The sequence below is a fragment of the Microseira wollei NIES-4236 genome (assembly GCF_020521235.1).
Taxonomy (GTDB): Bacteria; Cyanobacteriota; Cyanobacteriia; order Cyanobacteriales; family Aerosakkonemataceae; genus Microseira; species Microseira wollei.
Window position 1 is genome coordinate 1 of record NZ_BLAY01000087.1, and the last position, 42,039, is coordinate 42,039.

35 protein-coding genes and 1 pseudogene are annotated in these 42,039 nt (G+C 45.3%); 18 read left to right on the forward strand and 18 right to left on the reverse strand.

Annotated features, from left to right (window positions below; translation table 11 throughout):
* The coding region (locus MiSe_RS26110) for a PEP-CTERM sorting domain-containing protein (RefSeq protein ID WP_226586133.1) at positions 1–718 on the forward strand (718 nt) is incomplete at its 5' end.
* Positions 719–810: 92 nt separating this feature from the next.
* On the opposite strand, the gene MiSe_RS26115 is transcribed toward MiSe_RS26110, so the two are convergent.
* The 3 genes and pseudogenes from MiSe_RS26115 to MiSe_RS26125 form a co-directional block, all read right to left on the reverse strand.
* Entirely contained in the window at positions 811–3,429 is a 2,619-nt protein-coding gene (locus MiSe_RS26115) for a colicin uptake protein (protein WP_226586134.1), read from the reverse strand.
* A gap of 35 nt (positions 3,430–3,464) precedes the next feature.
* Complete coding sequence (locus MiSe_RS26120; RefSeq protein ID WP_226586135.1) at positions 3,465–3,773, reverse strand: hypothetical protein; 309 nt, start codon at positions 3,771–3,773, stop codon at positions 3,465–3,467.
* A pseudogene (locus MiSe_RS26125) lies at positions 3,772–3,996 on the reverse strand (FAD-dependent oxidoreductase); the annotation flags it as partial. The pseudogene MiSe_RS26125 and the gene MiSe_RS26120, both read right to left, overlap by 2 nt.
* A gap of 380 nt (positions 3,997–4,376) precedes the next feature.
* Here MiSe_RS26125 and MiSe_RS26130 point away from each other — a divergent pair.
* Together MiSe_RS26130 and MiSe_RS26135 are read left to right on the forward strand one after the other, a co-directional pair.
* Positions 4,377–4,532: a hypothetical protein gene (locus MiSe_RS26130; protein ID WP_226586136.1), complete on the forward strand. Its 156-nt coding sequence runs from the start codon at positions 4,377–4,379 to the stop codon at positions 4,530–4,532.
* A 612-nt stretch (positions 4,533–5,144) separates the two neighbouring features.
* Entirely contained in the window at positions 5,145–6,410 is a 1,266-nt protein-coding gene (locus tag MiSe_RS26135) for a PEP-CTERM sorting domain-containing protein (protein ID WP_226586137.1), read from the forward strand.
* 358 nt (positions 6,411–6,768) lie between these two features.
* On the opposite strand, the gene MiSe_RS51185 is transcribed toward MiSe_RS26135, so the two are convergent.
* Positions 6,769–6,897: a hypothetical protein gene (locus tag MiSe_RS51185; protein ID WP_264196699.1), complete on the reverse strand. Its 129-nt coding sequence runs from the start codon at positions 6,895–6,897 to the stop codon at positions 6,769–6,771.
* Between the two features lie 91 nt (positions 6,898–6,988).
* Between MiSe_RS51185 and bchH the strand changes: the two genes are divergently transcribed.
* Positions 6,989–10,747 carry a magnesium chelatase subunit H gene (bchH, locus tag MiSe_RS26140; protein ID WP_226586138.1) on the forward strand — a complete coding sequence of 1,253 codons (3,759 nt, stop codon included), beginning with the start codon at positions 6,989–6,991 and terminating at the stop codon, positions 10,745–10,747.
* Between the two features lie 168 nt (positions 10,748–10,915).
* On the opposite strand, the gene MiSe_RS26145 is transcribed toward bchH, so the two are convergent.
* From MiSe_RS26145 to MiSe_RS26155, 3 genes are all read right to left on the reverse strand, one after another.
* Complete coding sequence (locus tag MiSe_RS26145) at positions 10,916–11,146, reverse strand: hypothetical protein (RefSeq protein ID WP_226586139.1); 231 nt, start codon at positions 11,144–11,146, stop codon at positions 10,916–10,918.
* Between the two features lie 404 nt (positions 11,147–11,550).
* A complete protein-coding gene (locus MiSe_RS26150) occupies positions 11,551–12,069 on the reverse strand; it encodes a VapC50 family PIN domain-containing toxin (protein ID WP_444980552.1) in 519 nt (172 codons plus the stop codon).
* Between the two features lie 60 nt (positions 12,070–12,129).
* A complete protein-coding gene (locus MiSe_RS26155) occupies positions 12,130–12,594 on the reverse strand; it encodes a helix-turn-helix domain-containing protein (protein ID WP_226586141.1) in 465 nt (154 codons plus the stop codon).
* A 22-nt stretch (positions 12,595–12,616) separates the two neighbouring features.
* On the opposite strand from MiSe_RS26155, the gene MiSe_RS26160 reads away from it, so the two are divergent.
* Positions 12,617–12,763, forward strand: a complete 147-nt coding sequence (locus MiSe_RS26160) for a hypothetical protein (RefSeq protein ID WP_226586142.1) — start codon at positions 12,617–12,619, stop codon at positions 12,761–12,763.
* Here MiSe_RS26160 and MiSe_RS26165 read toward each other — a convergent pair.
* On the reverse strand, positions 12,760–13,011 hold the full coding sequence (locus MiSe_RS26165; protein ID WP_226586143.1) for a hypothetical protein: 252 nt from the start codon (positions 13,009–13,011) through the stop codon (positions 12,760–12,762). The genes MiSe_RS26160 and MiSe_RS26165 overlap by 4 nt on opposite strands.
* Positions 13,012–13,218: 207 nt before the next feature.
* Here MiSe_RS26165 and MiSe_RS26170 point away from each other — a divergent pair, with 207 nt between their 5' ends.
* Positions 13,219–13,404, forward strand: a complete 186-nt coding sequence (locus tag MiSe_RS26170) for a ribbon-helix-helix domain-containing protein (protein WP_226586144.1) — start codon at positions 13,219–13,221, stop codon at positions 13,402–13,404.
* A 311-nt stretch (positions 13,405–13,715) separates the two neighbouring features.
* Positions 13,716–14,300, forward strand: coding sequence for a Uma2 family endonuclease (locus MiSe_RS26175; RefSeq protein WP_226586145.1), 585 nt, complete (start codon positions 13,716–13,718; stop codon positions 14,298–14,300).
* A 121-nt stretch (positions 14,301–14,421) separates the two neighbouring features.
* On the opposite strand, the gene MiSe_RS26180 is transcribed toward MiSe_RS26175, so the two are convergent.
* A complete protein-coding gene (locus tag MiSe_RS26180; protein ID WP_226586146.1) occupies positions 14,422–14,673 on the reverse strand; it encodes a hypothetical protein in 252 nt (83 codons plus the stop codon).
* A gap of 199 nt (positions 14,674–14,872) precedes the next feature.
* On the opposite strand from MiSe_RS26180, the gene MiSe_RS26185 reads away from it, so the two are divergent.
* The 3 genes from MiSe_RS26185 (at position 14,873) to MiSe_RS26195 (ending at position 17,625) form a co-directional block, all read left to right on the forward strand.
* On the forward strand, positions 14,873–15,043 hold the full coding sequence (locus MiSe_RS26185) for a hypothetical protein (RefSeq protein ID WP_226586147.1): 171 nt from the start codon (positions 14,873–14,875) through the stop codon (positions 15,041–15,043).
* 424 nt (positions 15,044–15,467) lie between these two features.
* Positions 15,468–17,072: a peptidoglycan-binding domain-containing protein gene (locus MiSe_RS26190; RefSeq protein WP_226586148.1), complete on the forward strand. Its 1,605-nt coding sequence runs from the start codon at positions 15,468–15,470 to the stop codon at positions 17,070–17,072.
* A 340-nt stretch (positions 17,073–17,412) separates the two neighbouring features.
* Complete coding sequence (locus MiSe_RS26195; RefSeq protein ID WP_226586149.1) at positions 17,413–17,625, forward strand: hypothetical protein; 213 nt, start codon at positions 17,413–17,415, stop codon at positions 17,623–17,625.
* A 53-nt stretch (positions 17,626–17,678) separates the two neighbouring features.
* On the opposite strand, the gene MiSe_RS26200 is transcribed toward MiSe_RS26195, so the two are convergent.
* From MiSe_RS26200 to MiSe_RS26240, 9 genes are all read right to left on the reverse strand, one after another.
* Positions 17,679–18,764 (reverse strand): nucleotidyltransferase domain-containing protein, encoded by a 1,086-nt coding sequence (locus MiSe_RS26200; RefSeq protein WP_226586150.1) that lies wholly within the window; start codon positions 18,762–18,764, stop codon positions 17,679–17,681.
* A gap of 75 nt (positions 18,765–18,839) precedes the next feature.
* The gene (locus MiSe_RS26205) at positions 18,840–19,835 is read right to left on the reverse strand and encodes an RNA ligase (RefSeq protein WP_226586151.1); all 996 of its coding nucleotides are present in this window, start codon (positions 19,833–19,835) and stop codon (positions 18,840–18,842) included.
* Between the two features lie 296 nt (positions 19,836–20,131).
* Positions 20,132–20,764: a DUF1287 domain-containing protein gene (locus tag MiSe_RS26210; RefSeq protein ID WP_444980553.1), complete on the reverse strand. Its 633-nt coding sequence runs from the start codon at positions 20,762–20,764 to the stop codon at positions 20,132–20,134.
* A gap of 939 nt (positions 20,765–21,703) precedes the next feature.
* The gene (locus tag MiSe_RS26215; protein ID WP_226586153.1) at positions 21,704–22,306 is read right to left on the reverse strand and encodes a CDP-alcohol phosphatidyltransferase family protein; all 603 of its coding nucleotides are present in this window, start codon (positions 22,304–22,306) and stop codon (positions 21,704–21,706) included.
* Positions 22,307–22,388: 82 nt separating this feature from the next.
* Positions 22,389–23,159: a TspO-related membrane protein gene (locus MiSe_RS26220; RefSeq protein ID WP_226586154.1), complete on the reverse strand. Its 771-nt coding sequence runs from the start codon at positions 23,157–23,159 to the stop codon at positions 22,389–22,391.
* A gap of 251 nt (positions 23,160–23,410) precedes the next feature.
* Positions 23,411–23,872 (reverse strand): ABA4-like family protein, encoded by a 462-nt coding sequence (locus MiSe_RS26225; RefSeq protein ID WP_226586155.1) that lies wholly within the window; start codon positions 23,870–23,872, stop codon positions 23,411–23,413.
* A gap of 102 nt (positions 23,873–23,974) precedes the next feature.
* Entirely contained in the window at positions 23,975–24,865 is an 891-nt protein-coding gene (locus MiSe_RS26230) for a S1C family serine protease (protein ID WP_226586156.1), read from the reverse strand.
* Positions 24,866–25,118: 253 nt separating this feature from the next.
* Positions 25,119–25,820, reverse strand: a complete 702-nt coding sequence (locus MiSe_RS26235; protein ID WP_226586157.1) for a COP23 domain-containing protein — start codon at positions 25,818–25,820, stop codon at positions 25,119–25,121.
* Between the two features lie 328 nt (positions 25,821–26,148).
* Entirely contained in the window at positions 26,149–28,113 is a 1,965-nt protein-coding gene (locus MiSe_RS26240) for a heavy metal translocating P-type ATPase (protein WP_226586158.1), read from the reverse strand.
* A gap of 157 nt (positions 28,114–28,270) precedes the next feature.
* Here MiSe_RS26240 and MiSe_RS26245 point away from each other — a divergent pair, with 157 nt between their 5' ends.
* From MiSe_RS26245 to glpK, 8 genes are all read left to right on the forward strand, one after another.
* Positions 28,271–28,465: a heavy-metal-associated domain-containing protein gene (locus MiSe_RS26245; protein WP_226586159.1), complete on the forward strand. Its 195-nt coding sequence runs from the start codon at positions 28,271–28,273 to the stop codon at positions 28,463–28,465.
* Positions 28,466–28,649: 184 nt separating this feature from the next.
* Positions 28,650–29,750, forward strand: a complete 1,101-nt coding sequence (locus tag MiSe_RS26250; RefSeq protein ID WP_226586160.1) for a precorrin-8X methylmutase — start codon at positions 28,650–28,652, stop codon at positions 29,748–29,750.
* Between the two features lie 404 nt (positions 29,751–30,154).
* The gene (locus tag MiSe_RS26255) at positions 30,155–32,965 is read left to right on the forward strand and encodes an ATP-binding protein (RefSeq protein ID WP_226586161.1); all 2,811 of its coding nucleotides are present in this window, start codon (positions 30,155–30,157) and stop codon (positions 32,963–32,965) included.
* Between the two features lie 197 nt (positions 32,966–33,162).
* Positions 33,163–36,102, forward strand: a complete 2,940-nt coding sequence (locus MiSe_RS26260; protein ID WP_226586162.1) for a hybrid sensor histidine kinase/response regulator — start codon at positions 33,163–33,165, stop codon at positions 36,100–36,102.
* A gap of 14 nt (positions 36,103–36,116) precedes the next feature.
* Entirely contained in the window at positions 36,117–37,556 is a 1,440-nt protein-coding gene (locus MiSe_RS26265; RefSeq protein WP_226586163.1) for a response regulator, read from the forward strand.
* 56 nt (positions 37,557–37,612) lie between these two features.
* Entirely contained in the window at positions 37,613–38,008 is a 396-nt protein-coding gene (locus MiSe_RS26270) for a response regulator (RefSeq protein WP_226586164.1), read from the forward strand.
* Positions 38,005–39,909, forward strand: a complete 1,905-nt coding sequence (locus MiSe_RS26275; protein ID WP_226586165.1) for an adenylate/guanylate cyclase domain-containing protein — start codon at positions 38,005–38,007, stop codon at positions 39,907–39,909. The genes MiSe_RS26270 and MiSe_RS26275 overlap by 4 nt, the downstream gene beginning before the upstream one ends.
* A 322-nt stretch (positions 39,910–40,231) precedes the next feature.
* Positions 40,232–41,725: a glycerol kinase GlpK gene (glpK, locus tag MiSe_RS26280; protein WP_226586166.1), complete on the forward strand. Its 1,494-nt coding sequence runs from the start codon at positions 40,232–40,234 to the stop codon at positions 41,723–41,725.
* Positions 41,726–42,039 lie beyond the last annotated feature (314 nt).

The following is a 42,039-nucleotide window of genomic DNA, read 5'->3' on the forward strand; positions in this document are numbered from 1 at the left end:
TGGTCAGGTGATTGGTTCCTCAGTCATTGCTGATGGGCAAACTCGCGCTTTCTTGTGGGAAAAGAGCAGCGGCATGAGTGACCTGGGTACTCTGGGGGGTAACAGTAGTTATGCCACAGCCATCAACGACTATGGTCAGGTGATTGGTTCCTCAGTCATTGCTGATGGGCAAACTCGCGCTTTCTTGTGGGAAAAGAGCAGCGGCATGAGTGACCTGGGTACTCTGGGGGGTAACAGTAGTTATGCCACAGCCATCAACAACTATGGTCAGGTGATTGGTATTTCATCCATCGCAGATGGGCAAAGACTCGCCTTCTTGTGGGACAAGAACAGCGGCATGATTAACCTGGGTGCGCTGGAGGGTTTCGATAGCAATGGCGATATCATTAAATTTAGCGTTGCCACAGGGATTAACAACTATGGTCAGGTGATTGGTAGCTCACTCATTGCTGGTGGGCGAATACGCCCCTTCTTCTGGGACAAGAGCAGTGGTATCAGTCTCCTCAACGACTTGGTTTCCGCTCCTGGCTGGATACTAGACAGTGCATTAGACATCAACAATGCGGGGCAGATTGTTGGCTATGGCTCTTACAATGGTCAAACCCGTGGCTTCCTCTTAACACCCAAATCTGTTCCTGAACCATCTTCTGCACTGGGATTCTTGGCATTGGGTGCTGTTGGTGCTGGTGCTTTGGCGAAGCGCAAGTATAATTTTTGATGTTGTAGGGGCGGGTTTTACCAATCAATTTGCGGCACCAAGAGATATCTCGTTAAACCCGCCCCGCCTTTATACCATAGCGATCGCACCAGCTAAGATTGCTGCGACTCTGAAGGCAACTGAGATTGAATCGGATTAATCAACCCCTGAGCGGTACTAAATAGATTGATCGGATTTCTCCCATCAGTAATCAGAACGCTTTGTAAGCCCAAAGCTTGCAAAAGTTTTGCTTGCATTTCTGGGCCAGCTTGCGCGATCGCTTTTAGGGTTTCTGGGCCAATTGCTGCCACTTTTTGGCTAAATTCAACGCTACCAATTTCTGCCATTCGTTGGGTTTTTTCAATCTCCAGATTAATCAGCGCTTGTTGGTGAGTTAATTCAGCTTCCTGACGCGCTCTTAATTGAGCCAATTCTGCTTCGGCGCGAATTCTTGCCGCTTCGACTTCTTGACGCGATAAATTAACCGCCAATTCCCCTTGAATCCGCGATGCTTCTGCCTTGGCTCTAGCTTCTGCCGTCGCTTGTCCTGTGGCTTCAATTGCCATATTTTCTGCCTGTAATTCCAGCAGTTTTTTGCGTTCGGCTTCTGCCGCACCTCGGTCGATAATCACCTGACGTTCCAGTCTAGCTTTTGCACTTTGTTCAATGCGTTCTGCATCTTGACGTGCGGCGGCTTCTTGGGCATCGGTGGTAATTTGAATCGCGATTTGTACCGATTTTTGCAAACTTTCTAAGGTTCTTTCATCGACAGGTTCTACTGATTGGATATCAATGTTGGTAATCACCAGATTATTAGTTCTAATTCGGAATTCGTCTCGAATATGACCTTCCTCATCGGTTCCAAACACAGCCGTGCGAATAATTCGAGCTGAATTGCGATGAAATTCGTCAAATTTTTCTCCCGCTACAGCACCTCGCACGCGGGATGCGATCGCTTTACAAGCATCTCCCACAAAATCCGGCACTTGAAATAACTTTGCGGCGGCTTGTTCGTCGTGTCTGTCAACATCAAAATACCAGTTATAAGATAATTGAAGTTGAAGTCTAGCGTGATCGGATGTTTCCACAGTAAACACATCCGTCATAAAATCCGGCCCTAATAATAACGCCAGAGATTTGATTAAATTGGGTCGCTTAGGTTTGCCCCCAGATAAACTCAGCACCGTAAAAGATTCATCCGGCCCCAACATGACTAAATCCGGCCCAAAAACAGTGCGAGCGCTTCTTTCTTTATAATCGTGAATTTGTACCGCTGCATTTTGCGGAACGTGAAACACAACCGCTCTCGTTTTATCCCGCTGAGAACTTTGAACTCCTTCTCGATAATGCTGGCCTCGTTCGGAAACTGGATCGCTTTTTTGCATCAACAATTCCTCAATCGCAGGCGGTAAAACTTTTTCCCAAAGTTCTTCGTAAGGGCTTAACATATACGCTTGGGGGCCGCTGACCAGCCTTAATTCTCCGGTTTGAATATCTCGCACGTAAATCCCTTCATTCTTATCCAAGGGAATCGTTTTCCGTTTTTCCACGACTTCCAATTCCACGCGGGGAATGTAATCCCTCGGCCCGGAAATCATCCACAAATCCCCCGGTTGATGCTGAATTAAGTTATCAGCTTCTCCCTCACTAAAGGCTTCTTTAGCCCTGAGTAAAAGCGCTTCTTGTTCTCCCAAAACGTAAACTTTTTGAATCCCATTTTCTAGCGACTCACCGGGATGCAAGAAAAAAGATGTTCTTCCTTGACGAACTTCTCGCATTCCCAGCTGCGGTTTGCCTAAATCATCAATTGGGTTAACAACAATGCACCATTCTCTGTCACCCAGCGTGGTAATTTCCACTTCTCTGACGACTTCTTCATACACATCGGGAATGTGAATTTCTGCATCTTCAAACGTTACCAACCATTCATCTCCCGCTTTGCGCTGGCGATTAAAAATATCGGTAAACGTGCGTTTTGCGATCAAATGTAATGCTTTCCGTTCTGTCAAAACGTAAGCCTTAATCGTACCAACAACAGATTCATCAACCCCAGGTAAATAAGCGCCTTCTTCCCTCACCAACCATTCTTCACCGGCGCGGCGGCGATTTCCTTGTCTATCGGTGCAACTTTGGCGCGCTATCAGTCGCAAAGCTTGATTGGGTTTAATCACCTGCGCTGTGACAGTTTCTACCACTTCAACTTCGACGCGGGGGAGATAAGTTCTTGGCCCTTCAAATAACCATTCATCTCCTGCGAAACGATTAATTGTTTGAGTTTCAATTTCTCCATCAACGGTTACATTTATAGTTTCGGTAAAATCGCGAATTGCTCTTAAACGCAAAGCTTGATTAGTTTCTACAACTTCCAGCCGCATTACTTCTCCCAATAATTCCTCACCGGGATAGAGGGGAAAAGGGTCTTGAGCAAAGCGAATTTCTTCATCCCCATAGCGCAATCTCACCTGACCGTGAGCATCAGAAATGGGCTGATTATCTTCATCCCTTAGTACTGGATTTGCCACCAAACAATAATGGCGAGGCGGCACAATAATCATCGGTTCGGGTTTTAAAATCAGGCGTTCGTGGTCGCGCAAGGTAATCGTTTGCGGGCCAACTTCTAGGCGAGTGACGCCCGTATTGTTATCTAAAACGTGAATAAATTGCTGCGGTTTGAGGCGAATAACGCCACTCGTTGTACCCGGTAATTCAGATTTACGTTCGGTTGTAGTCATTTCCATGTTCTAATAAAAGGTGATAAAAGTTTGGCCTAGTAGATGCTTTTGTTCTTGAATGGGATTCCTACAGGGGTTTTGGTTGGCGATCGCTTGGCTACCCCAGGCGTAGGAGTTGAGTTGGCGGAAAATCTCCTAATCTGTTTTAGCCGACGATTCTCTGAATTAAGAGAAAGATGAAGAAATGTTTCGAGTTGATTGCCCGGTTGCGCCAAGTTGGATGTGCGTGTGTGAGAGCGATATGCCGACCGCACGCACTCGCGTTCGCGCCTGAGTTGGTGAAAAAGCGATCGCCTTCTCTCAAAATTAGAATTCAAGCTGCCAAGATCGCTCGATTCAGCCATCGAGAACCTGTCGCACCGGATATGGGCTATGCGGGTCGCTGAGGCCGCAGTAGAACGAGGGGTCAGAATCAAAGGTAAAGCCGCGCCGCGCGAAGCTGTGAGCCGCGCCGCCCGCAATGGCGTGACTTTCTGCGACCAATACCTGCTTACCGTAACGGGCGAGTCGGGCGGCGGCGGTTAGACCGCCGATGCCGCTACCGATGACAATCACATCTAAGTTCATATTTAGTTTGCTTGCTTTTTACTAATTAACTCAAGTTGCTAGTTATAAGCTTTGGCGGCGGTCATTGGTAATAACCCAAGTTGCTAGTTATAACTATCGTGGGTTGCCAAATTGCTAATCGCAAGCTTGCTAATTGCTGATGGGAATATTTTTCGGTTCTACCAGCCATTAGCTATTAGCCATTAGCCTGTCTTCAGCCCTAAAAAGATAACTAGCAACAAGCGTTAATTATTTATTTTTTACAATACAGGCTTGATGCAAGTTCAAGAAACCCGGTTTTTTAGATAATACCTGAGCCAATGTTCTGAAACGCCAAGATCCCCCAGGTTAAAACCTGGGGCTACACAAACAAAGCAAGGCGTAGCAGGCTGAAACTTTCTTTGGCTGCCAAGGCAGCCAAAGAAAGTGTAGCCGCACCCTTAAGGGTGTCGGCTTTGGCGAAGGTATGGTTAGAAAAACCGGGTTTCACCGGGTTCAAGAAACCCGGTTTTTTAGAAAAACCGGGTTTCTGGGGGGGGGCGATATGCCTGCCTTAGCTTGCGCGTGAAGCGAAGCTATCGCGTCAGCGAAACGCGCGTCCCAAACAGGTTTCCTGCAAGCCGTTTTCGTAAAAATATTTATTTGATTTTTGAAGATGCCGTGAAGAGCCTGTGAAGTTCTGGTAAAAGTAAAATCTAGTTGGCACCAAAATGGTAAGTTTACTGAAACATCTTGATAAATTAGCTGGAATTGAAGGTTATGTTTCGATGAAAAAGGAAAAAAATCAAGTGACTGAATTGAGCGCTCCCAGTGCATGAGGCTGAAAGAATAGTTCTAAAAAGCCCTCTTTGAGCATTTAGAAAACAGTCATGACAAAGTGATGCCTGTTTTCGATTCACATCACCTAGAAACCGGGTTTCAAGCTGCTTCCGCGAGTGCTAGGGTTGTGCAGATCTCTAGTTCCAAACCAACGATTTTTCGGAGAAACCCGGTTGGTTTGCGATTGTCCCGAATTTGTGAAAAATCAAGCAAAAGATGTGAGTTTTCGGCAACAGAAATAGCACAGACTCGCTCTCGGCGAATCCGATGAGCACCTCTGCGCACGAGAGCGAGTCTTTTCACTGTGCGCTTTGTTCTTTTTGTAGCAATCAATTTGGTAAGGAGAAATTATGAAAATACTCAATGCTTGCAAAGTTGGTATGGCACTAACTGCCGCAGCATTCTTGGGAATGATAACCGCCCAAAGAGCGGATGCTATTACTTTTTCTCTCACCGACCTGGGTACGCTGGGGGGTGACTTTAGTTATGCCTTTGCCATCAACGAGTATGGTCAGGTGGTTGGTAACTCATACACCGCTAATGGGCAAGGTCGCGCTTTCTTCTGGGACAAGAGCAGCGGCATGGTTAACCTGGGTACGCTGGGGGGTAACAATAGTTCTGCCTCTGCCATCAACGACTATGGTCAGGTGGTTGGTCAATCAAGCACCGCTGATGGGCAATATCGCCCCTTCTTCTGGGAAAAGAGCAGCGGCATGAGTGACCTGGGTAGTCTGGGGGGTAACTATGGCGCTGCCAATGGCATCAACAACTATGGTCAGGTGGTTGGTACTTCATCCACCGCTGATGAGCAAAGTCGCGCTTTCTTTTGGGAAAAGAGCAGCGGCATGATTAACCTGGGTACTCTGGGGGGTAACTCTAGCTATGTCAATGCCATCAACAACTATGGTCAGGTGATTGGTAACTCATACACCGCTGATGGGCAAGATCGCCCCTTCTTCTGGGAAAAGAGCAGCGGCATGATTAACCTGGGTACTCTGGGGGGTAAATCTAGCTATGCCTCTGCCATCAACAACTATGGTCAGGTGATTGGTGGCTTATACGACGCAAATGGGCCATATCGCGCCTTCTTGTGGGAAAAGAGCAGCGGCATCAGTGACCTGGGTACTCTGGGGGGTAACAATAGCTATGCCAGAGCCATCAACGACTATGGTCAGGTGATTGGTTGGTTATTCACCGCTGCCGTGCCATATCGCAGCTTCTTCTGGGAAAAGAGCAGCGGCATGGTTAACCTGGGTACTCTGGGGGGTGACTTTAGTTTTGCCACAGCCATCAACAACTATGGTCAGGTGCTTGGTTACTCAACCACCGCTGATGGGCGAATGCGCCCCTTCTTCTGGGACAAGAGCAGCGGCATCAGTGACCTCAACGACTTGGTTTGGGCTCCTGGCTGGATACTAACCGAGGCATCAGACATCAACAATGCGGGGCAGATTGTAGGCAGTGGCGTTTACAATGGTCAACAGCGAGTCTTCCTCTTAACGCCCAAGTCTGTTCCCGAACCTTCTTCTGCACTGGCATTCTTGGCATTGGGTGCTGTGGGTGCTGGTGCGGCGTTTCGCCAGCGGCAGCAACAGGATGCTTCTAGCCGCAATTGACCGATAGTGGAATTTTTTGACAATTCCAACCTTTAAAAGCCTTGTCGTTACGCACATCTGGTCAACTGTCGGTCAGCCACACAACCCGCCAGGGAATACATGATGCTGTTGGCTTTCTCGATCGGTGGTGTCGCCTACACCCGCCCGGAAATAAATTTCCGGGCTAATAGCAGAAGTCCACTTAAGTGGACTGGTAGAGAAGATTAGTCCGTTTTAACGGACTTGCGCTATTAGCCTGGGGTTTAAACCCCAGGCGGGTGGACAGCACCAGCCCGGAGGTTTAAACCCCAGGCGGGTGGACAGCACCAGCCCGGAGGTTTAAACCCCAGGCGGGTGTGGACAGCACCAGCCCGGAGGTTTAAACCCCAGGCGGGTGGACAGCACCAGCGATCGCACTGGCGGCTAACAGGGAAAGCGTCAATCGGATTCCTGAGAAAATGTGGGTAAGGGATGGGGAATTTCCATGCCGCAGCGGAGGGTACGACAAGCCTTTTAAAGTTTGGGATGGCATTGAACAAACTCTAAACCCGACAACCCTTTTAAGATCGAAGTAAAGAAATATTTCAGGGGTTGGGGTTATGAAACGCATCGTCTTGATCGCCGGGTTTGAATCCTTCAACGCTGACTTGTACCGCAAAGCCGCACAGTTAGCGGCTTCCCGCTGTCCGGAGTTGGATGTGCGGGTGTTTAGCGACAAATCCCTCACCACCTCACCCGAAGTCGTCGCCGACGCACTCGTTGGCGCAGATGTCTTCTTCGCCAGTTTAATCTTTGACTACGACCAAGTGATGTGGTTGCGCGAAAGAGTTCAGCACATCCCCATCCGCCTCGTTTTCGAGTCCGCCTTAGAATTGATGAGTTTAACCCAAATTGGTGCCTTCAAAATTGGCGATAAACCCAAAGGAATGCCCAAACCCGTTAAATTCATTTTAGATAAATTCAGCAACGGCAAAGAAGAAGACAAACTCGCCGGTTATATCAGCTTCCTGAAAGTAGGGCCGAAACTATTGAAATACATCCCAGTACAAAAAGTTCAAGACTTGCGAAACTGGCTGATTATTTACGGTTACTGGAACGCTGGCGGCACAGATAACGTCGCCTCCATGTTCTGGACAATAGCAGAAAAATATCTGGAATTAAAAGTAGGAGAAATCCCGCCCCCAGTTGAAACCCCCAACATGGGTTTGTTACACCCTGAATATCAAGGATATTTTGAATCCCCTCAGCAATATTTGGAATGGTATCAAAAGAATAATGCCATTAAGCCTCTTGTGGGACAGGCGTCTCGCCTGTCAATGGGAGAAATAGGCGGGCAAGATGCCCAACCCACAAGACCAGTAATTGGAATCTTACTTTATCGCAAACACGTCGTAACCAAACAGCCTTATATTCACAAATTAATTAACTACTTTGAGCAAGCAGGACTAATTCCCTTACCTATTTTTATTAACGGCGTTGAAGGACATGTCGCCGTGCGCGATTGGATGACAACAAAATATGAAACCGCCCAACGTCAACTCGGTAATATTGAAACACCTTCTCTATCTAACGAAGCAGCACAAGTAGATGCTATAGTTTCTACCATCGGATTTCCCCTCGTAGGTGGCCCTGCTGGATCAATGGAAGCCGGACGCCAGATAGAAATAGCGAAAAAGATTTTGACTGCCAAAAATATACCCTATATTGTTGCCGCACCCTTGCTAATTCAAGATATCCATTCTTGGACGCGCCAAGGCATTGGAGGATTGCAAAGTGTCGTATTATATGCCTTGCCTGAATTAGATGGAGCCATTGATACAGTGCCATTAGGCGGTTTAGTAGGAGAAGATATTTATCTAATTCCCGAACGAGTCAAGCGTTTAACTGGCAGGTTGAAAAATTGGATTGAATTAAGACAAAAACCTGCCTCTGAACGCAAAGTTGCCATTCTTCTCTACGGTTTCCCGCCTGGATATGGTGCAGTAGGAACGGCTGCATTATTAAACGTCCCCCGCAGTTTGCTTAAATTACTCCAAGCACTCAAAGAACAAGGTTACACAATCGGCGAATTACCCGAAGATGGAGAAGAATTAATCCGCCGCGTTAAAGCAGCAGATGAACCTCAAATTCGCAGCAAAAAAGAAGAACCAGTTATTGACTCGCTCCTTGATGCAAACGAATACAACACCGTCAACGCCAAAACCCTGGATAAATGGCTGGGTTACCTACTTACAACCCGCATCGAAAAGCAGTGGAAATCCCTCACAAGCAGCGGCATCAAAACCTACGGGGATGAATATCATATCGGCGGTATCGAGTTAGGAAACATTTGGATCGGCGTGCAACCACCATTGGGTATTGCAGGCGACCCGATGCGGCTAATGTTTGAACGGGATATGACGCCCCATCCTCAATATGCGGCTTTTTATAAATGGTTGCAAAATGAGTTTAAAGCCGATGCTGTGGTTCACTTTGGAATGCACGGAACGGTTGAATGGTTGCCCGGATCTCCGTTAGGAAATACAGGTTATTCTTGGTCTGATATTTTATTGGGAGATATTCCTAATTTGTATATCTATGCCGCGAATAATCCGTCTGAATCTATCCTGGCGAAGCGTCGCGGTTATGGGGTGCTTATTTCTCACAATGTGCCGCCTTATGGGAGGGCGGGGTTGTATAAGGAATTGGTGGCGCTGCGAGATTTAATTTCGGAATATCGGGAAGATCCGCAAAAGAATTATGCGCTTAAGGAGGCGATTTGTAAGAAGATTGTGGATACTGGATTGGATGCGGATTGTCCGTTTGAGGGTGCTAAAAAGTTGGGGATTGCGTTTACTACGGAGAATGTGCGGATGTTTAGCGCCCATGCATTTAATGATTATTTAGTCAAGTTGTACGAGTATTTACAAGTGTTGGAAACTCGTCTGTTTTCTTCGGGGTTGCATACCCTGGGTGAACCGCCGACGGATGAGGAATTGGCATCGTATTTTGATGCTTATTTTGGAGAGGAGGAGAATGAACCGCGAAGACGCGAAGAACGCGAAGAAGAGAGAAGAAGGATTGGAGAGTTGTTGGGACAGAATACGGATGAGTTGACAAATTTGTTGCGGGGGTTGAATGGGGAGTATATTCCGCCTGCACCGGGAGGGGATTTGTTAAGAGATGGTGCGGGTGTTTTGCCTACGGGGCGGAATATTCATGCTTTAGATCCTTATCGGATGCCTTCTGCTGGTGCTTATGAACGGGGGAGGGAAATTGCGCGGAAAATTATTGCTCAACACCTAGAAGAACATGGGGAGTATCCGGAGACGGTTGCTGTTATGTTGTGGGGGTTGGATGCGATTAAAACTAAGGGTGAATCTTTGGGGATTTTGTTAGAGTTGGTGGGGGCAGAACCCGTCAAGGAAGGTACGGGGCGGATTGTGCGTTATGAGTTGAAATCTTTGGAGGAGGTTGGGCATCCTCGGATTGATGTGTTGGCTAATCTTTCGGGTATTTTTCGCGATAGTTTTGTCAATATTATTGAGTTGTTAGATGACTTGTTTCAACGGGCGGCGGATGCGGATGAACCGGAGGAAATGAATTTTATCAGAAAACACGTTCTGGGGATGCGCGAGCAAAATATCCCCAATCCCACCGCGCGTCTATTCTCGAACCCCGCTGGCGATTTTGGTTCGCTAGTAAATGAGCGAGTTACTGATGGAAATTGGGATTCTGGAGAAGAGTTGGCGGATACTTGGGAAAGTCGCAATGCCTTCAGTTACGGCAGAAATGATAAAGGTCAATCTCGCAAGCAAGTCTTAAACCAGCTATTGCAAAGTACTCGTCGCGTGGTGCAAGAAATTGATTCGGTTGAATATGGTTTAACCGATATTCAAGAATATTATGCCAATACGGGCGGTTTGAAAAAGGCGGCGGAGAAACAACAAGGGAAGAAAGTTAATGCTAGTTTTGTGGAAAGTTTCTCGAAAGATACAACGCCGCGCAATTTAGAAGATTTGCTCAGAATGGAATATCGCACTAAGTTATTAAATCCCAAATGGGCAGATGCAATGGCGAATCAAGGTAGCGGTGGTGCGTATGAAATTTCTCAACGCATGACGGCGTTAATTGGGTGGGGCGGTACGGCTGATTTTACCGATAATTGGGTTTACGATCAAGCTGCGGATACTTATGCTTTAGATGCAGAAATGGCGAAGAAATTGCGCGAAGCAAATCCGGAAGCTTTTCGCAATATTGTCGGCAGAATGTTAGAAGCGCATGGACGGGGTTTCTGGGAAGCTGATGAGGAGAAGTTGCAGAAGTTGCGCGAATTGTATGAGTTGACAGATGAAGAATTGGAAGGTGTGACGATTTAATCAGTAGGGTGCGTTAGCGCTAACGTAACGCACCATCTTTTTAATAGGGTGTTTGAAAAGCCCAAGTTGTTTATCCAAAACCTGGTAGGGGCACGGCATTATAAATATTTCGGGTTTGTCAACCAATGTTTCAGATGCCGTGCCCCTACGTTTCAAACAGGTTATAAGCTAAGAATGCTGAGTCAACCACATCCGAATTTCATTGTTAGTCATGCGCTTGAAATACGGAATGTTTTGCATCTCCAAACTCTTAGCTTTATTTAGGGCTATGGCAACAAGCTGGCGATGTGGTTGTGCATCAACTTTCACATCTTTTTCTTGCTGAGAAACCATATTTGCCAGTTCCAAACCATGTGGATGGTCAAGCAGCTTGGTCAGCAATTCCAATGGATCTTGCATTTTACTTTGCCTCAGTAGAGTGAATAAAGTGAAAACAAAGCTTAACTTTCAAGGGCTGGTACTTCCTTAAAGCTAATCGCTAAGTAATATCAACGCTACAGTCAATTTGTTGCAACAGTCAAATACCAAAAAGAGCAATTTAACAGCATTTTTTTCTGAATATGCTGCTAAAATGCCCTGAGCAAAATTTTTCACCTTGTAACGCCCCATAACAGCTTAAAGCTGCTGCTTTCTAAGTACCAGTTAGAAAGTCAGGCATAGGGAGTTAAATTTAGTTCACTCTACTGACGGGGATTCAATCCCCTTACAGGGATTCAATTCGCTTACACTAATTCAATCCCTATCAGGGATTATATCTTATTCCCCCTGCGAATTTCCCAGGGGGTACTTGGGTTTTAATTACCCTACCCCCCATAACAAAACTCCCGCAACCGAGTAGCCGACTGCGGCAGTCCTTGATTTATTAGCGTTTCTAGATATTCATCAGGGGTTTTGGGTGGATTTCTTAGCCGCAGCCGTTGCTTTTGGGCGGCTTGGCAAACTGCGTCGGAATTAAGGTCAAGCAAGCGTAAGATAAATCTATCGGGGTGTATTGCTCGAATGTTGTATGGTGCAAGAATCTCGTTAGGAAAATCACTCAAGTTAAAAGTGACAATGAAACCCGCTTGACAACGAATTGCCGCCGCAAAGACGTGACAATCGCCTGGATATGGAAGCTGCAATTGTGGAATTAATTCTTCATAGTCTGTCACCAAACAATTTTTAACGTGTGCATTCATCAAATTTTTGGTTCTTGTAACCTGTTCCAGCGTCAGATCAAGAAGGTTTTGCAGTACATTTCTCATCCATTCCGAGTGGATTTCCTCTGTCCAACGGGCTTCAAATACAGAGGTAAGTGCTAGCTCAACCAAAAAATACCGCAGGGGTGATCAATACAAGACATTGGCATCATAAAGAACAATCAGATCTGTCATAGGTTAATCCTACAGACCCATTGCTTGGGATTCAGCAACCAGTTCATCCATAATTTGAGCGCGTCTCGCGTCATCCTGCTTTTTATACTCAATTACATCTTGGTAGCGCATCAGGTGAATGTTTCCCTCTATTTTGTAGGGAATTTTGCCAGACTTCATTAACTCCCATACCTGGTGACGGGTAATCCCCAAAATATCGGCGGCTTGATAAATTTCGATTTCTTTTGTATACGGTTTAATTTTGACCGGGTGTTCCATCCCCGTATGTACTAAAATCTCTACCAAGAGTTGCATGACATGAGCCGGAATTTCAATGGTTTTTCCGTTAGTTTCATCTTCCATCAGTTTGATGGTGCAACTGCCCGATTGATTTTCTAAGTAAGATGCCAAAATGTGGCTACTTGCTAGTGCCATAGCCGCTTCCGATTCGGTTGGTAAAATCGGGTCGCCAATTCGATAATGAGGAAGTTTCATATTAATTTGCTGCCAAATTCTAGTGAGCGATCGCATTCATCTTAGCAACTGTGCAATACAACTGCGTTCGCCAAGCGAAGCGAGGCATATCGCTACCCCAAAACACAACTGGGCGATCGCATCCAACATCGGCACGCGATCGCCCCCAATCCGCTTAATGATTCACTAGAACTTGATTCTGCGAGTCAAAATACTCATCACCTCACCAGAACCGGGTGCCGGTAACAAGGGACTCCACTCGTGAATTTGAGCAAACCGAACGACATAAAGCGTGCGAATTGTAGAAGTGACTCCTCTGTGGGAACCAATTACCAGAACCCGCACCACTTCGTAATCATCCGTCCCAGCTAGCAAACTGTCAGCAGCTTCTAGCGGCACAAAGGGGAAATTTCCTGATGGGACATCAGTCTGTAACATAGTTTATGTACCTCCTTTAGGTACGTCTATAGGTGGTAAAGTCGCGCTTTAGGTCTCCTACACCTTTGGCGCGGCGCTTTTTTTGGTTGATGATGGCATCATAGCATAAGTTACATAGATTGGTCAAGAGGTACATCAGTTGGCATATTTGTCGATGCCAATCGCGCCGCAACGCATAATATTTAATACGTGGACAATTTATGCAAAATGCCTACAAATAGATCTAGAACAACCGTTAGTTTTGACCCTAGCGACTATAAGGAACTAGAGGAGTGGGCTGATGAAGAATTCAGGTCTGTACCTCAGTTAATCCATGTCATTATCAAAAAGGCTTTAATTGAGCGCAGACAAAAATCTTCCTCACCTAGTAAGGACAGCAACGAGGGAAAGTGAAATAATGCAGGGGGCGATCGCCTACGCAACCCCGATAACACAACTCCCGCAGTCTAACAGCCAACTGCGGGAGTACTTGATTTCATTATCCGATTTATCTCGCTTCAGATGTCGAGCTGTTTCTCACTAAAATTTCTGAATCTAAAAAGATTGACGTTCAAGTTTTGGTCGAGCAATGGTTGATAAATAACATTAAATAGATGCCAAATATTGAGTAAGTTATAAACTCTGTTTCTTTAAGAAGCAGGGTTTTTGATTTATCGTTATTATTTCAAATGATACAATCGTATAGTAGCGGTATTTCCAAAACAATGATTGCCAATCCAAGCCAAAATTACATTTCTCCTCAAGATTATCTAGCAGGAGAGGAACTCAGCCCCATCAAACACGAATATATTGATGGACAAATCTACGCAATGGCTGGGGCTAGCGATTCCCATGTTACCATTTCCCTCAACCTTGCTTCATTGTTAAGAAATCATGTCCGAGGTACTGGCTGCCGTGTCTATATGGCGGACATGAAAGCCTATATTGAAACAGCCAATATCTTTTACTATCCTGATGTGATGGTAACTTGCGATACCAGAGATCGAGAATTCCCCATTCAAAAAAAATATCCTTGTTTAATTGTCGAAGTTTTATCTCAAAAAACAGAAGCATTCGATCGAGGTGACAAGTTTGCCGACTATCAACAATTAGAAACTCTGCAAGAATATGTCTTAATTAGCCAAAAGCGCCAACGTTTAGAATGCTTCCGCCGCAATGCTGAGGGTTTTTGGGTATTGCAAACGTACAATCAAGGCAGTGAAATTCATTTAGCAAGCATCGATTTTCGGACTAGCATGGATAGTTTATATGAAGATGTGACTTTCGGAAATAATGAAGAAACTCAGTAGGTTGGGTAACGCTATGCTCAACCCAACCTACGAATTATTAGATAAATTGATCGCGCTAAGTATGGGAGAGCGATCGCATCCAAAATCGGCACGCGATCGCCCCAATTCACCCAGGGATTTACTAGAACTTAATTCGGCGAGTCAAAATACTCATCACCTCACCAGAACCGGGTGCCGGTAACAAGGGACTCCACTCGCTAATTTGAGCAACTCGAACCACGTAAAGCGTACGAATTGTAGAATTGACTCCTCTGTGGGAACCAATTACCAGAACCCGCACCACTTCGTAATCATCTGTTCCAGCTAGCAAACTGTCCGCAGCTTCTAGCGACACAAAGGGGAAATTTCCTGATTCGAGATCAGTCTGTAACATGGTTTATGTGCCTCCTGTAGGTACACCTGTAGGTGGTAAAGTCGCGCTTTGGGTCTGGTTCACCCTCGGCGCGGCGCTTTTTATGTTGCTGGTAGTACTATAGCATAAAGTTGCAACCCTGCAACATAGCAACAAAATCGATTCACAAAGGGAAAGTGAAATAATGGATCGGTAGTTGCTACATCAACACGTCGCTACTGTGACCGACAAGAAGAAAGATCCTAATTACGGCATGGTCAGGGGGTTAATACCGCAAGACTTGCTCAGAAAGTTCAAAATCTACTGCATCGACAATGGATTAGATTACAGCGAGGGGTTAGAAAGCCTGCTGCGCGAGTACTTTGAATTGAAAGAGCAACAAACAAAGTAGCAGATGATATCGCACGACTGTTGCGCTGCTGCGCGCGTTCCTTGCGCCTGCGGTCGGCATATCGCATCCTACCCCCGTAACGCAACTCCCGCAGCCAAAGTGCCGACTGCGGGAGTTGCTGATTTATTAATGCCAAAATCTCGGATTTAACATTAAAAAAATTTTTTCAACTCACCCTTTTGAGTTGCGTATTACAAGCTACCACACTCGTGTGTCACAGAAATAAGCGACTGGCAACAAGCTTTCTGCAAAAGTTAAATTCATAGAGAAGTGAATTGGCTAAATTGAAAAATAAGTCTAGCCAATTGTGGGGAACAAACCTGAATGCTGTTGGCTCTATCTATTGTAGAGTTAAACGCTACAGGTACTGAAAGGCCAAGGGCTTATCGGTGGTTATTTAAGTATATGGAATAGGAGTATTCACATGAGCGATCGCACTCGTGGAGTTTGGATTTGGAATTTGTCAAAAATTCGCAGCGATTATCTGGATAAGCTAGTTGAACGCCAAGTTAAGCGAGTTTATCTCAAAGTCTTTGATGGTAAATTCCAAGGGAAACTGCAACCCACATTTTGGGATTGGCAATGTTCTGCTGAAATCGTGCAACAATTCCAATTGCTTGGGATTCAAGTTTATGGATGGGGGTATCACTACGGAACTTCTGATGTTGATGAGCAGGTAGCTAAAGTTAAGCAAGCGCTTGCCTGGGGACTTGATGGGTATATCCTGGATTTGGAAAAGGAAGTTGAGGACAGAAGCACTCACCCAAATGTAGAAAAGCTTCTTGCTACTCTGCGTCCTTTAGTTAAGGAAGGAACCCTGGGATATACCAGTTTCGGACATCCTGGATTGCATCCTAATGTTCCTTGGAAAATGTTGGATAGGTATTGCGATATTGCTTTACCTCAAATCTATTTTGAGAAATTCACTTTCAAGCCAACCACTTCAGAAGAAGTTAAGGATTGTTTGGATGCACACAAGCGGCTAGGGTTGACTAAACCAATTCTGCCAATTTGGGGTGACGAAAGCGATACACCAAAACCGGCAATAGCAGCAGAACTTCAAGACTACCTGAGTAATTTTCCGGGTTCGTCAATTTGGCGCATTCCTGATGTAGACGAACGTGGCGAAGCGTGGAATTTGGTATATTCTGACTTTGAATTACCAACCCTCACCCGCATTCTGCGTCGAGGCAGTAAAGGAGATGATGTTAAAGCACTGCAAAAAGTCTTGAATGCCAGAGGGTTTAATGCAGGAACAGTAGATGGAGATTTTGGCCCTAAAACTGAAGCGGGTGTTAAAGCATTTCAAACCGAAGCCGATATTACTGTAGATGGGGAAGTTGGAGCGCAGACTTGGACAGCGCTTGGTGGTAAGTTTAAAGCAGCTCAGCTAGTCAAGTTTGGCGATTTATCTGAAAGCGAAAAACAAGAGGTAGAAGCTGGCTTTTACTTCCCGCCTGCATTCGGCAACAGATACGCAAATACATCCAATTCTACTCCTAAACAATGGAGCGGAAATGCTGGACAGCGATCGCGTTATATTCAAGATGCCGATATGCCTGTTGTTGCCGATTCAGAATCTCGTTCTGCGGATCAAATTCGTGCAGTAATTAACTACTTCAACGTGGAAGATTCTGGTAATAAACGTTTTTGGCCTAACGGAGGTGTCACCTGCTGCAATATATTTGCTAGGGATGTTATGCGTTGTCTGCGCGCGCCTTTAACTCACTGGGTTGGCGAAAAAGAGCAAGATGCAAATGCCATGTTTGACTGGTTGAGTAACCCGGCAAATGGATGGCGTAAAGTTAGTGCAACCGCAGCAACGGAAGCAGCAAGTAAGGGAATTCCTACTTTGGGTTGTTGGAAAAATCCAGGAGGAATTGGACATATCGTTGTAGTCCGTCCCGAACCAGGCGAACCAAACAATCCTCGAATTGCTCAAGCTGGTGCAATCAATTTTGCCAATGGTCTGGCGTCGAAGGGATTGAGTCCGGCAAAAGGAAGGTTTACTTACTTCGTTTATGACTAATTATATTTAGATCTTGCGCCTACCCGCTTACCCGCCTCTTAATCAATTCCCTTTTCTTATAGCTAAAGTCCACTCAAGTGGACTAACACCTTTCTCCAGTCGTCTTTAGACGACTTCAGCTATGAGCCAGGGGTTTAAACCCCTGGCGGGAGAAAACCGCAGTTGCAAGATGTGAGTATAGAAACCGGATGGGAGCATGTCAGGTTTGTAAATTTACGCCGACACCCTAAAGGGTGCGGCTATACAAACGAAGCCCGCCTTCGCGGGCTAAAGCTTTTAAAGCCTGCGAAGGCAGGCTTTGTTTGTGTAGCGACACCCTTTAGGGTGTCGGCTACTCTCGTTGACATGCTCCCAACCGGATTTCTTTAGAGAAACCCGGTTTCTGAGTGCAGCGAGGCGGGTTTATATAGGATATGTGTCACAGTCAGAAATTGCCTGTCATATCATGTCCGGTAGATTACCCATACTCAGAAGTCGGGACACGGCATTATTAACGTTATCTGTTTGTCCGAGATATCGTCAGATGCCGTGTCCCTACGCAACGACTCTGTGAGGTTTTTTTATTATGGGCAATTCAACGGACATGATATCAAACCTGCCCCTACTTTACCATCCTTGCTGTTCAACTAAATCGATGCACAGTTGATTTACTGCCTCTTTATCTACTCCTCTGGGTAAGGTAGATTTTGTATAAGCAACATCTAGTCCGTTATACAAATATGAGGCAATTTTCATCACTGCTTCGTAGCTGTAATCGCCATTTTTAATGGCTAATAACTCGATCGCATCTCCTGCTTCTTGGCGGTCAACTATCACATTTCCTGTCTCTAATATTTCAATTCCTGTCCGCAAAAGCCGAATTGCTTGCATGGCAAATTTGCAATCGTAACCTACTTTTGCTTCCATTGCTGCTCTAGCTGGGTTGCGATTTTTCTTCCATTGTTGGTAGTTGTCGTATTCTCTGCAAGCACTGTTATATTTTTGGCTTTTTTGCAATAGTTTGATGAAGTCTTTCGAGCTATTAGTCAGTTTTTGGGTATAGTCGAGCGTTTCTTCTGGTAGCGGGTATTGTTTTAACACTCCTTTGTAGTCAATTTCAGCCATCAATAGGTTATAAAGTTCTTCGGATTCTGAGAGGAATTGGATGCGATCGCGTATCAACAAGTACAGATATTCCAAGAATGAATTAATATCAACCAATCCCAGGGGTTGATTTGGTTCTAATCCGAAATCTTCTGGTTTTGGCTTTTGTTGAGGCGGATCGAGTAACCACCGGCGGTGCGATTCTAATTTCTTGATTTGAGCATATCCATATCCTGCATAAGTATGCTTGATTTTTTTTGACAAAAATATTTGCCGGTGTTGTTGTAATATTCTGCCAATTTCGGTTAAATGCACGTAGTCTTTAAACCACAGCAACTCTAGAATGTTTGGGTTATTATCCGCAGATAATTCCAAAAACTTCTTCAACTCATAGATACAAGTGTCTTGAGTTAAATAAGAAAAGTTTCCAGGTTCGTCCGTCCATCCTCTATCTTTTTGTTCAATTTTCTCAAATCCCAGATAGTAAGGTTTACTCGCAATAAAAACACCGCGATAGTCGTAATCTGAGGTTTCTGTTGCTAATCCGTAACCTCTAGAACCTGTCAAAGCAATCAGAATTGTTCTGTTTTCAATTTCTAGGCGGTTCATAATTGGCTAATTGGCTAATTGCTAATTGCTAATTGCTAATTGGAATAGGGGTGTTAAACCGGCGCCGACCGATTCTTATGCGGTTAAACCATAATATTTGGATAACCACATGCCATAATGATGGAAAATGAGATTTTGATGGTATGATACGACTTCAGTTCCGTATTCAAGAGACATGTTTTCTATTAAAGTATCTAGGGAAACTTCTTCGCCTCGATCTACCATTTTCCACAGAGAGTGAAAGATAGTAATCGGACGGATGCTGACTCTGGCGGTGCGGTGATATTCTTCCATTGAGGGGGGTTTGAATTTCCATTGAAATCCCAAGGACTGGGTTTCTATATTTAAAACAACTCCTTCATGGCGATATAAACCTAGCAGCGGATTGTTTTCTTTTTCCTGTTCGGCTACTAATTGTTGCCCGAAATGTAAGAGAGTTTGTTCGCTTAATTTTGGCATTGAAATTCTCGCTAATTCATCAACGATAGGAATGGAATTTGCCGCTGCTATCTGTTTGACGAGTCGCCAAGGTTGGGTGGTATTTCGATTTTTGATGATGGTGTGCAAAGATAACCTCAGCGGGGTGTCATATTGGACGGTATGTTGATTGTTTGCACCCCAGAGTTCAAACACTAGGGTGGCGTTTTGTTGGCGACAAACTTTAGCGATTCTTTCTATTAATTGGTCATCTAGTGCGGTATTAACTAATGTGCGAAGCGATCGCCATTTCGTATCCGCAATTACCACCATACCTCTCTTGCGCGGGAATACCAGTATTTCACCGTCTGGCAACTGCAAGGGCGAAAACAGAATCGCCGTACCGTCCATTTTGCGTGTGAAAGAGGCAGCGATCGCACGATTCGGTAAAATAAATGGATGTTGTATTTTATGGGTATAAGGTATTTCTGGCATCCCTGGCAATATTTGCTGCGTGGGGATGTCATTAATTGAATTGATTTCTACTTCGCCAGGAAATTTGCCTCGCTTGATAGTTATTTGACCTTTGAGGGTGTAGACTTTCCCTTTGTGTTCTAGGGAAGCTTTGAACTTACGCCAGCTATTTTTGCTCATAGAAACCTCCCCAGGTAGAAGAAAGTCTTTACCCGTTCGTTAAACAAGATAGCATCAGAAGCTTAGTTTTATATTACATACATACTACATAAATGTCAAGGGCGAGGGTGGAGAGAGCGATCGCTCCTATATTGGAAGCTAATTTTATCCCAAATTCGGTTAATAGCCCGCGCAGGCGGGCTTTGTTTGTATAGCCACACCCTTAAGGGTGTGGGTGTAGGTGTGGGTGTAGGTGTGGGTGTGGGTGTAGGTGTGGGTGTGTGTGTGGGTGTGGGTGTGGGTGGATCGCGTTGATTTCAAAAGAAGCGATAATGTCCAAGAATGGGCCAATTAAACAAAATATCTTCGAGTTCAGTCCCAGCACCGATGTTATGGATAATCATCAGTCTACCGGAGGGCGATCGCATATCGCTGACGATACCGATGTGTTGCTGTCCGCCGCCTAAATCCCAGGTGACGATATCGCCTGGTTGATAGTTCGATGAATTGCGACTGATGGGTAATGCTTTACCTTGGCGTTTAAAATAGGTCATTAAATTGGGAACGCGACGGTGATCGATGTTTGGATCTGGTGCCTTTAACCCCCAATTATTGGGATAGGCGGCAAAGTTTTTTCGCATATCTTGATTGACGGTTTTTTGCAAATCTATATCAACTTCTCGAAATGCTCGAATCACGACATCGGTACAAACTCCCGTTGTCATAGGTACATCGCCGCCAGGAAAGGGAATTCGGACGTATGATGGATCGTAGTCACGGGTGATTTTGGTTTGAGCGATCGCATTGTCTATTACCCGGCGAATTGTGGGCGACGAAACTAACACTTTTGTTAAATTTGAGCTTGTGGCTGGAGTTGGATTGGCAGGATTGGTAAGCTGATACGCGGCAGGATTTTGACAGGCAGCGCAGAGGGAAGTAACGATCAAAATGACAGGCGTGAAGCGAGCGGTTTTTAAGTCCACGAAGATATCCTCACTTGCTTATCAATAAGTTAACATTTACTCCCTTCCCGCTAGAAGATTATCTATTTCTTTCTTCTTCCTTCTTCCTTCGTGTCCTTCGCGTCTTCGTGGTTCATTCAATAGAAATTCATCCGACAAGAAGGGAGTAAACAAATCCCTACTCGGATTTTCTTTACCCCGTAAGGCTTTCAGCTATTTTGGCTTGTGCAAATTCCAGTTTGGCGCTATACTTAACCTAGATTCACGCAAATGCACCTTGAAAACTAAATATATCGGGCGTTTCAGGATGCAGCTGTTGCAACTAACTAAAATCCCTATTAGGGATTGAAACTCGTGAGCGATCGCTTTAAGCGTCTGTGTTTTCCCAGTTGCAACTGACTAAAATCCCTATTAGTGATTGAAACGTGCGTTTGGCGTGTCCCCGTGCGCAGGTGTTCTAGGATTGCAACTGACTAAAATCCCTACTAGGGATTGAAACAAGCTGGTAACTGCGAGACTGTACTGGGAGAATTATTGTTGCAACTGACTAAAATACCTATTAGGGATTGAAACATTCTGAAATCCTCCTTTGTAGAAATAGTAAGTTTCCGAGTTGCAACTGACTAAAATCCCTATTAGGGATTGAAACACTGTAAGCGCCCTTACAGATCTAAAGGTGCGCGAGGGTTGCAACTGACTAAAATCCCTACTAGGGATTGAAACAACCAGACGAGGGAGTTCAGCGGTAAAGTAATCAGTTTCGTTGCAACTAACTAAAATCCCTACTAGGGATTGAAACAAATCCTGTAGCTGGCAGTCAACCTGGTCAAAAAATTGGTTGCAACTTATTCAAATCCCTACTAGGGATTGAAACCCCTTAGTCATTAGTAAGTTGGGTTTCGTTACCTCAACCCAACCTACTGTTATCTAAGAACTAATTTGACGCAGTTTCAATGCATGGAAAATACTTAAAACATCGTGGGTCCATTTGGGCATAATTAGCGTCATGGCGATTTCTTCTATTGTGTGGATAATGCCTGCAATTATTGCCAGCCACAGGGTTAATCCAGCATAATTAAATCCAAATAAACCAATCGTGGCGATAAACAGCGTGATGCCCCAAAATTTGGCTGAATAGGTGTGATAGGAAGCGGGTTTTCCATATTTGGCTAAATTAACTATCCACCAAATTAATTGGGCGAATGCGATTAAACTTAATGGGGTTGAGAAGGCGATAATTTTATCTGGATGCACCAACCACGCACTGATGCAAATACATAAATAAAGAATCACATCTGCCCAGCTATCAGATTGCCGCAATTTCGCATTGCTGACGCCAATTCGACGGGCAATGACGCCATCGAAGATATCTGAGAAAAAAGCATAGACAAATCCCAGGATAAACCAAATACTGGTGTTGCCATCAATCGCATCCCATAACAGTAAAGGACTGATAGCGAAGCGAGTGTAAACTAAAAATTGGGGCAGGAATTGCAGCAATGAGGAATTTCTGTAAACTGGGGTTTTCATGTTGGACAACAAGTATCTATATCCCCAGTTTTGCTGGTGTTTTGAGTCAAATAGGGTAAGTACGTGCCAGTTGTTAAAAAGTCTACCTGCGGTTTCTAGTGAACAGGAATACCCATAAGACAAATGCTAACCCACTTGCTGTAACGGCAATTAACGGGATGTTCATTTGGCGAATAGCGATCGCAACGAATGCCCAGACAAACACCAACGGGTAAGCGACATCGCGACGCTGCCCAATTATTATAGCGGCGATCGCTCCCCCGATAACCAGCATTATTACCGTCCACACTTGGGGAGTAATGCCCCAACCATTCCAGTTTACGCTGTAGAGTGCGATCGCTACATTCACAATCGTCGCGACGCTAATCCAACCAAAATAGATACTCAGGGGAATATGTACCCACCATTTGTCATTTCTAGCTACTCGTTCTTTGCCAATTCCCAAACGCACATATATCAGCATCAACGGGATTAAAATTCCCAGCATCGCTACGAGGGAAAGCACAAAGAATCCATACTGAAACAGAAACACCCAAGCAATCTGACATAAACTGGCAATAGTTATCAGATATCCGATTTTCAGCAACTGCGGATTGCGTCTTTGGTCTGGTAATCCTTGATAAATTCCAAAGCTAACTAACCCCAGATAAATCAATCCCCAAATCGCAAAAGCATAGTTAGCTGGGGTGATTAGCACATCGCGGAATGTCGTATTGGAAATTTCTCCTATATTTATGCCATTGGGGGGATTGATATTCGTATACACGTTGATTCCCAAGGCAGCAAGGATAGCGCCTAAATTTATACCTTGCCGGATAGTATCGGAGTTGAAACGATTATTTATAGTTTGCATATGCCCTGATGTTTGATTTCTGTTATAAGCAAAATCATACCTTTTTTTATGATAATTGAGCGTCAAGAAACCCGGTTCCTCTAATACCTTCGCCAAAATCCGGCACCCTGAAGGGTGCCGCTATACAAACGAAGCCCGCCTTCGCGGGCTGAAATCCTTACAGCCCGCGAAGGCGGGCTTCGTTTGTGTAGCCCCAGGCCTGCAGCCTGGGGGCGTTTGATCGGAAACCGGGTTTCTTTCTCAGATTAAGGTTATGGGGCGCTGGTAGAAGGGGTTACAGAATCTTGCTTTTCACCAGCAAAGAATTTCTGAGTTATCCAACTGGTGAGGATGTGAGAAAGCAATCCCATTGGACCAGCAAATAGGCACAATGCGAGAGAATGGGTGGTAAATACTCCCGTTTTTTGTCCTTCCCAATAAATCCAGCGACCGATAAATAAATCCATCACCAAAAAGTGAACCCACCCCGTCGCGGTGACAGTTTCATTGCTAAAAGCTTTGGCAAGATCGGACAATTGCGGACTGGATAGTGCTTGAGCAGTTTCGGGTGTAATTGCAACCACAAATAGATAAATGTACAATCCTGCCAGTGCCACAAATGGCAGATAAGATTCCATGACTTTGCGGGTGATTCCCCAATTGGGCAGCAGAATCATTATCGCCCAGAAAGGTAATACAAATATGTTAGCGATGTCGAACAGTTGAGAAATCATTCTTTGGGTTGGTAATTGGTAATTGCAGATTTAAGATTTTAGATTGCAGATTGGAGATTAAGCTAAAATCTGCAATCTGCAATCTGCAATCTGAAATCCTCTTTATTGTTGTGCCATTTGCCGAAATGTGGCAATGGGGATGGCCCAACTTAAGGCTTCCATTTGCTGGTAGAGTTTTCGGGAAGGGACGCTACCGTCGGCGAAGGTGTACACGTCTATGCCTTGGGGTGGAAATTTCAGGCGTCCGTTAATGCCGATTAATTGTCCGTTTGCGTCTAAAACTGGGCCGCCGCTCATGCCTTGTTCGATTTCGTTGGTGTATCCTAGCTGGTAGCCTCTGGGGAGACTTCGATCTGCAATCATCCCTACCTGTCCTCTGGTGAGGCGATACGCCCTCAGTCCCCAATTGCGCGTATCCTCGATGTTGTTGGAGTTCACCCAGTACCAATTGGGATATCCCGCTGCGTAGACTTCATCGCCAATCGATAGGTTATTCGAGTCGCCGAATTCTGCAACTTGATAGGACTCGTTGCTGTTAAACTGCACTATGGCTAAATCTAAATCGCCAAATTGACGCGCGCGCATCCACTGACCGTTATGGGTGCGTCCGTCTGCTGTTAAAACCGTGTATTTATTATCACTTCGACCAGATACCACGTGTTCGTTGGTCAAAACCGTGTATGTATTGCCTCTGCGCCCCACGATCGCTCCCGAACCAGAACCCGGATTTGTAATAATTCGCACCGTTACTTCTCTGGCAATTTCTGATACCGAGTTTCCTGCTTGGCGTCGGTTTTGAGTGACTTGGACGGGGAGATTAGATGGAGGCGTTGCGAGGGAGCATAGCTGATGCAACAGCAAATATGCCGAGGTAAAAAGTAAAAAAGTAACAGCAAGGGTTGTTATCTTTTTCCTACGATGCCAAGCTCTTACTCTGCTGATAGCCGTCGCAAAAAGTTGACCCAAACCCAGATAAATTGAAGATAGGCTCACGGTGACTTTTGCACCTTCCCACACGAATGCTGACTTCAAAATTTTAAAGCCAATCTGGAGATTTTTAACATGCTCCGGATTGGCTTTTGGTAATTGGTAATTGCTAATGGCTAATGGCTAATTGCTAATGGCTAATTTTTACAATAGCCATTAGTAGGGACAGGGCAAAATCAACGTTATTTGATCGGGCGGAGATATTTTGGCTGCCGTGTCCCTACAACTGTCTTCGCGTGGTTAGAGTTCTGCAATCAATTTAAAGACCTCCATCTACGGGACGAGATGGACGAATCGGGGTGGGACGAACTGGAGTAATCGGACGAACTGGTGCGGCGGTTTCTTCTTCGTCATCATCAAGTGCAGTAAAGGCTTGATTGACGGCTTGATTTAAACTGTAGTAGCCGCGTCGCAGCCTGGGTGTGCTAGCAGTAGAACCACCAGGGGCAAAAGAAACGATCGGATCGCCAGAACCCGTGACGCCAAATTGCAGCAACCTTTGCAGGACTGAATCGGGATTGGTAGCGTTGCGACTGTCTAGAGTGAACAGGAGATTTTGGGAATTACAACCCGTGCGATCGCTATTCACATAACAAACTACGGGAAGGCGATTCACTCTGCCAGTTGTTAGCAGTAAATTCCGCAAGCGTCCGCCATTTTGAGCGGTGGCGTTATTCAATCTTTCTGTTACGAGATTGCACCGTTGTTCGGGGGTGTAATCGCGACCAAATTCTCTGGTTCTCCAGACAAAAATCGGGGCGGTGCGGCGTCCGTTGCGTTCGGCAATAGTGGCAAAGTTTCCACCGGAAGTCACGCAATAAAATGTTGTACCAGTATCGCTGACTTGAACGTCATCCCGAACATCTTCACCGACGCGGACTTGTGCAGAAGCGGTGGATGCAACGGCGCCAGATAAAGCTAAAGTTGACACTAAAATTGCAGCAAGGGATTTAAAGTTCATGGAAATGCCTCGAATTGGAATTACTTTAAGGGTAAAATTGCGCGGGTGGTTTGCACTTCATCCAGTTGTACTATTTGACCGGGGGATGGGGAAAAATGTTCCTCAGTTTTTTTCGATACGAGGCGTAGCCTCTATCACCTAGTGCCCAGGCTCGAGCCTGGGCACTAGAACTGGGAGGCTCCCGCCTCCCCAGTACGAGGCAGAGCCTCTAGACGCTAGCTCCCAGGCAAGAGCCTGGGAGCTAGAAGCTAGAACTGGGAAGCTCCCGCCTCCCCAGACAAGAGCCTGGAAACTCTCTTGTGGGGTGGGCATCCTGCCCGCCGATACCCTAATTTCTCAATAACCGCAAACCGCTGAGGGTTACCAATACTGTAGAACCCTCGTGTCCGATGACACCGAAGGGGAGGGTGATATTACCGGCGAAGTTGGCGGCTAATAGCAGGACAATAAAACCGAGGGCGAAGGCGATATTCTGTTTGACGATAACTTGAGAGCGACGACCTAGACGGATTGCCTGCTCTAATTTTTCCAGTCTATCTGCCATTAAGACGATATCGGCGGTTTCTAGGGCGATGTCGCTCCCCGCTGCACCCATTGCAATACCGACGGTAGCAGCAGCGAGGGCGGGTGCGTCGTTGACGCCGTCTCCTACCATGGCGACGGTTTTATATTGCTTTTGCAAGCGGCGAATGACGGATACTTTATCTTCGGGTAATAGTTCGGCGTAAACTTGGTCTACGTTGAGCTGTTGGGCGACGCTTTGTGCAGTACTGTTGTTATCGCCGGTGAGCATGATAATTTGTTCGACGCCTAGCTGTTTCAAGCGTTGGATGGTTTGGGTAGCTGTGGGGCGGAGGGTGTCTGCAATCGCTATTATCCCCAAAACTTCCCCCGCTGCTTGTACCCAGACTACGGTTTTGCCTTCGGATTCTAATTTTTGGGTATTTGAAAGCAGGTGAGCAGGTGGGCGGGGGGGCAGGTGAGAAGAAGATGTAGAGCTTTCTTTTGCCGCGTTAGCTTTACCGACGGCGCAAGCAATTCCATCGACTTCGCCTGTAATCCCAAAACCAGGAAGCGCTTGCACGTTGGTAGCGGGTGGTAATTCTAAATTTCTGCCAAAGGCAGCTTGCACAATCGCTTGTCCAATCGGATGTTCCGAATAAGCTTCCAACGCTGCTGCTAACTGCAATACGCGATTTTCCTCCCCTCTGCTCCCCTGCTCAGACGAGGCGGGGATAATTTGCACAACTTGCGGTTGTCCTGTCGTGAGGGTGCCGGTTTTATCGAAAGCGATCGCTCTCACTCTGCCCATATTCTCTAACTGTGCGCCATTTTTGAATAAAATCCCCTGCCTCGCCCCGTTGGCAATTCCCGATAGCAGCGTGGGCATAATTGCTGCCATTAACGCACAGGGAGAGGCAACGACGAGGAAAATCAGCGCCCGATAAATCGTTGTTTCCCAATCCCATTGCCATAAGAATGGTGGCAGAATTGCCAGCAGTATCCCAGTGAAGACGATTACTTTTGCATAACCCCGCTCAAATTGGGTCAGAAATTGCTGGGAGGGGGGTTCTTCTGTTTGAGCTTGCTGGACTAATTGGATAACGCGCTGGATTAAACTGCTAGTTGGGGGTTTGTGGAGGCGCAATGCGATCGCGCCATTGCCATTAATCGTCCCGCCAAATACTTCATCGCCGATTGTCTTTTCTACAGGTAGGGATTCGCCGGTAATCGAAGCTTGGTTAATCGTACTGTAGCCAGAGGCAATCGTACCGTCCGTGGGAATCAATTCTCCCGGTTTAACTAATACGATATCGCCGACTTTTAATTGCGCGATGGGAAGCACCCTTTCTTGTCCGTGCAGTATCACCCGCGCCGTATCCGGTGTTAAACTCATGAGGCTGCGGATGCTGCGTTCGGTGCGTTTCATGGCATAGCCTTCGAGTGCGCCGCTGATGGCAAAAATTAAAATCAGCACCGCACCGTCAACTATTAGATAATATTCCCGGCGCCACAAACCCAATGCAGCAGCACCTAAAGCTGCCACAATCATTAGCAGGTCTACATCTAATTCTTTTTCTTCCAATAAGGTAGTCAGTCCAAGGCGGGCGCTTTCGTAACCGCCAATCACATAAGCTACAGGTAGAAGTATTAAAGCCAATCCAATCCAGCTAAAGTGGAGTGCTAGCCAACCCAGGATTAAGAATACACCGCAAATAACAGCGGCTAAAGCGTCTGGATGCGAGTTGAGTAGCTGTTGCAGTGGGCGGGTAGAGAAAGTATTTTGAGCCATAACAGTGTTGGGAATGGGTAATGGGTCATGGGTAATTGGTAATTGGTCACGGAGCGTGGCGATCGCCAATTACCTATTACCAATTACCAATTACCACCCTAAACCTTGACATTAGTGTTAAAGTCAAGAGTGTATTATCATTCAGGGTTATCGGAGTATGGCACTCGAACTGAAAGTCCCGTCAATTGCCTGTACTGGATGCATTGACACGATTACTAAAGCGGTGATGGAACTTGACTCGTCTGCCAGCGTTAAGGGCGATGTGCAAGGGAAGTCCGTGTCGGTGGAAACAACTGCATCAGAAGAGGCGGTAAAAGAGGCAATTGTCAAAACGGGTCATACCGTAGCCTAATAGCTAATGGCTAATAGCTAATGGCTAATGGTAGAGGAGGAAAATATTGCCATGACCAATTAGCAATTAGCGATTAGCTATTGCAGGAGTGGGGAAGACTCTGGAAGAAATTACTTCTACTTCAAGAGTCTTCCTCATCTGCAATCTCAAATCTAAAATCTAAAATCTCAAATAATATTAGGCGATGTCAGCAGGATATCTCACCATCAAACAACTTACAGAGGCAGTAGGCGGTGATATTACGCCCCGGATGGTGCGGCACTATCATCAAATAGGTTTGTTGCCATCTGCTGTGCGATCGCATTCTAACTACCGCCTCTATACCGAAGCGGACGTGCTGCGTTTGCGGCGGATTGTCGCCCTCAAACAACAAGGATTTCATCTATCGCACATTCACAAGTTGCTCCAAACCGAAACGGGCAACTCTGACGAATTAATGGCGCAACTGCAAAAACAATATCGCGCCATTGTGCAACAGCTGACAAATTTGCGGCAAACTGCATCGGCATTGGAAGGATTGCTAGGACGCGATCGCTCGTGTCAAATTATCCAAGCAGATGCGATCGCTCAACTCCGACTTTTGGAAGTGGAAACCCAAGATAGCATGGGACAGCTAGCCAAATTATGGGATAATTTGGACGCCGCCACTCACGCTCATCCCGAAAGTTTTGCGGAATCTTTGCAACAATTATTGCCCGATTTATCCGGGCGATCCGAAATAGAAATATATTTACTTTCCCAATTAGTTTTAGCTTGTGGGGACGTGAGTTTAATTCAGTTTGTCAGAGTGGGAGAGGGAGCGATCGCTTCTTCCCGCCACGCGCTCAAAACTAATTGCCAAGTCGTCGCCGACGTTCCACCCGTCCTTGCAGCTTTAGACAAAACCAGATTAGCTCATCTCAAATGTCCCGTTGAAACCTTAATTAATGACCCCCACATTAGTACTGCCGCCGAAGCAGAACGGGAATTTTGGCATCATCAACAATGGCAAGAAAAATTAGAGCAACTCACCCCTGGTTGTATTTTAGTTGTCGGATATGCCCCATCGGTTTTAATGTCTGCTTGTGCCGCAATTGAACAAAAGCGATTGCAACCCGCTTTAATTATTGGGATGCCCATTGGTTTTAGTCACGCCCCTGCTGCGAAGCGAAGGTTAATCCGTTCCGGCGTGCCATTTATTACCACTGAAGGCACTTTAGGCGGTGGATTGTTAGCCGCAGTCGCCCTCAATGCTTTAGTTGAATCTTTAATTGAAAAGCCAGATTGTCACTGTTATTTGAGTTAATTTCAGATTTTGCAGCAATAGATTAGGCGGGCGGGACGCCCACCCCACAAAACATGGTTATATCACGTCTGGTTGCATCGGTATTGTATAGAAGTCGGGGCGGGTTTAACAAGATATCGCGTGGTTCCACAGAATAGTTGGTAAAACCCGCCCCTACAAATCCAAATATACGCAACCGACGCTGCCGTACATGACATTAATCTTGTGGGATGGGCGTCCCGCCCGTCCTAGCCATTTTAGGTAGAATCTGTACTTGACGAATAGAATAATTATTTAGTATAATAATTATAATTATTACGAGCCGATCGCAACAACAATAAATAATTGTAAAAAAGCTCAAAAATAATTAAAGCAAAAAATGGGTGTATCTGAAGTAGAAAAGACAAATCATCAAGATTTTACTGATGAAAAAGACCACCCAAACCATGCGCGTTAAACCTCTGAAAGAAATCTTTAGAAAAACCCCTTTAAAACTGCCGCTAAGAACGGTTTTGATTGTGCCTTTTGTGCTGCAAATCGTTGGTGCTGTGGGACTGGTGGGATATCTATCATTTAAAAATGGACAGCAAGCAGTCAACGATTTGGCGAATCAGTTGATGGGGGAAACGAGCGATCGCATTGGGCAAAAACTCAACAATTATCTAGCAGTACCGCGCACGATCGATCGGATAAATGGGAATGCGATCGCGCTCAATCAATTAAATCTGCAAGATCCAAACAACTTAAATCCCAACTTTTGGCAGCAAAGATTTTTATTCGATGAAGTTAACATATCTGCGATTTATTTTGGTAGCGCGGAGGGAGATTTTACCGGACTAGGACTTCAAAGCGACAACACCTGGCAAATTAGTAGAGTTGGTCGAGTTACCAACAACAAATTTCACAGCTACGCTGCAGACAATTGGGGAAATCCTACAAAATTACTAAACGTGGGGAAGCATTACGATCCCAGAATTAGACCTTGGTATCAAAAAGCAGTAAAAGCAGGCAAGTCAGTCTGGAGCGATATTTATCTCGATTTTAAAGAACCAAGACTGAAGATTACTTTAGCTCAACCAATCTACAAATCAATTACAAATCAACCTACTTCCTTGCGGGGAGTCATCGGAGTTGATTTTGTCCTCACGCATATCGGCAAGTTTCTCAAAGGTTTGAAAATCGGTAAGTCTGGGACAACATTTATCATCGAGAGAACCGGGTTAATTGTTGCATCTTCCACAGAAGAAGAACCTTTTTTGCGCGATGAAGGTGGTAAAGTAAAAGCCAGAATTGCAGCTAGAGAAAGTCGCGTACCGTTGATTCAAGCTACGGCAAAGTACTTGACGCAACGCCACAGCAATTTAGCAGAAATTAACAGCGACGAACAATTCATAGCGACGATTGCGGGAAAACCCAAATTTATCCAGATCGCACCTCTGAAAGATAGTCTGGGTATTGACTGGTTAATTGTTGTGGTAATTCCAGAAGCAGACTTTATGGAGCAAATTAACGCCAATACCCGCACCACTATTTTACTATGTATTGCCGCATTGTTGCTAGCGATAATTGTCGGTATTTTGACCGCTAGTTGGGTTACACAGCCAATTTTACGCTTGAATGCTGCCGCTAAAAATATCGCCAAAGGAGACTGGGATAAAACAGTAGAAATTAACCGCGGCGATGAAGTGGGAGAACTTGCCAATTCATTTAACACCATGGCGCACCAGTTGCAAGAATCTTTTGAAACCTTAGAGCAAAAAGTTAAAGCAAGAACGGCTGAGTTAGAAATTGCCAAAGAAAAAGCCGAAGTTGCCAACCAAGCTAAAAGCACATTTCTTGCCAATATGAGCCACGAATTGCGCTCTCCTCTAAATGCCATTATCGGCTTTTCTCAACTGATGATACGCAGCCAAAGTTTGGCTAAAGACCAGCTAGAAAACGTCAGCATTATTAACCGCAGCGGCGAACATTTACTCACCTTAATTAACAACGTATTAGACTTATCGAAAATCGAAGCTGGACGGACAACCCTCAACGAAAAAAACTTTGATTTAATCCGCCTGCTTTCCGATATAGAAGATATGTTCCGCCTCAAAGCAGAAGACAAAGGATTGCAGTTATTAGTCGAACATACCCCCGATGTGCCGCGATACATCCGCACTGATGAAGTCAAATTGCGACAAGTTTTAATTAACCTGATTAGTAACGCTATCAAATTTACTGAAGAAGGCGGCGTATCGGTGAGAGTAGGACTTGTTCGTAGTAAGCACTTCAGTGCAAGCTCAGGGACCCAAGTCCCTACTACGAACTTATCTTTTGAAGTGGAAGATACTGGTTTTGGGATTGCCCCGGAAGAATTAGATAGTCTTTTTGAAGCCTTTGTGCAAACAGAAACGGGAAAACAAGCTCAAGAAGGGACGGGTTTAGGATTGCCCATTAGCCGCAAATTCGTGGAGTTAATGGGGGGTGAAATAACGGTGAGTTCCACAGTGGGAGTTGGAACAATTTTCAAATTCGATATTCAGGTTAGCCTTGCTGATGCGGTCGAAGTTGAAAGCCAAAAAACAACAAGGCGAGTGATTGCTCTTGAGCCAAATCAACCTCAATATCGGATTTTGATTGTGGATGACAAATCGCTTAATCGCCAATTGCTGATTAAATTACTCAATCCCCTCGGTTTTGAACTGAAAGAAGCGAGTAATGGCAAAGAAGCGATCGCAATTTGGGACGAATGGTCACCGCACTTAATTTGGATGGATATGCGAATGCCGGTAATGGATGGCTACGAGGCGACCAAACATATAAAAAGCACGACTAAAGGTCAAGCGACTGCTGTTATTGCTTTGACTGCGAGCGTTTTAGAGGAAGAAAGAGCCGTTGTGCTATCAGCGGGTTGCGATGATTTTCTGCGAAAACCCTTCCGGGAAGCAGATATTTTTGAGTTAATGCACAAACATATCGGCGTGGATTATATCTATGAAGATTCAACGGTAGAAAAATCGGTTAAAGTGAGAGAAGATGAAGAAAAACTACTGACACGAGAGGCAATGGAGGCACTGCCGACGGAATGGGTGAATAACCTGAAACAAGCTATAGAGAATGTGGATATGAGAGAGATCGCAAGCATTTTAGACCAAATTCAGACCGAAAATGCACCCCTGGCTCTTGCCATTCAATGTTGTCTAGATAACTTCGACTACGACAAGATTTTGGCTTTAATATCAGAAGACCGCTAGCTAACGTAAGTTGCTAGTTATAAACAAGGGCGTTGCTAATTGCTAATTGCTAATTGCTAATTGCTAATATAGGATTTTTACTGACATTAGCCATTAGCCATTAGCCATTAGCCGCTCTTTGGGAGATAACTAGCAACTTGGGTTAGCTATCTAAACGCTAACCGCAACTCCCAACTCTCGACCTTTGGAAATTATCTATGTTGGTTAAAGTGCTTAATTCTATCCTTGCTCAAGTAAGCAGACTACCCCTACGAACGGTTCTCGTTGTCCCTTTTGTCCTGCAAACCGTCACGGCGGTGGGACTGGTGGGTTATCTCTCGTTTAGAAACGGACAGCAAGCAGTCAATGACCTGGCAGAACGTTTGATGCGCGAAGTGAGTTCCCGCATTCTCCAGTCCCTCCAGAGTTACACGGCAACGCCCCGCTTAGTTAATCAAATTAACACCAATGCCATTCGTCTGGGTCAAATCAATTTACAAGATTCTCCCCAGCTAGAACGTCACCTCTGGCATCAAATTCAAGCATTCAATTCAGTTACCTACATCCAATTCGCCACCGAACAAAAAGACTTTATTGGTGTCCACCGTTTAGACGATGGCAAATTCACCCTGACAATCTCCGGTGAATCTACAAAGTATGTTTACACGACTTATGCCCTTGACCGTCAAGGAAATCCCACTCAATTGTTGAAGCGTAGACCAAACTACGATCCTCGCATTCGACCTTGGTATAAAGCCCCCGTCAAAGCATCTGGAAATGCATGGACTGAAATTTACGCTTATTTTGACTTTTCCAAACTGGCGATTACTGAAGGAGTGCCTCTGTACGATCGCCAAGGTAAGCTACTGGGAGTAACTGCGGTGGATTTGTCTTTATCCCAAATCAGCGAATTTTTGCGTACCTTGGAAGTAGGTTCCACGGGTCAAACCTATATCGTGGAACGCAATGGGATGCTGGTAGCTAGTTCCACATCCGAACAGCCATTTATCAAGGAAAAAGCAAAACCTCAGCGTCTTTTGGCAGTGAATAGCAAAGAGCCGTTAATTCGCTCGACTGCCGAGTATTTACAGCAGAAGTACGGTAATTTAAATCAAATTACGGAAAATATTCAGCTAAAATTTGACATCGAAGGTAAGCATCACTGGGTTCAAATTACACCCTTTTCCGATAAGTTTGGTCTAGACTGGTTGATTGTGGTAGTCGTGCCGGAATCCGACTTTATGGCACAAATTCATGCCAACACCCGCACCACCATTGTTTTATGTTTGGCAGCACTGTTTGTATCCACGTTACTAGGTTGGTTGACCTCGCGCTGGATTAGCCAACCAATTCGCCGTCTCAGTCAAGGGAGTCAGAATATTGCTAGCGGCGAACTCGACCAACAAGTAGACGTGCAAGGCACGCAAGAGCTAACAGTTTTAGCCCAGTCTTTTAACCAAATGGCGGAACAGTTGCGCATCGCTTTTGCTGCTCTAAAAAAAACGAAGGCAGAGTTAGAAATTCGGGTCGAACAACGCACTGCCGAACTCAAAGAATCCCAAGATCAATTGCAACAACAAGCCCAAGATTTAGAAGAACGAGTGCGACAACGCACCGCCGAATTGTTAGAAGCAAAAGAAGCGGCAGAAGCAGCTGACGAAGCCAAGAGTACTTTTTTAGCCACAATGAGCCACGAATTGCGGACGCCCCTCAACGCCATTCTCGGCTTCGCCCAATTGATGAAATGCGATTCATTGCTTTCTCCCTCCTACCGGGAAAATCTCAACATCATCGCTCGCAGTGGGGAACATCTGCTGGCATTAATTAACGACATTCTCGATATGTCCAAAATCGAGTCTGGTCGGATGTTGCTAATGGAAAACTCTTTTGACTTTTATCTGTTGTTAGATAGCGTCGAGCAAATGTTCCAACTCCAGGCAAGCCAAAAAGGCTTAACGCTACAGTTTGAACGCAGTCCGGAAGTTCCCCAATATGTAAATACCGACGAGCGAAAATTGCGCCAAATTTTGATTAACTTGCTTGGCAATGGGATCAAGTTCACCCAGCGAGGCGGCGTGACAGTCAGAGTGCTAATGGCTAATGGCTCATTGCTAATAGGAAAAGAAAAAGATAATTCCAATTTACCCTCGTTCCCAGGCTCTGCCAGGGAAGGCAAATTACCCTCGTTCCCAGGCTCTGCCAGGGAAGGCAATTACCAATTGCATTTTGAAATTGAAGACACTGGGTGTGGCATTCCTAATGAAGAGATTGAAGATTTATTTGAACCGTTTGTGCAGAGTAAAACCAATCGGGGGTTTCAAGAAGGCACGGGTTTAGGTTTGCCGATTAGCCGTGCTTTTGTGCGCTTGATGGGGGGTGACCTCACTTTAGTTCGCACGGCAGTGGGTGAGGGTACGACGTTTGCGTTTGACATTCAAGTGACTCTGGCGGCGGCGGCGGAGGTGGAGGTGACTGTACCCCTGCGTCGCGTCATTGGACTGGAAGTAGAACAACCGACTTATCGCTTGCTGGTGGTGGAGGATGGCTGGGAAAACCGCCAACTGCTGATTAAGTTACTGCAACCTTTGGGTTTTGAGGTGAAAGAAGCGGTGAATGGACTTCAAGCGCTTGAGGTTTTGCAGAGTTGGAAACCGCATTTAATTTGGATGGATTTGCGAATGCCGGTAATGGACGGGTACGAAGCAACGCAACAAATTCGCGCCAAACTGGAGGGGGAAGCGATGGCAATTATTGCGTTGACTGCCCACGTGTTTAAAGAGGAACGCGCGGCGATTTTGTCGGCTGGTTTTGATGATTGCGTCAGCAAGCCGTTTCGGGAAGCCGAATTGTTTGCCGCGATGAGTCAGCATTTAGGGGTGCGTTACATTTATGAGGAACCTACGACAAGCGAGGCTTCTAAGGAGGAAAATGTATTGAGTGGGGAAGACTTCGCATCTTTACCCGCCGAATGGCTGAAAAAGCTAGAAGAGGCGATTTTGATGGGAGATATGAAGTTAATGGAGGATGCGATCGGGCAAATCCGCACCCAGGACGATGCCATCGCCCTAGCCATCGCCCATTGTCTCGATAACTTCGAGTACGATAAGATTTTGCACTTAATCGAAGCTGCCAATCAACTCTTAACAACTAACCCCTAGCACCCGATAAACCCATGCAAACTGACAAATTTAAAGGCAACATTTTAGTCGTTGATGACACCCCAGCCAATCTGCACCTGTTAATCGATATTTTGAGCAAACAAGGCTACGAAGTTCGCCCCGCCCCCAACGGTAAATTTGCCCTATCCGCTGCTAAGGGAATGCCACCCGATTTAATTTTACTAGACATTATGATGCCGGGAATGAACGGTTACGAAGTCTGCGAACAACTCAAAATTGATGAGCGAACCAAAGACATCCCGGTTATTTTTGTTAGCGCGATCAACGAAGTGCTAGATAAAGTCAAAGCTTTTGCCATTGGTGGAGTTGATTATATCACAAAACCCTTTCAAGTAGAAGAAGTTTTAGCCAGGGTGGCAGCTCACTTAGCAATTCGCAACCTGCAAAGAAGCTTGCAAAAGAAAAATGAGGAATTAACCACAACCTTGCACCAACTCACAGCCACCCAAAATCAATTGATTCAATCAGAAAAAATGGCAGCCTTGGGACAATTAATTGCGGGCATTGCCCATGAAATTAATACCCCACTGGGTGCGATTCGCTCATCGATCAACAATATTGCTGGGTTTTTCGCCGAAAACTTGCAGGCATTACCCGAATTTTTTCAAGGACTCTCTGCTGAAAATCAACAGGATTTCTTTGCCTTAATGGAAAAGTCAAGCCAACAAACAACCTCCTTCTCTAGTAAAGAAAAACGCCAAATCAGAAAAGTTTTGCAGCAGCAGCTAGAAGAAATGGGAATAGAAGACGCCGATAACATTGCCAGTACTCTAGTCACTTTTGGCATTTACGACGATATTCAACCCTTTTTACGCTTACTGCAAGACCCAGACCGGGACAAGCTGCTCAAAACAGCCTATGACTTAGCTAGTTTTCAGAAAAGTACCAAAACTATTATGACGGCTACAGACCGGGCTGCCAAAATCGTGTTTGCCCTCAAAAGTTATGCCCGCTACGACAATTTTGAAGAAAAAGTACAGGCGAATATCGGTGAAGGAATTGAAACAGTATTAACCCTCTACCAGAATCAACTCAAACAGGGGGTAGAAGTCATCAGAAACTATCAAGAATTACCGCCGATTTGGTGCTACCCCGATGAACTGAATCAAGTTTGGACAAACTTAATTCACAATGCCGTGCAAGCGATGAGTAATCGGGGAACCTTAAAAATTGATGTGACTCAGCAAGAAAGATTTATCAAAGTCCAGATTACCGATAGTGGCTGTGGGATACCCGAAGAAATTATGCCCCGAATATTTGAGCCATTCTTTACAACAAAACCCCCTGGAGAAGGCAGCGGCTTGGGATTGGATATTGTCAAAAAAATCGTTGAAAAACATCAGGGAAAAATTGCAGTTTCCTCCCTGACGGGTCAAACAACATTTACCGTGTTTTTACCAATAAATTTCAACGAGAATCCTAGCCTTGCTTAAGCCAGGGATTTGATGCTAGAGTCTTAGCTATATCCATTTGAAACAGGAAGCCAACAATGCCTAAGTCAGCCATTATATGCGTAGATGATGAGGTCACTGTCTTAGAAAGCCTTGAAATCGAACTGCAAAAAGCATTTAAGAATCAATATCTGTATGAATTTGCTGAAAGTGCTGATGAGGCTTTAGAGGTAATTGAGGAATTAATCGAAGATAGCGTAAACATTGTAGTGATTGTATCCGATTGGTTGATGCCGGGAATGAAAGGCGATGAACTGTTAATTTTAATTCATCATAGATTTCCAGAGGTGACTACTATTTTATTAACTGGACAAGCAGATAGAGAAGCAGTGGAACGTGCTATCAACGAAGCGAAGATCCATGCTTACTTGACCAAACCCTGGAATACTAAAGAATTAATTGAAACCATTCGATCTGGACTCTCAAAATCATGAAAAAGCCCGCAATTATCTGCGTAGATGATGAACTAACTATCCTGGAAAGTCTGGAACGAGAGCTGCGAATATCTTTCGCGGGTAAATATACGATAGAAACAGCAGAAGGAGGGGAAGAAGCTTTAGAAATATTGGATGAATTGCTAGAAAATAAATATGAAGTTCCTTTGGTCATCTCCGATCAGATTATGCCCGGTATGAAAGGAGATGAGTTATTAAAAATTGTTCGGCAAAAATCACCTAAAACCGTGACAATAATGCTCACGGGTCAAGCCAATATAGAAGCAGTTATCAATGCAATTAACCAGGCAAATTTATATCGTTATATTGCCAAGCCCTGGGAAGCAGAAGACTTAAAATTAACCGTAGAAAAAGCAATTGATAGCTATTTTCAGGAGAAAAAGCTAGCCGAACAAAATGCAAAACTTCAGGAAATGAATCAATTGCTGGCGCGATTAAACAGCGAACAAGCCGCGCTAATTGCCCAACTGCAAGAAAATGAAAATCGCTTGAAACAGTTTTTAGAAGCGATGCCAATCGGCGTTGCTGTTTTGGATACACAAGGCAAACCTTACTACATTAATCGGCAGGCAAAAGAATTATTGGGTAAAGGAGTTGTGCCTGGTATAACCTTGGAGCAATTATCAGAGGTTTATCAAGTTTATCAAGCAGGTAAAGACCAGCAGTACCCAACTGAAAAGTTGCCGATTATCCAGGCGTTGAATGGCAAAAGCGTCACCGCTGACGATCTAGAAGTTCGCCAAGGTGACAAGATTATACCCCTAGAAGTTTACGCAACGCCTATTTATGATTCCCAGTCAGAAATTGCCTATGCAATTAACACGCTAAAAGACATTACGGAACGGAAACAAGCAGAAGAAGACCGGGCAAAATTTATTTCAGAACTGTTTGAACTCAATTGCAATTTGGAACTGGCGCTGTACGCTGAATCGGAATTAGCCAATGCGGCTAAACGGTTTGTACCGAATGAATTTCTTTCCTTGTTGGGACACCAAAGCTTGGTGGATGTGAAATTAGGCGATGCGGTGCAGCAAGAAATGTCGGTGCTGTTTTCCGATATTCGCAACTTCACGACGCTTTCTGAAAGCATGACTCCCCAGGATAATTTTAAATTTATTAATTCTTATCTATCGACGATGGAACCTGCGATCGCTCAAAATCATGGGTTTATTGATAAATATATTGGCGATGGAATTATGGCACTGTTTAGCGGCGGTGCGGATGATGCTGTCAAAGCAGGAATTAACATGTTACAACGCCTCGAAGATTATAATCAAAATCGCATCAGAGCGGGCTATGCACCCATTCGCATCGGCATTGGAATTAATACCGGGTCTTTGATGCTGGGAACTGTTGGGGGACAAAGACGGATGGATGGGACGGTGATTAGCGATGCGGTGAATTTAGCCTCGCGGGTGGAAAATTTGACAAAAGCTTATCAAGCGCCAATGTTAATTACTCACCAAACATTTGTACAATTGAATCAATCCCATCAATATGCAATTCGCCTGATCGACCGCGTCCAAGTTAAAGGAAAATCAGAATTAGTGACTGTTTATGAAGTGTTTGAAACCGAACGTCCAGATATTAAAGAGGGCAAGTTAGCAACTTTACCAATATTTTTAGAAGCTTTGTCTAACTATAGTTCAGGAAAATTGAGAGAAGCGGAACAACTGTTTGCAGATTGTTTGCGCCAAAACCCGCTGGATAAAGTCGTGCAAATTTATCTAAAACGCTGTCAAGAACCTGGTACGGTAACGCCAATTTACTCTGAATCTAACTTGAGGGGAGTTTGTGGAAATGGACGGAGCGATTCTGCTTCGGAGACGCTGCGCGAACGCAACGAGCAAGTTATATCAAATCCCGTTGCATCGGAATGATCGGCCTTTCTGGGTAATTGCTAATTGCTAATTGCTAATTGCAAGAAAAGCCCCTACAGGTCGTAATTCCGATGCCTAAGGAAACGATATTAATGGAAATCCGTAATAGTCTGCACAGGCAAATCACCTTTGTTTCTCTGAAAAATCGTCGGTTTGTTAACTAGAGATCCCAGCTTGAAACTTTGGTGATAGGAACGCCCTTGCGTAAGTCCTGATTACCTACCTTCTTCTTTTCTCTTCCCTTCCCGGTTCTGCGTATTTTGCGGTTCCTTATAACAATAACTCATGGTAAAATGAATAGAAAAACTAACCATAAAAACCCATGACAAAATACATTGCTGCCATCGATTCTGGAACAACCAGCACCCGCTTCATTATTTTTGAAAAAGCTGGAAAAATTGTGACTTTCGCTCAAAAAGAACACGAACAAATTTATCCTAACCCCGGATGGGTAGAACACAGCCCAACCGAAATTTGGGAACGCACGCAAACGGTTATCGATGAAGCTTTAGACCGAGGAAATATCGCGCCTCAAGAGATTACCGCCATCGGCATTACGAATCAGCGCGAAACAATTGTAGTCTGGAATCGACACACGGGAAAACCTTACTATAACGCCATAGTTTGGCAAGATACCCGCACCGATAATATCTGTAACGAATTAGCTCAAAATGGGGGAATAGACCGTTTCCGCGCCCAAGTTGGGTTACCACTTGCCACCTATTTTAGCGGCCCTAAAATTAAGTGGATGTTAGATAATATAACAGGTTTGCGCGCAGCAGCTTTATCCGGGGATGCTATTTTTGGCAACATCGATACATTTTTAATTTGGCATTTGTCCGGCGGTACTCAAGGGGGATTGCACATTACCGACGTCACCAATGCCAGTCGCACTATGCTGATGAATTTAGCCACCTTGGAGTGGGATAAGGAAATTTTGGAAATTCTGGACATTCCGCAGCAGATGCTACCAGAAATTCGCCCTTCTTCCCAAGTTTACGGTCATGTTGTTGGTCGGTTAGCGGGAGTACCTATTGCGGCAGATTTAGGCGACCAACAGGCGGCGTTAGTTGGGCAAACTTGTTTCGCTCCTGGTGAGGCTAAAAACACCTATGGTACGGGTTGTTTTATGTTATTAAATACAGGCAATGAGCAGATTGCTTCTGCGCGTGGGTTGCTGACTACTGTGGCGTACAAAATGGGGGATGAACCTGCGGTTTATGCTTTGGAGGGGAGCGTTGCGATCGCAGGCGCATTGGTACAATGGTTGCGGGATAACTTGGGCATGATTTCCACTAGCGCAGAAGTCGAAGCGCTGGCTAATTTAGTAGAAGATAACGGCGGAGTTTATTTTGTGCCAGCATTTTCGGGACTATTTGCCCCCTATTGGCGTGCTGATGCGAGGGGTGCAATTGTGGGACTCACCCGCTACGTGCAAAAAGGTCATATTGCTAGGGCGGTTTTAGAAGCAACTGCATGGCAAACGAGGGAAATTTTAGATGCAATGGAACAAGATTCAGGAGTGAAATTAACCGCGCTTAAAGTCGATGGCGGCATGGTGGGAAATGAAACTTTGATGCAGTTTCAGAGCGATGTTTTAGGCGTGCCGGTGATTCGTCCTTTAGTAGCAGAAACTACAGCGCTGGGAGCCGCTTATGCAGCGGGTTTGGCAACGGGTTTTTGGAGTAGCATCAACGAGTTGCAAAATAATTGGGGAGTCGATAAAGTTTGGGAGCCTAATATGATGGTTGATGTGCGGGAAGCTAAGTATGCACAGTGGAAAAAGGCCGTTACTAAAACATTTGATTGGGTGTAGGTTTGTTTATTTAGATCTTGCGCCTACCCGCTTACCCGCCTGGGAATAAATTCCCAGGCTAATAGCTAAAGTCCACTCAAGTGGACTAAAACTTTTCTCCAGTCGTCTTTAGACGACTTCGCCTCTCGCCTCGTTACCAGGCTCCAGCCTGGTCGCCTCGTTACCAGGCTCCGGCCTGGTAACGCATTGGTCGCCTCGTTACCAGGCTCCGGCCTGGTAACGCATTGGTCGCCTCGTTACCAGGCTCCGGCCTGGTAACGCATTGGTCGCCTCGTTACCAGGCTCCGGCCTGGTAACGCATTGGTCGCCTCGTT

What these genes read in the sequence shown, in the direction of transcription:
- MiSe_RS26235 (WP_226586157.1), bottom strand. Translation starts at nt 25,820, where the DNA reads ATGAACTTTAAATCCCTTGCTGCAATTTTAGTGTCAACTTTAGCTTTA.
- MiSe_RS26225 (WP_226586155.1), bottom strand. Translation starts at nt 23,872, where the DNA reads ATGATTTCTCAACTGTTCGACATCGCTAACATATTTGTATTACCTTTC.
- MiSe_RS26270 (WP_226586164.1), top strand. Translation starts at nt 37,613, where the DNA reads ATGCCTAAGTCAGCCATTATATGCGTAGATGATGAGGTCACTGTCTTA.
- glpK (WP_226586166.1), top strand. Translation starts at nt 40,232, where the DNA reads ATGACAAAATACATTGCTGCCATCGATTCTGGAACAACCAGCACCCGC.
- MiSe_RS26245 (WP_226586159.1), top strand. Translation starts at nt 28,271, where the DNA reads ATGGCACTCGAACTGAAAGTCCCGTCAATTGCCTGTACTGGATGCATT.
- MiSe_RS26135 (WP_226586137.1), top strand. Translation starts at nt 5,145, where the DNA reads ATGAAAATACTCAATGCTTGCAAAGTTGGTATGGCACTAACTGCCGCA.
- MiSe_RS26215 (WP_226586153.1), bottom strand. Translation starts at nt 22,306, where the DNA reads ATGAAAACCCCAGTTTACAGAAATTCCTCATTGCTGCAATTCCTGCCC.
- MiSe_RS26200 (WP_226586150.1), bottom strand. Translation starts at nt 18,764, where the DNA reads ATGAACCGCCTAGAAATTGAAAACAGAACAATTCTGATTGCTTTGACA.
- MiSe_RS26205 (WP_226586151.1), bottom strand. Translation starts at nt 19,835, where the DNA reads ATGAGCAAAAATAGCTGGCGTAAGTTCAAAGCTTCCCTAGAACACAAA.
- MiSe_RS26250 (WP_226586160.1), top strand. Translation starts at nt 28,650, where the DNA reads ATGTCAGCAGGATATCTCACCATCAAACAACTTACAGAGGCAGTAGGC.
- MiSe_RS26260 (WP_226586162.1), top strand. Translation starts at nt 33,163, where the DNA reads ATGTTGGTTAAAGTGCTTAATTCTATCCTTGCTCAAGTAAGCAGACTA.
- MiSe_RS26275 (WP_226586165.1), top strand. Translation starts at nt 38,005, where the DNA reads ATGAAAAAGCCCGCAATTATCTGCGTAGATGATGAACTAACTATCCTG.
- MiSe_RS26255 (WP_226586161.1), top strand. Translation starts at nt 30,155, where the DNA reads ATGAAAAAGACCACCCAAACCATGCGCGTTAAACCTCTGAAAGAAATC.
- MiSe_RS26175 (WP_226586145.1), top strand. Translation starts at nt 13,716, where the DNA reads ATGATTGCCAATCCAAGCCAAAATTACATTTCTCCTCAAGATTATCTA.
- MiSe_RS26165 (WP_226586143.1), bottom strand. Translation starts at nt 13,011, where the DNA reads ATGTTACAGACTGATGTCCCATCAGGAAATTTCCCCTTTGTGCCGCTA.
- MiSe_RS26155 (WP_226586141.1), bottom strand. Translation starts at nt 12,594, where the DNA reads ATGAAACTTCCTCATTATCGAATTGGCGACCCGATTTTACCAACCGAA.
- MiSe_RS26240 (WP_226586158.1), bottom strand. Translation starts at nt 28,113, where the DNA reads ATGGCTCAAAATACTTTCTCTACCCGCCCACTGCAACAGCTACTCAAC.
- bchH (WP_226586138.1), top strand. Translation starts at nt 6,989, where the DNA reads ATGAAACGCATCGTCTTGATCGCCGGGTTTGAATCCTTCAACGCTGAC.
- MiSe_RS26190 (WP_226586148.1), top strand. Translation starts at nt 15,468, where the DNA reads ATGAGCGATCGCACTCGTGGAGTTTGGATTTGGAATTTGTCAAAAATT.
- MiSe_RS26120 (WP_226586135.1), bottom strand. Translation starts at nt 3,773, where the DNA reads ATGGCTGAATCGAGCGATCTTGGCAGCTTGAATTCTAATTTTGAGAGA.
- MiSe_RS26170 (WP_226586144.1), top strand. Translation starts at nt 13,219, where the DNA reads ATGCCTACAAATAGATCTAGAACAACCGTTAGTTTTGACCCTAGCGAC.
- MiSe_RS26220 (WP_226586154.1), bottom strand. Translation starts at nt 23,159, where the DNA reads ATGCAAACTATAAATAATCGTTTCAACTCCGATACTATCCGGCAAGGT.
- MiSe_RS26265 (WP_226586163.1), top strand. Translation starts at nt 36,117, where the DNA reads ATGCAAACTGACAAATTTAAAGGCAACATTTTAGTCGTTGATGACACC.
- MiSe_RS26145 (WP_226586139.1), bottom strand. Translation starts at nt 11,146, where the DNA reads ATGCAAGATCCATTGGAATTGCTGACCAAGCTGCTTGACCATCCACAT.
- MiSe_RS26180 (WP_226586146.1), bottom strand. Translation starts at nt 14,673, where the DNA reads ATGTTACAGACTGATCTCGAATCAGGAAATTTCCCCTTTGTGTCGCTA.
- MiSe_RS26115 (WP_226586134.1), bottom strand. Translation starts at nt 3,429, where the DNA reads ATGACTACAACCGAACGTAAATCTGAATTACCGGGTACAACGAGTGGC.